This is a genomic window from Pleomorphovibrio marinus (genome assembly GCF_003347495.1).
In the GTDB taxonomy this organism is placed as follows: domain Bacteria; phylum Bacteroidota; class Bacteroidia; order Cytophagales; family Cyclobacteriaceae; genus Pleomorphovibrio; species Pleomorphovibrio marinus.
On record NZ_QCXY01000007.1, the window covers coordinates 1 to 57,671 of the forward strand.

39 protein-coding genes and 2 pseudogenes (1 of these 41 running past the window's edge) are annotated in these 57,671 nt (G+C 44.3%); 33 read left to right on the top strand and 8 right to left on the bottom strand.

Annotated features, from left to right (window positions below; translation table 11 throughout):
• Together DB520_RS16750 and DB520_RS27695 are read left to right on the top strand one after the other, a co-directional pair.
• A pseudogene (locus tag DB520_RS16750) lies at positions 1–202 on the top strand (hypothetical protein); the annotation flags it as partial.
• Positions 203–578: 376 nt separating this feature from the next.
• A pseudogene (locus tag DB520_RS27695) lies at positions 579–827 on the top strand (type I restriction endonuclease subunit R); the annotation flags it as partial.
• Positions 828–862: 35 nt separating this feature from the next.
• Here DB520_RS27695 and DB520_RS16760 read toward each other — a convergent pair.
• The 4 genes from DB520_RS16760 to tcmP all read right to left on the bottom strand — a co-directional run bounded on the left by DB520_RS16760 (position 863) and on the right by tcmP (position 3,848).
• Positions 863–1,282: a GNAT family N-acetyltransferase gene (locus DB520_RS16760; RefSeq protein ID WP_157972129.1), complete on the bottom strand. Its 420-nt coding sequence runs from the start codon at positions 1,280–1,282 to the stop codon at positions 863–865.
• Positions 1,283–1,316: 34 nt separating this feature from the next.
• Positions 1,317–1,640 (bottom strand): type II toxin-antitoxin system TacA family antitoxin, encoded by a 324-nt coding sequence (locus DB520_RS16765; RefSeq protein WP_114750918.1) that lies wholly within the window; start codon positions 1,638–1,640, stop codon positions 1,317–1,319.
• 309 nt (positions 1,641–1,949) lie between these two features.
• Positions 1,950–2,678 (bottom strand): DUF5131 family protein, encoded by a 729-nt coding sequence (locus tag DB520_RS16770; RefSeq protein WP_114750920.1) that lies wholly within the window; start codon positions 2,676–2,678, stop codon positions 1,950–1,952.
• A gap of 63 nt (positions 2,679–2,741) precedes the next feature.
• Positions 2,742–3,848, bottom strand: coding sequence for a three-Cys-motif partner protein TcmP (tcmP, locus tag DB520_RS16775; protein WP_114750922.1), 1,107 nt, complete (start codon positions 3,846–3,848; stop codon positions 2,742–2,744).
• A 382-nt stretch (positions 3,849–4,230) separates the two neighbouring features.
• Here tcmP and DB520_RS16780 point away from each other — a divergent pair, with 382 nt between their 5' ends.
• Both DB520_RS16780 and DB520_RS16785 read left to right on the top strand, forming a co-directional pair.
• Positions 4,231–5,415 (top strand): ATP-binding protein, encoded by a 1,185-nt coding sequence (locus DB520_RS16780; RefSeq protein WP_114750924.1) that lies wholly within the window; start codon positions 4,231–4,233, stop codon positions 5,413–5,415.
• A gap of 277 nt (positions 5,416–5,692) precedes the next feature.
• Positions 5,693–7,930, top strand: coding sequence for a xanthine dehydrogenase family protein molybdopterin-binding subunit (locus tag DB520_RS16785; protein WP_114750926.1), 2,238 nt, complete (start codon positions 5,693–5,695; stop codon positions 7,928–7,930).
• A 429-nt stretch (positions 7,931–8,359) separates the two neighbouring features.
• Here the strand turns inward: DB520_RS16785 and DB520_RS16790 are convergent, their stop codons facing one another.
• Positions 8,360–8,884, bottom strand: a complete 525-nt coding sequence (locus DB520_RS16790) for a DUF421 domain-containing protein (protein WP_114750928.1) — start codon at positions 8,882–8,884, stop codon at positions 8,360–8,362.
• Positions 8,885–9,751: 867 nt separating this feature from the next.
• Here DB520_RS16790 and DB520_RS16805 point away from each other — a divergent pair.
• The 5 genes from DB520_RS16805 (at position 9,752) to DB520_RS16825 (ending at position 16,766) form a co-directional block, all read left to right on the top strand.
• Positions 9,752–11,452 (top strand): capsule assembly Wzi family protein, encoded by a 1,701-nt coding sequence (locus tag DB520_RS16805; RefSeq protein ID WP_114750934.1) that lies wholly within the window; start codon positions 9,752–9,754, stop codon positions 11,450–11,452.
• 378 nt (positions 11,453–11,830) lie between these two features.
• Positions 11,831–12,397, top strand: a complete 567-nt coding sequence (locus DB520_RS16810) for a Crp/Fnr family transcriptional regulator (RefSeq protein WP_114750936.1) — start codon at positions 11,831–11,833, stop codon at positions 12,395–12,397.
• A 145-nt stretch (positions 12,398–12,542) separates the two neighbouring features.
• Positions 12,543–13,004 carry a hypothetical protein gene (locus DB520_RS16815; protein WP_114750938.1) on the top strand — a complete coding sequence of 154 codons (462 nt, stop codon included), beginning with the start codon at positions 12,543–12,545 and terminating at the stop codon, positions 13,002–13,004.
• Positions 13,005–13,374: 370 nt separating this feature from the next.
• Positions 13,375–14,634 carry an erythromycin esterase family protein gene (locus tag DB520_RS16820; protein ID WP_114750940.1) on the top strand — a complete coding sequence of 420 codons (1,260 nt, stop codon included), beginning with the start codon at positions 13,375–13,377 and terminating at the stop codon, positions 14,632–14,634.
• Positions 14,635–15,035: 401 nt separating this feature from the next.
• A complete protein-coding gene (locus tag DB520_RS16825; RefSeq protein ID WP_114750942.1) occupies positions 15,036–16,766 on the top strand; it encodes a hypothetical protein in 1,731 nt (576 codons plus the stop codon).
• A 6-nt stretch (positions 16,767–16,772) separates the two neighbouring features.
• Here DB520_RS16825 and DB520_RS16830 read toward each other — a convergent pair whose 3' ends face one another.
• A complete protein-coding gene (locus DB520_RS16830) occupies positions 16,773–17,723 on the bottom strand; it encodes an arginase (RefSeq protein ID WP_114751145.1) in 951 nt (316 codons plus the stop codon).
• 198 nt (positions 17,724–17,921) lie between these two features.
• Here DB520_RS16830 and DB520_RS16835 point away from each other — a divergent pair, with 198 nt between their 5' ends.
• Positions 17,922–19,259: an aminotransferase class V-fold PLP-dependent enzyme gene (locus DB520_RS16835; RefSeq protein ID WP_114750943.1), complete on the top strand. Its 1,338-nt coding sequence runs from the start codon at positions 17,922–17,924 to the stop codon at positions 19,257–19,259.
• A 6-nt stretch (positions 19,260–19,265) separates the two neighbouring features.
• Here the strand turns inward: DB520_RS16835 and DB520_RS16840 are convergent, their stop codons facing one another.
• Positions 19,266–20,627, bottom strand: coding sequence for an arylsulfatase B (locus DB520_RS16840; RefSeq protein ID WP_114750944.1), 1,362 nt, complete (start codon positions 20,625–20,627; stop codon positions 19,266–19,268).
• A gap of 382 nt (positions 20,628–21,009) precedes the next feature.
• On the opposite strand from DB520_RS16840, the gene DB520_RS16845 reads away from it, so the two are divergent.
• From DB520_RS16845 to DB520_RS16935, 18 genes are all read left to right on the top strand, one after another.
• The gene (locus DB520_RS16845; RefSeq protein WP_114750945.1) at positions 21,010–23,493 is read left to right on the top strand and encodes a hypothetical protein; all 2,484 of its coding nucleotides are present in this window, start codon (positions 21,010–21,012) and stop codon (positions 23,491–23,493) included.
• A gap of 371 nt (positions 23,494–23,864) precedes the next feature.
• On the top strand, positions 23,865–26,021 hold the full coding sequence (locus tag DB520_RS16850; protein WP_114750946.1) for a DUF5060 domain-containing protein: 2,157 nt from the start codon (positions 23,865–23,867) through the stop codon (positions 26,019–26,021).
• 537 nt (positions 26,022–26,558) lie between these two features.
• Positions 26,559–30,032 (top strand): SusC/RagA family TonB-linked outer membrane protein, encoded by a 3,474-nt coding sequence (locus DB520_RS16855; protein ID WP_114750947.1) that lies wholly within the window; start codon positions 26,559–26,561, stop codon positions 30,030–30,032.
• A gap of 13 nt (positions 30,033–30,045) precedes the next feature.
• Positions 30,046–31,773 carry a RagB/SusD family nutrient uptake outer membrane protein gene (locus DB520_RS16860; protein ID WP_198675374.1) on the top strand — a complete coding sequence of 576 codons (1,728 nt, stop codon included), beginning with the start codon at positions 30,046–30,048 and terminating at the stop codon, positions 31,771–31,773.
• 31 nt (positions 31,774–31,804) lie between these two features.
• Complete coding sequence (locus tag DB520_RS16865; protein WP_157972130.1) at positions 31,805–32,488, top strand: DUF3823 domain-containing protein; 684 nt, start codon at positions 31,805–31,807, stop codon at positions 32,486–32,488.
• A gap of 644 nt (positions 32,489–33,132) precedes the next feature.
• A complete protein-coding gene (locus DB520_RS16870) occupies positions 33,133–35,109 on the top strand; it encodes a DUF5060 domain-containing protein (protein ID WP_114750950.1) in 1,977 nt (658 codons plus the stop codon).
• A 255-nt stretch (positions 35,110–35,364) separates the two neighbouring features.
• On the top strand, positions 35,365–35,880 hold the full coding sequence (locus DB520_RS16875; protein WP_114750951.1) for a plastocyanin/azurin family copper-binding protein: 516 nt from the start codon (positions 35,365–35,367) through the stop codon (positions 35,878–35,880).
• Positions 35,881–35,958: 78 nt separating this feature from the next.
• Positions 35,959–38,364, top strand: coding sequence for a DUF6797 domain-containing protein (locus DB520_RS16880; RefSeq protein WP_157972131.1), 2,406 nt, complete (start codon positions 35,959–35,961; stop codon positions 38,362–38,364).
• Between the two features lie 345 nt (positions 38,365–38,709).
• The gene (locus tag DB520_RS16885) at positions 38,710–40,863 is read left to right on the top strand and encodes a glycoside hydrolase family 20 zincin-like fold domain-containing protein (RefSeq protein ID WP_114750953.1); all 2,154 of its coding nucleotides are present in this window, start codon (positions 38,710–38,712) and stop codon (positions 40,861–40,863) included.
• A 213-nt stretch (positions 40,864–41,076) separates the two neighbouring features.
• Positions 41,077–41,883, top strand: coding sequence for a sugar phosphate isomerase/epimerase family protein (locus tag DB520_RS16895; protein WP_114750955.1), 807 nt, complete (start codon positions 41,077–41,079; stop codon positions 41,881–41,883).
• Between the two features lie 610 nt (positions 41,884–42,493).
• Entirely contained in the window at positions 42,494–44,323 is a 1,830-nt protein-coding gene (locus DB520_RS16900; RefSeq protein ID WP_114751146.1) for a CocE/NonD family hydrolase, read from the top strand.
• 310 nt (positions 44,324–44,633) lie between these two features.
• Entirely contained in the window at positions 44,634–45,983 is a 1,350-nt protein-coding gene (locus tag DB520_RS16905) for a polysaccharide deacetylase family protein (RefSeq protein WP_114751147.1), read from the top strand.
• 676 nt (positions 45,984–46,659) lie between these two features.
• Positions 46,660–46,851: a hypothetical protein gene (locus DB520_RS16910; protein WP_114750956.1), complete on the top strand. Its 192-nt coding sequence runs from the start codon at positions 46,660–46,662 to the stop codon at positions 46,849–46,851.
• 62 nt (positions 46,852–46,913) lie between these two features.
• Positions 46,914–48,053, top strand: coding sequence for a DUF4221 family protein (locus DB520_RS16915; RefSeq protein WP_114750957.1), 1,140 nt, complete (start codon positions 46,914–46,916; stop codon positions 48,051–48,053).
• Positions 48,054–48,057: 4 nt separating this feature from the next.
• On the top strand, positions 48,058–48,471 hold the full coding sequence (locus DB520_RS16920; RefSeq protein WP_157972132.1) for a hypothetical protein: 414 nt from the start codon (positions 48,058–48,060) through the stop codon (positions 48,469–48,471).
• A 461-nt stretch (positions 48,472–48,932) separates the two neighbouring features.
• Positions 48,933–49,808 (top strand): glycosyltransferase, encoded by an 876-nt coding sequence (locus DB520_RS26745; protein ID WP_198675375.1) that lies wholly within the window; start codon positions 48,933–48,935, stop codon positions 49,806–49,808.
• Positions 49,798–50,559: an FkbM family methyltransferase gene (locus DB520_RS16930; RefSeq protein ID WP_114750960.1), complete on the top strand. Its 762-nt coding sequence runs from the start codon at positions 49,798–49,800 to the stop codon at positions 50,557–50,559. The genes DB520_RS26745 and DB520_RS16930 overlap by 11 nt, the downstream gene beginning before the upstream one ends.
• A gap of 16 nt (positions 50,560–50,575) precedes the next feature.
• On the top strand, positions 50,576–51,787 hold the full coding sequence (locus tag DB520_RS16935; RefSeq protein ID WP_198675376.1) for a glycosyltransferase: 1,212 nt from the start codon (positions 50,576–50,578) through the stop codon (positions 51,785–51,787).
• Between the two features lie 491 nt (positions 51,788–52,278).
• Here the strand turns inward: DB520_RS16935 and DB520_RS16940 are convergent, their stop codons facing one another.
• Positions 52,279–53,565, bottom strand: a complete 1,287-nt coding sequence (locus tag DB520_RS16940; RefSeq protein WP_317047767.1) for an acetylxylan esterase — start codon at positions 53,563–53,565, stop codon at positions 52,279–52,281.
• Positions 53,566–53,792: 227 nt separating this feature from the next.
• Between DB520_RS16940 and DB520_RS16945 the strand changes: the two genes are divergently transcribed.
• The 5 genes from DB520_RS16945 to DB520_RS16965 form a co-directional block, all read left to right on the top strand.
• Complete coding sequence (locus DB520_RS16945; RefSeq protein WP_114750962.1) at positions 53,793–54,881, top strand: hypothetical protein; 1,089 nt, start codon at positions 53,793–53,795, stop codon at positions 54,879–54,881.
• Between the two features lie 103 nt (positions 54,882–54,984).
• Positions 54,985–55,443, top strand: a complete 459-nt coding sequence (locus tag DB520_RS16950) for a GbsR/MarR family transcriptional regulator (RefSeq protein ID WP_114750963.1) — start codon at positions 54,985–54,987, stop codon at positions 55,441–55,443.
• Positions 55,440–55,625, top strand: coding sequence for a hypothetical protein (locus DB520_RS16955; protein ID WP_114750964.1), 186 nt, complete (start codon positions 55,440–55,442; stop codon positions 55,623–55,625). The genes DB520_RS16950 and DB520_RS16955 overlap by 4 nt, the downstream gene beginning before the upstream one ends.
• Positions 55,626–55,654: 29 nt before the next feature.
• Positions 55,655–56,974 carry a TolC family protein gene (locus DB520_RS16960; RefSeq protein WP_114750965.1) on the top strand — a complete coding sequence of 440 codons (1,320 nt, stop codon included), beginning with the start codon at positions 55,655–55,657 and terminating at the stop codon, positions 56,972–56,974.
• 188 nt (positions 56,975–57,162) lie between these two features.
• Positions 57,163–57,671, top strand: the beginning of a protein-coding gene (locus DB520_RS16965; RefSeq protein ID WP_157972135.1) for an efflux RND transporter periplasmic adaptor subunit. 595 nt of this gene lie beyond the right edge of the window; 509 of the gene's 1,104 nt are visible here — the first part of the coding sequence; its start codon is at positions 57,163–57,165; the stop codon falls past the right edge of the window.

Here is a 57,671-nt window from a genome sequence, read left to right on the forward strand (position 1 = left end):
ATTAGAGGGAGAAAAGCTAGGACTGGAGAAGGGGGAGAAGCTCGGTATAGAGAAGGGTGAAAAACTCGGATTGGAGAAAGGTAAGAGGTCCGGGGTTATTAATTTGTTTAATGAAAAAGTCCCTGTACCTGTTATCGCAAAAGCTATGGAGCTTGATGAATCCAAGGTCGAGGGGATTTTAAGGGAAGAGGGGCTTTTGTGATGAGTGCAGAGGAGAACTCTCCAATCCTACCAGTTTTTGCCCACCCTCAGCCCGGAACAAGGTTAGGCCTATCAAAATATATTCCTCTCAGCTAGGAAGTGCTGTGGAGTTGAACCACTCCGTGTTTCTGGGCTTTTTGGGGTGGTGTCCCAATTCCCCGGGTTTCGCCCGGGGTTTATTGTTGGACCCTTTCAGGGTCTTGGGACGAAACAGGGAACACAAGTGCTGGCATGGAAACGGCCATTCTTGTCCATGGGGTTCACCCATGGCTATTGAGGAGTTTGACCCATTCGGGGTCGGGATTCCAGACAATAAATTTTCTTTTAGGCGATTAACTAATATATTTAGACTTAAATCCAATCTTGAATTTTTTAAGATGCATAAAAAAGGTCTAAGCGAACGAGACATTTGCACCAAATTCATTACTCCTGCACTGCAAAAAGCAGGTTGGGATATTCAAAAGCAAATTCGGGAAGAGGTGTTTTTTACAGACGGACGAATCATCGTGCAAGGTGCTCTCCATACCCGGGGAACCAGAAAACGTGCTGACTACATCTTATACTACAAAAATAATATTCCGCTGGCCATCATTGAGGCGAAGGATAACAAGAAAGGGGTTGGTACATTTCGAGATTTCATCCTTTTTTAAGCCTTCGTATTTTAATCCTTTAAAAGCGCACGGATAGTCGCTATGGGAAGAAACATTCTATCAGAACTGTTTAATTTGATGAAGCCAAATTTCTCGTAATAATTTACCGCTGATTCATCAATTGGGTCTACAAAAACACCTGCAATACCCAATACTTCCGCCACCTTAAGAATTTCGCCAAGCGCTTCCACCAACAAATAATCCCCAAGTTTTCTGCCTTGGTATTTCTTATCTACAGCTAGCCTGCCAATTACTGCAAATGGGATATCTAAATACCTGGGAAGTTTCTTTGATTCCTTTTCCGGAATTTCCTCTTTAGGAATTGAACCTGAGGACAGGGTAAAATATCCCAATACCTTTCCATCTTCCCCTTCTAGTATGTAGCAAACCGCTACATCTTTTTCTACATCCTGTTTGGCTATCTTGGCCAAATAATCATTTAACGGTTTTTTACCGCAGTCAAACTTACTCTTTTTGTGAGAAGTGTTCAGTTTGCAAATCCTCATTTTCCTGTTCGCCTTTGACTTTTAGATGATTTAAACGAGCCTGTTTTAAGCGAGCATTGGGACTAGGTGGATTCAGCAATGCATTAAAGAAAATGCGCTTATCCTCTTCATTCTTCAACATTTGACTTTCTTCCATCAAAAGAGCTTTTGATTCTTTCGACACACAATGCACAATAAATTCAGTCAGATTTTTGAACCCGCTAATCACCGAAGCTCTTCTAAAAAGCTCTTTTTGTTCTGTGCTGATACGAACATCAATTCTATCATTAACTTGCTTAGCCATATCTGATGATTTAAAATAGTATCTTGATTTCTATTTTTTCGACATAAATTAATTTCGCAATATTACAACAAAAGTACGGGTATTTTCCGTACAAAAAAAATTATTCTTTTTTTTATAATGATGGGGCACAGGCTCTCTAAATCCTATTTGACTATCCTGCTCAATTTTCTATTTCCGCTCGGGGTAGTTTCTTCCCTGCACATTTAAAGACCTATTGGTCCCAATGTGGGGTTTGCAATTCCACCCAAAATCAAAACCAATTTGTAGTTAGTTGAATCTGGTTCTATACAAAGCTTTTTAGAGCAGATGCTATATGAATCTTTCCAACTCCACATCAGGCATTTCATCATACGTCTGCCCATTAAGCTCTCTTCCTGCCTTCTTCTTGTTTTTTCCTCCCCATTGTTTAAAAAAGAAAGCCACTTTAGAGCTTTGACATTGCTCCTGAATATCCAATACCCAGTCTGGGTTCATGGGTCTGGCCTTGTGGCCGCTTTCCCCGCCTACGATGACCCAGTCGATTCCGCTTAAGTTGATCTTGGGAAGAGGTCCAATTAAAGGTTCTAAGGAAAGAAACTTTACCCGGGCACTGGATTGTCTCAAGAAATCAATTCTGTCCAAGACACGATTATCCTCTACCGAAACACCCATCCAGATATTATGCGACCAAGGCAAGAGAGGACTGATTTCAGCAAGTCGGCCTGCCCGCTTGGTAAGCACTTGGAAAACATGCTGTCCATTGTCCTTCATTACCTGAAATACCTTCTGAATAAATTCCAGAGGTACATCCTTGTGAAATAAGTCAGACATAGAGTTTACAAAGACCACCTTGGACTTTTTCCAGGTGTAGGGTATCTGCAAGGCATCCTCATGGATTTTAACCTTTTTGAATCCCGCTTTATATTTCTCCACACCCATAGCCTGAAGACGTTTGGTCATCACTTCGGCATAGCAGAATTTGCAGCCCGCCGTGATTTTGGTACAGCCCGTGACCGGATTCCAGGTCAGTTCTGTCCATTCGATTGAGGTTTGTGCCATGATTCAAATGTAGTTTTAATAGAATAATTATACTATTTTTTGTAACTAGTTGTCAGTTTTAAATTATTTATTTGGTTTTAGGAGAATGTATTCCTTCCAAATTTTTTCTTTACACACTTTCTCATAGGTAATCAAGGGACTATTTCCTGAATAATCTATTAGTTTCGCTTTTTTTAGGTTTTCTAGTACCACCTTTGCATGGGACGGAATATGTCCTCTATCCAATGTGTAAAAGAAGGCAGAATGATTGGATAATACTTTTCCAGACAACACCTCCCTTTTTAATTCTTCCTGAAAATGTTCAATCTTGGTTAGTTTTGTAGGTTCAAAGAAGTTCATTTGGCCCTTTTTTAAATCATCTTCTATGTCAAAATTTGCTGAACCATTCATGGTGTTTTGTTCCCATCCAATTTTTAAAAACTTGATAACAGCAGCAGGATGAGATGCCCCAAATACTAAACCATAAATACCAGAGGGCTTCTTTATGGTGAAAGGATAAAGCTTCAGATTGGTAGAAGTTGGAAGCCAGGCTCGAATGATATCCAAAAGCGATTGATGAATAAATCGATAAGGGTTTTTAAGTATTACCTCCAAATCATATCCAAGTTTTTTAAATTCTGGCGTTTCGCAGAAACGTTTTAGAAAGGAAGTTGAGACAAAGTAAAGAAAGTCTGTGGTTTTGGTCGATTCCAGCGCATTTAGATATGTGCTATTTAAAAACTTAACTCCATTCTGATCCAAAAAAACCAACGCAGGTAAACTCTTGATCAGCGGATATTCTTTTCTAAATGATTCTTCAAAATCTAGTGAAGTATACTCTATTTCTAGGACTTGCCTTAGTATAGGGTGTTTTTCTATGAATTCCGAGCAAACCTTTATAAGTGTGTTGGATTTATTCTTCTTATATTCATTAAGGTGAAGGTGGACTTTGGTTCGGTATTTAAGCAATAATTCTGAAAACTCTAATATCTTGGTAAGGATTCGGATTGGACTTCCTGGGACGCCATTCAAATCATAGCCTGTACCAGCAAAAAAATCAACAATGAAAATATTTCCTCCTTTTGCAATTGCAAATACTGGAATCCATGCTTGAGTATATTTTTCAAAAATTTCAAGTTTGGTCAAAGTTCCTAGATCAAATGGCTTGATGTGTAAATCCTTGGTTCCCATATAAAAAGTTTTAGTATTCTGTCAAATTTAAAAATATATTTCAAACTAAATCATAGGCTAATGATATTTTCGAATTTTATCGATTAACTGATACGGAGAAGATCACACAACACTGGAATGAAATGAGTATTTTCCGAGTATAGGTTTTCACGCAACGGCCGCAACGTACGCAACGCGGCAAATCACATCCAAAGTAACTCCGACAAACCAAATGGACAGCAAGGGTTTAGTAAACTGCTTTTAGCGGTCACTGTCCCCGAAATTTTTGTTGGTTAGGCAGATGATGGTCCTAAGGTTAAAATTTTGTTTTTTGTAAAGTACATTAACTTAAAATGTTTTTTGAGTAAAACATTTACTATTTTTGTTGTTTCAATAAAACAAAATGGAAAGGCTCATTAAACTATCAGAGAGAAAGCAAACCCAATCATTGCCGCAATTCCAAAGATACCTAACGGATCAAATAGATTGGGATCAGCGATTAATTCTTCTTTTGGGTCATAGGGGAGTAGGAAAAACCACCCTCTTGATACAGAGGATGCAAGCACTAAAGAAGCCTTCCATTTACCTTAGTTTGGATGATTTTTGGTTTGAAGAAAACAGGCTGGTCAGAACAATTGAAAAATTTTATCAAGAAGGCTATACGTACTTTTTTTTAGATGAAGTCCATCGCTATGTTCATTGGTCTTCGGATTTGAAGACTTTGTATGACAATTATCCTGATGCATACTTTGTGGTTTCAGGGTCATCAATATTGGAATTAGGCAAGGGCAAAGCAGATTTATCAAGAAGAGCGGCCGTATATCATTTGGCAGGCCTTTCGTTTAGGGAATTTTTAGCATTGGACAAAAGCATTAGCCTACCAGCATTAACCTTGGAGGAGTTGATAGATAGGCATGCTGACTCCGGTAATGAAATAGCCGACCAATTGGATGTGCTATCATTTTTTGAGCACTATTTGGAGTTTGGCTATTATCCGTTTTTTAGGGATGGAAAGGCATTGTACAAACAACGACTAATGGAAACCACAAACTTGGTGTTGGAAATGGATATTGCCCCTTTTGAGGAATTGACCCATAAAACTATCCGAAACATGAAGAAACTTATCTTTATCATTAGTGAATCCGTGCCTTTCATTCCCAATATCAGCAAAATTGCCGAGCGACTGGAAGTTTCCAGGAACACGATCTTAAAGACCTTAGATTTGCTCGAACAAGCCCAGATACTTAGCTTGTTGCGTAGCTCTACCAATGGTGTTTCCTTTCTCCAGAAGCCTAAGAAAATTTACCTACAAAACCCCAATTTACCCTACGTTTTCGCAGCTGGAAATGTAAATACTGGGAATAATAGAGAAATCTTTTTCTTTAACCAACTGAGGGTCAAACACGACGTTACCTTACCGAAATATGGAGATTTTATGGTGGATGGAAAGTACGTCTTTGAAATTGGGGGACCAAATAAAACCGCGCAGCAAATCCAAGGAATCCCCAATGCCTTTATCGCTGCTGACGGTATTCGGTCAGGAAGTGGAAACAGGATTCCCTTGTGGATGTTTGGGTTTTTATATTAGGGGAGTAGATTAATTAATCGGTAGTAATTGTTTTTTCCACTTCAGGGTTGTAGTACAAAAAGTATGGTAAGGTTGGCCAAGGGCTGTTTTTGTCAGTTTCGTCAAAGCAGACAAGGTGGGAGGATTCGATCTTGATACTTACTTTTATTGCAGGATGGTCAAGTTTTACACAATGGGTGCAACGTGGCGAATCACATCCAAAGAAAATTTTCTACAAATAAATTCTGGCCTTGGGCAGATAGATTTCGTAAATTGGGGCTAATCAAATAAAACCACCATGGCTACACAAACCACATCCCTAAACCGACGCTCTTTTCTTAAAGTATCCGCCCTGGCGGGAGGAGGTATGTTACTCAACTTTGGATGGATGGCAGGGTGCAAGCCTTCGGGTCAGGAAGAGGGACTCGGCATGCCTAAAGAATGGTTCCGGCTAAACGGTTTTTTGAAAATAGGTGAGAATGGCCTGGTCACCATCATGTCGCCCAATCCCGAAGGGGGACAGAACATCAAAACGGGCATGCCCATGATCGTGGCCGAGGAGCTGGATGCGGACTGGTCAAAGGTGGTGGTGGAGCAGGCTCCCTTGGATACCGAAAATTTTACCCGGCAGTTTATAGGGGGAAGCCAGGCCATCCGGTTGGGGTGGAAAGATTTACGGACCGCAGGAGCCACGGCAAGACAAATGCTTATCAATGCCGCTGCCCAGACATGGGAGGTGCCTGCCGCTGACATCCGTACCGAAGCGGGAATGCTTTACCACCAGGGAAGTAACAAAAAAGCAAATTTTGGGGAAATGGCCTCCCTCGCCGCCACCCTTCCTGTGCCGGAAGAGGTTAAGTTAAAAGACACTTCCGATTTTAAAATCATTGGTACTTCCCAAAGGAATGTAGATGCCAAAAAGATCCTCACTGGCAAGCCGCTTTTTGGAATTGATTATAAAAAAGAAGGTATGTTGGTGGCCATGATCGTCCACCCTCCTGCACATGGCTTAAGGCTGAAATCCTTTGATGACAAAGAGACGAGAAATATGCCGGGCATTCAGGATATTTTTCGGATCAAATCCCATCAGGATGACTATGAAAGGCTGTTTTTTGATACCACAAGTTTTACCGACCTGGTGGCCATAGTCGGAAAAACCACTTGGGAGGTCATGAATGCCAAAAAGGCTTTAAAGGTGGAATGGGAGGAATTCGAGTCTTATGAGGAAAAAAGGGACTGGAACGGAAGGAAGGAAACCCGCAAAATCCCCAAAGGACTGGAGAGTTCTGATAAGCAACTACAAAAAATGGAAGAAGCGTCCAAAAAGCCCACTGTCCGAAGAAAAGACGGTAACCCCGAAAAGGCGTTCAGGGATGCGGCCAAGGTAATTGAACGTAGTTATACCGCACCTTTTTTGGCGCATAACTGTATGGAGCCCATGAATTTTTTTGCCGATGTGACCTCCGATAAGGCAGAACTTGCGGGGCCCTTGCAGAAGCCCGAGCTTACAGAGTTGGCGCTTTCTTCTCGTTTGGGGATACCTGTGGAAAACATTGATATCCATATGACCCGGCTGGGAGGGGGATATGGCCGCCGTTCCTATGCACACTGGTTGATCGAGGCAGCGGTAATTTCCCAAAAAGTCAATGCACCTGTGAAGCTGATTTACACGCGGGAAGATGATATGACGGGTGGAATTTACAGACCAGCCTACAGGGCTACCTACAGGGCAGCACTGGACAGTGAGAACAAGCTGATCGGGTTTCATATCAATGCCGGAGGATTGGTGGAGGGGCCTCTTTTTCCGGACCGCTTTCCCGCAGGTGCGGTAGAGAATTACCTGGCAGAAGACTGGACTGTACCTTCCAACATTACGGTAGGCTCTTTTAGGGCACCCAGGTCCAATTTTATGGCGGCTACGGAGCAGTCCTTTTTGGATGAGGTGGCGGAAGAAGCCGGAAAGGACCCTATCGATCTGCGCCTGGAAATGTTGCAAAAAGCCATGGACAAGCCGGTAGGTAAAAACAACGATTACGATCCAAAACGATATGCAGAAGTCCTGAAGTTGCTCCAAGAGAAATCGGGTTGGGCTAGTAGTTCTTCCGATACTCACAAAGGAATGGCTGCCTACTATTGCCACAACAGCTATGCAGCTCAGGTATTGGAGATGAAAATGGAAGACGGGAAACCCAAAGTGACCAAAGTGGTAACTGCAGTGGATTGTGGCCGGATTATCAACCCGGATGCCGCCAAAAACCTCTGTGAAGGGGCAGTGGTGGACGGAATTGGAACGGCCATGTTTGGGGAAATGAGCTTTGATAAGGGTAGGCCGGAAAAGAGGAATTTCGACAAATACCGTATGATCCGGATGGGAGAGGCCCCAAAGGGTATTGAAACCCACTTTGTGGAGAATGGGGAAGATCCCACGGGATTGGGTGAGCCTGCTTATCCGCCGGTGTTTGCGGCCCTGGCCAATGCGTTGTATAGGGCAAATGGAAAGCGATTATATCAACAGCCGTTTGTTAACGAGGTTTAATCCGACAGGTTTGGTAGTTCGACCCTTTCAGGGTCGTGGGTCTAAACCGAGAACAAAATTTTTGGCATGAAAACGGTTGCCACTGTATACAAAATCCCAATGACAAAGACCACTCTTAAGTTCACATTGGGTAACACCTGACACAGTCTCCAAACGGATCAAAGAAACACGCATGGGTTTCCACTCCATTAGCCCCCTGCGTTAGCTCGGGGATTAAAGGACCCAACGACAATTCCCCAACCCCGGACGGGGTTGAACTCCGGGAACAAGTATTCGCACGAAGGATTCCTTCAGGAAATGGGGCAATTTCGTTCGGGAGACCAATCCCGGACGGAGACACGGTGGCTTCTTAAATACCCCCCTTCCGGGGCAAAAAACAACGATTCGATCTTTCCCCCTCCTGTTTTAGGAGGGGGAAATAAAAACCTTTTACCTCTCAAAACTTTGTATGCCCTTCAATGCACTGGCATTCCCGGAATCAATTTGGCCCAGGACCGTGATCTCCCCTGTGGTTTCCAATACCATAACATCCACCTGCTTGAGATCCTGAAACCCCTTTTCCCTGGCGGAAAGGTGAATTTCTTCCACAGTAATCCTTTCTTTCTTTACATTCTCACTGATCAGTTCCCCTTTGAAAAGCAACAAGGTAGGTTGACTGGTCACTATATTTTTCACGGCTTTAAAGCGTACGGACAACCAAGTGATGACAAACTGCAAAGAGATAAAAAGGAAAAATGCCAATGCCCCATCTGCCAGAGGGATATCCTTGTTTAGGGCTACAGCAGCTAATGTAGAACCCAGGGCCACGGTAACTATAAAGTCAAAAGCATTCATTTTGGACAATGTTCTTTTGCCGAAAGCCCTCAGGAAGGTTACCATGCAAAAATAGGCAAGGATGGTAATGACAAATGTCCGAAACAAACTTTGCCAATTTTCGAAAAGCAGATGTTCCATTTAGGTTGTTTTTTTGAAAGGAAAAGGGGAATAGTTTGTTATGTTTTTTTCCTAAAGGTATTGAACTACAAAAACCTTGCTCAAAAGGTAAAAGAGGGCAACAATATCCTTCGCTCCTGCCGGCACTTTGGCGATGGTGGGGTTGGTGTATTTTGCGAGACTTCGGGGCGAGGGGACTTGGAGACATTTCAGGGACTAAGAGACCTGTTTTCAAGAGAAAGGTTGGGTTTCGCTTCGGAAGGTTTTTGTCACGCTTGCCTGCCTTTGGCAGGGAGGGCACAGAGTAGGCACGAAGAGCGCGAAGTTTTTTTTCTCCGTTTCTCGAAATTTGCAATTTCGAGAACAGATAAAGCGGATTTATAATCCGCAGGTTGCACATCTTCGGAAAAATAGTTTGGATTTCGTAGCCTATACTCTTCTAGAGCATTGCTTCAGATCTTGTTTTGGGGGATTACCAATCCCGAACAGCGGTACAGCGGCTTCTTAAAATCAATCCTTCTTCCAGCGCAAAAACACCCATTCGATCTTTCCCCCTCCTGTTTTAGGAGGGGGAAAAAGGGGGTGGTGGAAACAAGGCGGAGGCAATGATCAACCTTTCGAAACCTACCATTTTTCACCCACCATCCCTCAACCCGAAACAAGGTTAGGCTTATCAAAATATATTCCTCCCTGCCAAGAAGTGCATTGGAGTTCAACCACTTCGCGGTATTGGGGCATGGTTTCCCAAAATCCCCGGATTATTGAAAGATTAGACCAATATCTTGGTCGTTTGGTGAGGGTAGTTTCGGGGTATAGTCCCTAAAGGACAAACCAGTTGAAATACAAAAATCACCTTGCAAACTTCAAAAAAAGAGCGAAATTTACCCAATGAAATACCTTTTTCACCCAAAATACCTTTGCTGTGCCCTTTTCTTGCTTATTTTTTTCGGAGAAGAATCTAAGGCTCAGGTGATTGTGGCAGGGCAACCCGTTTTGGAGGAGGCCCTAAGAAGAAAACAAATCCTGGGGGAACTGGAAGGGGAAAGCTCCTTTGCCTTACGTCCCATAAAAATTTCCTGGTCCGGTAAGGAAACCTTCCCGCTGTCTTGGGAGGCCTTTTACTCGGAAGATTCGGATACCTTGAAGAATACTGGCAACCTGCGGCTTTTGCCATTTAGGGGCATTGGTAAATACGCGGGTGGCAGGCCCTCTGGGCCAAGCCCCTATGAGATGCTGCCTGCAGCGGGCTTACAGACCCTTGGTTCGGTAGGAGTGGAATATATGTTGCCCTGGCTGCATGTCTACCTACAGCCTACCTTGCTCTTGGCACTGAATCCTTCCTACCAGGGATACCCCGGTTTTGGTGCAGGCCCGGATGCCAACAGGTTCAGTATCTGGCGTACCGGTGATATGTCGGAGCGTCTGTATCCGGGACGAGTGGCCAGGTTGGGCTGGGGCAACAGCAAAGCCGCCATTCGTGCGGGTGCATGGGAAATGGGCATGTCCACCGAAAACATCTGGTGGGGTCCAGGACAGTTCCACTCCCTCACCTTCAGCCACCATGCCCCCGGCTTCGCACACTTTACCATAAACACCCACAGGCCCATGAAGACTTTTTTGGGCAATATAGAAGCCCAGTTGGTGATGGGCAGCCTACAACCCAACACCATGCCCTACTCCCAGAATGGGGATCTCAACGACCGCCATTCCAGGCCCCGCCCCGACGAAAACCGGTACCTCAACGCCGTGAACATTGTCTTTTCCCCCAAATGGCCAGAAGGCCTGCACCTGGGCCTGGCAAGAACATTTCAGAGGTATGTGAGTGAGAGAGGTACCGGCATCAGGGATTGGTTGCCTGTGTTGGAGCCCTTTCAGAAGGTGAGGCATTTTAACGACGGTCACAGCGTGGACTATGACCGGAGGCGGCAAGACCAACAGGCCAGTGCCTATGCCCGTTACCTAATCCCAGAGGCGAGGATGGAACTTTATTTTGAGTTTGGCAGAAGGGACCATGCCTTTAACTGGAGGGAATTTTTCCTCAACCCCGAGCATGCCAGGGCTTACCTTATTGGTTTTAAAAAACTTTTCCCCACTGCTAAACCCGGGGAGTGGTTACAGGTAAGGGGAGAGATGGTACAAGGCAGCCAAAGCATCAACCGGCAAACCAGGTACGGGGATTTGAGTTCTATCTTTAGCTGGCACAGCCACGGTGCGGTTTATGGTTTTCAGCAGCAGGGACAGACTATGGGCATAGGGGCAGGAAATGGCACGAATTTGCAGATCCTGGAATTTGCTTGGGTGAAGGGCTTGGACAAGCTGGGGCTGATGCTGGAGCGTGCCGAGCAGCATATGGGTTTTTACGAGAGGGCATTTCCCGATCCTCTGCTTTACCGGCCCTGGGTGGACCTCAGCATGGGGTTTCAGTATACCAAGCAGTGGGACAGGTTCTTGGTGGATGCCCAGTTGCGCGGGATACAGGGCCTAAACTACCAGTGGATGGGCAACCAGGACCCTGTACCCGGCTTTCCCCGTTCCATAAACAAGTTTAGTATGATGGGGCAGTTGCAGGTGATGTATTTGCTACATTGAATGGGGTTTGGATTTTAGAGCCCGGTTGAGAAGGAGAGATTGGAGGGAGACTGAGAGACTTAGGGACGGAGAGAGGGGGCGATTTGTTTACGTGGGGGATGGAATTTTGGTCTCCGGATGGGTTTAGTCACGAAGGAAATGGTTTTTTTTTGGGGGACTGGATGGAGACGAAGAGAGGGGGAGGTTTGTTTTCGGGTAAATATTAATCATGCCCGGGTTGTTTTTCAGTCACAAATCCAAACCTTCCTTATCCGATAAAAAAGCAGTATCCTCGGTTTCTTGATAAGATATCCCCATTCATTGGAACCCTCATTCAAATGACCTATATTCACTATCCAAGCTTGATGATGATGGTTGGAAAAATAAAATAAACCGGATATGTCAGCATTAAAAAGCAGCATAATTGAAACATTTGGGTTTTCAGAAAGTGAATTTAATAGTATTCAGGATTTTTTCGTCCCAATAGAAATTAAGAAAGGGGATCATTTTTTGAAACAAGGACAATATGTACGGCACTTGGGCTTTGTTGAGAATGGAATATTAAGAGAGTTTCTCTATACAAACGGCAAAGAAGTGACAAAATGGTTTTCTTCGAGTGGGTATTTTGCAGTTGACTTATCAGGATTCCTTTTTGGACAAAAATCTAAAGTAAATTACCAAGCACTGAGCGATGTTTCCCTATTGGCATTGTCAAAAGACAATTATGATAAAATTGCAGATAAAGTGCAACGATGGAACATTTTGGAAAAAATGTTTTTAACTAAGTGTTTTTCAGTTTTGGAAAACCGGGTAATTTCCCACCTATCCATGAATGCTGAAGAACGTTATAATCAGCTATTTGACATTAATCCCGAACTTTTTAACCAAGTACCATTAAATTATTTGGCCTCCATGCTTGGAATGACACCGGAAACCCTTAGCAGGATAAGAAACAAGAGGAGCTAATCGATTTTTTGATATTTGTCAAGCCAATAAAGGATTAAGATTCGGAGATTTGTATCAAAGAGTTCGGGGCAGGCAAGGACAGGCTATGCGGCAAACGAAAATGAATTAAAAACACATTAATCGAAAAATAATAAAGGCCAAAAAAATGAACATCAATACGTTAAAAGAAAGAGATGTTGCATCCTGGGATTCTAAATTGGTAAGGATCTACAACCAATTCCGAGAACTATTGAGTGAATTAAACAAAAGGGAGCTATCTCCAAATGTTGTGGAATCTATCAATAGGGATGTGGATGAAATAAATTCAACAACTCTTACAGGAAAAGATCTGAGGGATTTTGTAAAAGAGAAAGAGACTAAAATCTTAAATCAAGTTGAAAAGGAACTTCAACTTATACCAAAAAACTACTACCGAAACCTATGGTTGGGGTTTGGGATTCCCATAGGCTTGTCTATTGGAATGACTTTGGGTTTTAGCCTAGGCAACATATCTTTATATGCAATAGGAATACCCATTGGAATGGCTATAGGAATGTTGGTTGGTTCACAAATGGACAAAAATGCACTCGTAGAAGGAAGACAATTGGATTTCGAGATAAAACATTGACTGTAAAACCCTTCATTTATTATTGTTGAACTGCTAATATAGCCTTGACTTAAAGGGTTTGGCATGGCTATTTTGAGTGAACTAGTGTAACAATAATTCGTCTTAAACGGATAATTGACCGACAACAAAATCCTTAGCTAAATGGTACTTGATATGTATTTATAAAGTTAGATGGGGGATGAAAAAATCAATGGCCTGACTGGGCTCATAAAGGACAACGCTGTTTGTTTTAAGAATAATTATTGTTTTCTTAAAAAATTATTTCAATACCTTGTAAATAAAGGATAACTCCGTATCTACACAATTACTATAAAACATGTTGTTTCCTATAAGTAAGGAAAGGTTTTATTAATTCTACAATTATAAACACATGAAATTTAAAAAATGGGTTGAGGATAACTTTGTCCCTTTCAAGTTACCTGATTTTGATGGTAGTTACAGTCATTTTAAACCATTAAACAAAATTATAGATAATACGCGAGTCGTAGCGTTAGGTGAAAATTCACATTTTATAAAGGAGTTCTTTTTATTGCGTCATGACCTCATACGTTATTTTATTGAAGAACTTGGCTTTACAACATTTGCTTTTGAATTTGGCTTTGCAGAGGCTTTTTCAATTAATAGTTGGATTCAGGGTCAAGGGGCAGATGATGAGATAAGAGAACATTTAGAACATTTTTATTACCCTGAGGAGTTGCATAACACATTTCGATGGCTAAGGGAATATAATAGAAGTGCAAAACACAAAATCACGTTTCTTGGTATTGACGTACCTAAAAATGGGGGTTCCTATTTCCCAAACTTATCCTTGGTTCAGGATTTTTTTGAAAAGACAGATAGAGAGGCTTTGCATCTCATAGAAGATATAAAAGGGCTTGTAAAAGAACTGGATCTTTTTTCCACATCTCAGGCAGCCATCAAACTGCAAGACTTAACAGAGCCCGAAAAGCACCTGTTAACCTATAAGATAGCCCGAGTGAAGCAGCGCCTGGAAGTCATGGCACCATCTCTCCAAGAGAGGTATGGTAAAAAGGAATTTGAAAAGACCTTGCAGCTCATAAACGGTATGGTATACCAAGATTACAACATACAGGCCATGGCAAACTTTATTTCTGGAGTAGGTACGTCAGGGGATGAGGGATCAAGGGACAAATACATGGCAGATACTGTGCTTTGGCATTTGAATAGTTCAGATCCAGGCACAAAAATACTGTTGGTTGCACACAATGCACATATTCAAAAGACACCATTTTATTACGAGGGATTCCTGAGTTGCTTCCCAATGGGACAAAGGTTGAAATATGCCCTCGGAAATGATTATATGGCTTTGGGAATGACCTCATATGCTGGTAATACTGCGGCTCTTTATCCCGAAAAGGACTCAAAATTCGGTTTTCGGGTGGATAATTTTCAATTGGAGCAAGCAAAAGAAGGTTCTGTTGAAAAAGCCTTGAAAGATGCTGGAGTTACCAACGCTTTTGTCTCTTTTAAAGATTTTAGAGGGGATGATCCATCCATCCCAAATTTGATTCGTTTTGATACTATTTACACCGAAACTAACCTAAAAGAAGCGTTTGATGGGGTTTTTCAAATGGAGAAGTCCACCGTTTCTGAAGTTGTTTTCGAATAACTCCGGAAGGGTTTGGTCACGAAGGTTTTTGGGACTGGATGGAGACGAAGAGACTGGGAGGTGACTAAGAGACTTAGTGACGAGGAGAGGGGGAGATTTGTTTAGGGGTGAATTGGATTTATACACTTTGAGTAGAATCTAACTTTACCATTATTCGGTATAGACGAGGGAGGAAAGACAAGGATTCCAAATTCTTCCCATCTGGGATCGGGGTTTTAATTCCATATCAGCGGGTTACAGTAGTCATTCTTAGCGGCAGCTAAAGCACTGTTCTTGGATTAGGAAGGTGGCAGATCATTATTCATCATTAATACACCTGAAAATACCTCCAACACCACAGCCACTCCAAAAAAACAAAAGAAAACCTTACCTTTAACCAAAACTGCAAAGCTTCAAAACCAATGGCAAAGACGCTCTGGGTGACCACCAGGTTTAAGGAAAACATTGATATAAGAACAAAACTAATCGGTGCCCTGGAAGCCATCACCCCTGACCACCTAAAACACTGCAAACCCTATACCCACCAGGAGGGAAATACCACCCTGGGCATTCTAAACCCCTCTGGACTTAGGCACCTACAAGGAACCAACCATATCCTGGGGGACATCTTTGAGAAACGGGAGAACTGGTTTGTCCCCAACACCGGTACGCCTGAGGGTGCTTTCAGCCTTTTCCGGGAAAACGGGGAGGTAGTGGAAATACTCAGCGACTCCTTGGCCAGCAGGACAGTCTGGTATTATATGGACCAGCGGTATTTTATAGCTTCCAGCTCCCAAAGAGCGATTTTATTGCTGTTGGGAGGAAGGCAATGGAACGAACAGGTCATTCCCTGGATGTTTTCCAGCGGCACATTGGGTCCTTCCAACTCTTGGGACACCCGCCTGAAATCTCTGGATCCTGACAGCACCCTGTCCTTGGATAAAAGTGCCTGGAACCTGAAGGTTTCTAAAAAGGCTGTACATTTTGACCCCCAACCCCTTGACGAGGCCGGGCAGGTGGAAAGGTTGAGAAGTTCCATCCGGGAAGTACTGGGGCCGCACTATTCCATGCCCTCGGACTGGGTATTGTCCATCTCTGGAGGAGTGGACAGCAGGGGGTTACTGTATGCTGTTTTGGCACACGCCCCCACTTCACAGGAGATTAAGACCCTAACTTGGGGAGGGAAGGCTACCATGAAGCAGCGGGAGTCGGATTTCTACCTGGGACAGGTTCTGGCAAAGCAAGCCAATACCAGCCACTCCAATGTGATCTTGGACCGGGAACAGGTGCCCTTTGAACTGCTTTGGGAGCGCTTTTTGACCAATGGAGAAGGAAGGGTGGACAATATTACCGGCTACGTAGACGGTTTTGGACTTTGGGAAAAACTCCATAGACAGGGAATCAAGGGGATGCTAAGGGGAGATGAGGCTTTTGGGCAATTATTGGGCTTGCAACATAGGGAGAATCCGGATTTTCTCCGCTTTACGATAGGCCTAAGTCTGTGCAGGGATTTTCAGCAGCCCTACTTCCGTTTATTGAGCGAAGCCTACACCCAGGAACTTCCTGCAAGCTACGCCAAAAGAGGGGAGGAGTCATGGTATACCTGGAGGGACAGGTTATACCAGGAATTCAGGATGCCCTTGGTTATGGCGGCATTGACGGACCTAAAGCTTGCCTACCTGGAAGTGGTCAATCCTTTTCTTTCGCAAAGCATTTTAAATGCGGTACGCAATATTCCCGATCAGGGACGATTGGAAAAGCGTGCATTTGCTTCCTTGGTGAACTCCTTTTGGCCGGAGGTACCTTATGCCAGTTCCGGGTCGGGCATCCGGCCTTCTGAGTTGATGCAAAGGAAAGATGCCTCTACTAAAATGATGGATCTGCTACAGGGAAGCGATGCAGGGGTGCTTTTTCCACAGCAGTTCCGAGAAGGGCTGCTTAAGGATATCCAAAACAGACAAGGAGCAAAATTCAAGGCCAAAGCCTTGCTAAAAAAACTGCTTCCTTCTCCAAAGAGGGGAAGAAGTGTTAATTTGGATAGGCCCATGCCCGTAAACTGCTTCCAGATGGGCTTAAGGGCAATGATGATCCTGGATATGTACCAGCGGCTTGGGGACAGCCCTAAGCGACTAGTGCTGCCTCAAGGACCCTGAGTCCGTTCAGAAATTCTCGACCAGGGAAAGGGTGGTGGCTTCCAGGATGTCAAAGCCGATCTCTGCCATGATGTTTTCCCTGTCCAGCGTTGGGTTTACTTCCACGATTTCCCAGGCACACACACGTTTGTCCCGGATCAGGGCAGTATTTAGTTCCATGGCCTGTTGGATGTCCAAGCCATCAGGCACCGGGGTTCCTGTGCCCCTTGAAATATTACTGTCTATGCTGTCCACATCAAAGGAAATATAGATTTGATCACAGTCCTTTAGGGTCTCCAAGGCCAGGTTGCTGGTCTTTTCCACCCCTAACCTTTTAAGTTCTTCCACTCGAATTACCTTGATGCCGTATTTTTGGATCAGTTCCCTTTCGGGTGCCTCGGTGTCCCGCACCGCTACAAAAACGATGTCCTGGGGCAGGATTTTTGGCCCTTCGCCACCGATTTCCTTTATTTTTTCCCAATAGGCTACTGTACCCGGCAGGGGGTCATTTACCTTGGAAGCCAGGTTGTCTTCCCCCAGGCACATGGCCAGCGGCATGCCGTGCATGTTTCCCGAAGGAGTGGTATAGGGGGAGTGCAGGTCTGCATGGGCATCGATCCAGATTACACCCAGGCGTTTTTCGGGAGCTGCGGCCTTAATACCCATAATGGTACCTGCTGCAGTACTGTGGTCACCGGCCAGGATAATGGGAAAGTACTTTTCTTCCCGTAGGGTTTTGATGGTGGAAAACACATTTTGCAAAACCTCATACACCCCGTCGATATAGTTGGCAAATGGATGTTGGTTATGCTTCCAAAGGTAGTTGTTGGCATCCTTCACATTGATGGGATCAAACTGCGTGAAAAAGCTGGACTTTTTGTCTAGGGAAGCCACTTTGAGGGCATCAATACCCATACTTGCTCCCCGGGTCCCTGCCGCCAACTCTGACCTTACCTCTACCAATTTGATGTCTCTCATACTTGCATAAACGTTAAAAATGAAATGCAAAATTCCACTTTTATAACCATTCTTACAAAAAAAACAGGATAAGTATCCATAAAATATCCCGTTGATCAAATTTGGCCTTTTCTTTTTCGCTGAAGCTTTGAATAAATGGGTCTTTTGGTCTAGTTTTATTTGTAATTGCTTAATTATCAACTATAAAATCCTTTTGAAATGGGTGTATTATCCAATAGACGTTCCTTTTTGAAAAACGCCGCACTGCTCGCTGGCGGTGCCTTTTCTGCCCAGAGTTTATTTAACCAGGCCCATGGGGCGGCTTTCGAGGACCTTTCCGCTCGCTTCCAAGGCTTCTCGGCGGCAGATTTGGCTAAGCAAGAGGACTATTGGGCCACCATTCAACAAGCCTACACAGCCAGCTCTGCTCCACTGGTCAACCTGAATAACGGAGGCGTGTCCCCATCGCCGGTATTGGTACAGCAGGCTGTGGAAAGATACAATCAGCTTGCTAACCAGGGGCCTTCCTATTATATGTGGAGGATATTGGACCAGGGAAGGGAACCCTTGCGGGAAAGACTTGCCGAACTGGCAGGTACGGATCCGGAGGAGATCGCCATAAACCGTAATGCCACCGAGGCCTTAAACACCGTGATCTACGGTCTGGACTTGTTCAGGGGAGACGAGGTGATTGGTTGTCACCTTGATTACCCTAATATGATGCAAGCGTGGCGACAAAGGGCTGAAAGGGAGGGGATAGTGTACAAGCAACTCAACTTTGAGTTTCCCATAGAGAACGATGACCTCATTGTGCAGGCTTACAAGGAGGCCATTACTGAAAAAACCAAGATTATACACGTCACCCATGTGATCAACTGGGTGGGCCAGATCATGCCGGTACAAAAGATCTGCCGCATGGCGCATGAGCATGGGATAGAGGTGATCGTGGACGGGGCCCATTCCTTTGGGCTCTTGGATTTCAAGATACCTGAGTTGGAAGGGGATTATTTTGGTACCTCCCTACACAAATACCTTTCGGCTCCTATTGGCAGCGGGATGTTATGGATGAAAAAGGAAAAGATTGGCAAGGTATGGCCCTTGCTCTGCAATGGGGAGCCTAAAAGCGGAAACATCCGAAAGTTCGAAACCTTGGGGACAAGAAGTTTTCCCATAGAGCAGGGGATAGGCGAAGCCCTGAATTTCCATAATGGTATAGGGACAAAACGCAAAGAGGAACGGATCAGATACCTTAAAAACTACTGGGCGGAAAAGGCCCAAAATACTCCAGGAGTTAAGATTCACACCTCTTTGAAGGCTCCATACAGTTGTGCCATTGCGGGGGTTTCGGTGGAAGGAATGACTCCAAAGGATTTGGAAAGCACGCTTTTATCACGTTTTCAGATCCACACCACCCCGATTTCTTACCAAAACCTGAACTGTGTTAGGGTTTCCCCTCATGTATATACTCGGCTCTCGGATTTGGATAAATTAGTGAGGGCCTTGGGAACCCTTGCCGCGGAACATACACAACAAGACCTAGGGGAAAAGGGTGCATAAAAGAAGTCATTCTTCCCTTTCCCTATCATCCTTCTTGAAGGATTCCAATAGCCCCATCAATTCCTCCACCTTATCCGGGTGTTGCTTGTTTAGGTTTTTGGTTTCCCTGAAATCCTCCCGGAGGTTGAATAGCTCTACCCCGTCCTGTTCGTGTACCAGCAGTTTCCAGTCCCCAGCCCTCAGGGCGTAGGTATCTCTGATTTTCCAGTATAGCGGTTTTTCAGGAAGGGTTTCTTTTTCCCCACTCACTAGTGGCCAGATGTTTCGCCCGTCAATGGGGTGGGAGATGGATTCACCACCGGCAAGCTGGTAAAGGGTAGGCAACCAGTCCGAGATGTGCACGGTTTGTTCCACCATCCCTGGGCTTATTTTTCCCGGCCAGTTAACGAAGCCAGGAACCCGTATTCCACCTTCCTGTAGCGAGTGCTTCCAGCCTCTGAGGGGGTAATTGTTTCCCAACACTACATGGGGGGCATCCTCATACCTTCCCTGGTAATTCGTGGTGCTTGACCAGCTTTTTTGAGCTCCGTTATCACTTACAAAAATGATAAGCGTGTTTTCCCTTTTACCTGTCCGCTCCAGCGCATCCACTATTTCCCCTATGCTATCGTCAAGGTGGCTGACTGCTGCGGCAAAGAGTTTTCTGGATGGATGCATCATAGGGCTGTCCTTATAGCGCTGCCAATACTCCTCAGGCTCATCCAGAGGGGAATGGGGCACGTGGTGGGTAACGTATAGAAAGAAGGGTTCTTCCCTATCCTCCTCTATGATCCGTACCGCCTCCTTTGTAATCAGGTCGGTGACATGTGTCCCACTTTCATCCAGGTATTCGTCATTTCTGTGCCAGGACCTTGTGTCTGTCAAGGCTGTTTCCTCTTTGTATTCATGGGTATAGGGATCTATTTGTCCGTCAAAGTAGCCATAGGAAGACTGGAAGCCGTATTTCAACGGGGTATATGGGGGAGAACCCATATGCCATTTCCCATTTATGGCCGTGAAATAGCCTTGATCAGCCAGCATGGAGGCCAGGGTAGGGTCACCAAGGTCTATGACTTCCCCGTAGGCAGGGGCAAGTACACCGTATCGGCTGGGATATTTGCCCGTCATCAAACTTACCCGGGTGGGAGTACAGGTAGGCATTACATAGTGTTGGCTAAAGATTTTTCCCTCCCTGGCCAGTTGGTCGATATTTGGGGTTTTAATGTCGGAACCATGGTACCCTACATCCGCCCAGCCTAGGTCATCGGGCAAGATCATCAGGATATTGGGTTTATCGGTTGTTGCTGCCGCTTTTTGGTCCTGAGTCCTTTCTTGGCAGGATAGAAAGAGGAAGAAAAAGGCTAGGAGGGGTAAGGTATAAGATTTCATATGATTATAATTTGTTTTTTAAAGGCCATATGGAATCTCGCAGTCTATAATCATCCCAGTGTGTGACGGGCTCGTCATGCCCAGACTGCCGTCCAGGCAGGCTCGATTTCATTTAGATATATTGGGTTATCCCTAAGCTGTGGCAGATTAATCTACTAACCAATGTGGGGTTCGAATTTTTTTACACCTCCGATTTTGACAAGCCTTTCCCTATTTCAAGAATAGAATACAAATGGTTAGAACAAATTTACATTTTTTTTTGAAGGGTTTCCAAGGATGAAACCTTGTCAGTACTGGTAGGAAGCGTTTTACCTCACCCCAGCATAAGAAATTTTGCTTATCTCTCATTTTTCATTTATTATAGCCGAATAAACCCAATACCATGACTAAAGTTGTTTTCCCCTTAATCCCCTTTTTAGCAATTTGTTTTCTTTCCTGTGCACCAGAGGGGCCCAAAGAAAAGGATACCCATATCCAATTGTCAGGCGTTTATCCCCACCTTGCCTACTACAATGAGGAAGGGGAATGCGGCACCGGGGCCGTGGTGCCCTGGGCGGATAGGCTTTGGGTGATCACCTATGGTCCCCATTTGCCTTTTGGGTCCTCGGATAAGCTATACGAGATCGATAAAAGCCTGACAAGCAAAGTCCGTCCCGAAAGTATAGGGGGTACCCCTGCAAACAGAATGATCCACAGGGAAAGTGAACAGCTATTTATAGGCCCTTATGCCATAGATAGGGAACGCGGAGTTAGGGCCATTCCCTATGAAGTAATGCCCGGAAGGCATACCGGAACGGTAAGGCACCTGCAAGACCCTGCCAACAAGGTATATTATGCCACCATGGAAGAGGGCTTTTATGAGGTAGATGTCAATACCTTAGAGGTGAAAATGCTATACGAGGATGGCAACGTCACTTCCCAAAAGCAGGACGATACCGAAATGAACTCCCCCGGGGCTTTATTAAAGGGTGCACATGGCAAAGGTGCCTATTCTGGACAAGGAGTCATGGTGTACTCCAACAACGGGGAATCTGGTCAAGAAGCATTGGAAAGGTTTGATATAGAGGCAGGCTCGCTATCGGAATGGGATGGGAATATATGGAAATTGGTAAGGAGAAACCAGTTTGTGGAGGTGACTGGACCAGGTGGGATTTATGGTAACGAGGATCCCGAAGAGGATCCTATCTGGGCAACAGGTTGGGACCACAAATCCCTAATTATGGCCTTAAGGGATAATGGGGAATGGAGCTATTTCCGTTTCCCAAAAGCCAGCCATAGCTATGATGGTGCCCATGGTTGGAATACCGAATGGCCAAGGATCAGGGATGTGGGTAAGGAGGGCAACCCCGCTTACCTTATGACCATGCATGGGATGTTTTGGGATTTCCCGGCTGATTTCAGCCGATCCAATACGAAAGGCATTCGACCAAAATCTGCCTATTTAAAAGTTATTGGGGATTTTGCCCGTTGGGAAAATCAGCTGGTCTTCGGCTGCGATGATTCCGCCCACAGGGAGTTCTTGAACAAGAGAAGTGCTAAGGGAGGGATAGAAGGGCCCGGCCAATCCAATTCCAACCTATGGTTTGTGGATCCGGAGCTGCCCAACCAACTGGGACCAGCCACTGCAAATGGTGCACTTTGGCTTGAAGAGGAGGTGAAGGCTGATCAGGTTTCGGAAGGGATGCTCTTTCAGGGTTGGGACCACAAAACGGTGTGGATACATAACCTCGGCAAGGAAACTACCACCTTTACTCTGGAATCGAGGGATGGTGAAGAGGATGCCTGGACCACCTTGTCCTCTTTCGAGATTGCCCCTGGCAGTTCCCAGCATGAAGTATATGCAGGGGATGAGGGTAAGGAATGGCTAAGGGTGAAGGTGGACAGGGATACCCGTGCCACTGTACATGTCTCCTATTCCGATACCGATAACCGGGATACCTTTGTACAGGGCATTTTTGAGGGGATGCTATCCATAGACGAGGAGGAATATAATGCAGGGCTGCTGTATGGGTTGGGTGACAACCGTAGGCAGTTGGGGCTTTCGGGATTGACGTTTAATGGTGGTGAAGTGGAAGATCTTGGCTATTATGAGTTGGATGAGCAACTGAACCTTTCTAGGGTGGATGATCCTGAAATGTTTTCTTTTATAAAAGAAAATTTTGCTGTTCCCAACCAGGTGTTTGAGGTGGAAGAGGGTTCCGTGTTGATTGTGGATGATTCCGGGAGACGTTGGAGGTTGCCATTAGGGGAGGAGGCATTTACCGAACCCTCCTTGGATGGAAGGTTGAGGATTTGCCGGGAGGTGGCCACCGAAAGGGATTTATTCAACTGTCATGGTACCTTTTACGAGTTGCCGGCAGAAAATGCGGATGGATATGCCAAGATCAGACCCATCAGCTCCCATCAGCTGAGGGTACATGATTATGCTTCGTACCGGGGTCTTTTGGTAATGACGGGAGTTGACTCCAATGCGGCAGGAAACAACCCCCATGTGATTGTCTCCAATGACGGAAAGCTTAGCATATGGGCTGGGGTGATTGATGACCTCTGGAAGCTTGGTAAGCCGGTAGGAAAGGGAGGTCCCTGGGTGAATAAATCCGTAAAGGCAGGGAATCCCTCAGACCCCTATTTGTTTGGCTTTTATGACAAGAAGAAGCTGGAGCTTTCCCACGACAGTAGGCAGGAGGTTCAGTTCCTTATTGAGATCGAGCCGATAGGGCATGGACCCTGGATGGAATACCGAAGGGTGACGGTAAAGCCGGGCGAGACCTTTACGCATGAGTTTCCAGAGGGAATACAGGGTAGGTGGATTCGCTTTACTACCAATAAGGCTTGCCGTGCCAGCACTTGGTTGACGTATAAGTAGAGGGGCTAGAGACATTTGTTAATATTCTTAGCAAGGTGATTTAGAGGCTGAATAGTTAGATACCATGGATTTACCACTCGATGGTATAACACTTTCTCACTTGCTCCAATCCTTGAGGGCTTGAGTCTCCCTTCACAGTTTCTGTCCTACTTTTTACCTTAAACAACATCTGCTAAGGGCAAACCTACTAATGGATATCCTACCAATTTCCCTTACTTTAGTTTATCCGCTTCTTATCAGTTCCTGTGCTAAGTACTTGAAGAAACCTTGGGAATGCTTCCACGGCATTTAGCACTCCAATGAACCTTCACCAAAAATTTTAACGCCTATTATTTCTTGAGTTTACAATTATTGATTACTTTACCTCAAGAATGTATACAGTATACAATATACCCAAAAAGTTGACCTCCATCATGGTAACCAATATCAGACCCATCCCCATATGCACTTTATTTATTTTATGGCTATTCAGTCCATCATTGTTTGGCCAGGAACAAGTGCCGGTATCAGGGGAAAATGTGTATTTTCCTGATACAAAAAAGATATCCACTTATGCAGAGGTATCAGGGGAGTTACGGCAATGGCATAAGGTGACGCTTACCATTGACGGGCCGAAGGCAAGTCAATTTGGTCAAACCTTACTGGTGGTGGACGAAGACAAATCGCATTTAGATGTGAGGCCAAATGGAGGCCCTCCAGGTAGGCTTAGTTTCATGCATCCCAATCCGTTTTTGGATTACCGCATGACCGTTACCTTCAGGCATGAGACAGGAGAACCTGTTTATGTCGTCCCGGGTTATTTTGCGGCAGACGGCAATGCGGCCGAGACCGGTGCCATATCAGGGGATAAGTGGAGGGCTCACTTATCCCCTGATAAAACCGGAAAATGGGATTGGGAAATATCATTTGTAGCTGGTGTGGATGTTTCCATAAATTCAGCTAAAAAAGGCCTACCCTATGAGCCTTATGATGGCTTGAAGGGCTCATTTGACGTAGGGCCTTCCGACAAGGAGCACCCTGATTTCAGGTCCAGGGGCCGTCTCACCTACGTGGGTCATCACTACCTACAATTTAAAGGCAACGGGGAATACTTCCTTAAGGCGGGGACGGATGCACCTGAAACTTTATTGGCCTATGCGGATTTCGATGGTACAATGACCATGCACGTTCCAGGGAATCGAGGGTGGATTGGGCCAGACGATGGGCACGGGCTTCATGAATATGCGCCGCATCTGAAGGATTGGCAACAGGGAGACCCTACCTGGAGAGGTAACAAAGGCCGTGGTTTAATTGGTGCTTTAAACTATTTGTCACAAGAAGGACTAAATGCTGTTTCCTTTATGACTTATACAGGTGGAGGGGATGGGGAGAATGTGTGGCCTTGGGTTTCCAGAAATGAGAAGTTACACTTTGATGTATCAAAATTAGCCCAATGGGAAATCGTATTCGAGCATGCACAAAAGAAGGGGCTATTCCTTAATTTCAAATTCCAGGAACAGGAGAACGATTCTGGGTGGCCGAATAGGGCTGGATTGAGCCCGAAATCCTGGATACCTGAAGCAATGGATGGAGGTGCTCTGGGAAAAGAGAGGAAGCTTTACACCCGGGAGTTGATCGCACGTTTCGGGCATCATCTGGCTTTGAATTGGAACCTTGGGGAAGAAACCCAGATGAAACCGGAACGTATCCAAGAGTGGTCTTGGTACATCCGGGAATTGGATCCCTATGACCACCATATGGTGATCCACACCCTCGGGTCATCTGTTGGGCATGAAAACACTTACCCTTACCTATTGGGAGATCAATCCGCCATTACTGGTCCTAGTATGCAAACCCAAAGGTACCGGGATGCCCATGCTTTTACCTTGCGGTGGATCAGAGCATCTCAGAAGGCCGGAAAGCCATGGGCGGTATCTTATGACGAACAGGGAAACGGCTGGTGGGGTGTTCCGGCGGATCCCGGCTTTGAGGAATGGGACAAGGAATTAGGCTTTGACGCACTTGATTTTGGCTCTATGGATATAGGCGGAACGGGAGAAATCGCGGATATCCATGGCATCAGGAAGTATGAAATGTGGCCTCATTTTATGGCAGGTGGGTTTGGGATAGAACTGTATTTTGGCTATAAGCCGGTACATAATGATCTTGATGCTGAAGATTTTAGGAGTAGGGCGATGAGTTGGGGTTTTGCCAGAAAAATTTTAGAATTTTTCAGAAATAATAATATTCCATTCTGGGAAATGGAGAATCATAATCCATTAATAGGTAACAAAGAGGATGATAACAGCAAATATTGCTTCGCTAAACCTGGAGAGGTTTATTTGATTTTTTTGCCGGAAGGAGGTTCTACCTCATTGGATCTACGGCAAATTCCAGGAAATTTTGAGATTAGGTGGTACGACCCCAGAAATGGAGGGGGGTTGCAAAAGGGCACTATTGAAAATATCAGTGGAGGTGCTGAAGTAGGGTTGGGGACTGCTCCTTCGCTTTCGGAAGAAGACTGGCTTTTGGTCGTTTCGAAGAAGTAGAATGTTACCCACTCAAGTTTGCAAAAAAAAAACGACTATGAGTATTCACTTTTCTAAAAAGAAAAGATTTTTCTTGTAAGTTTTAGAATAATTTAAGAATTAATCTTATGTGTATTTTCCATTAGGCTAAATTTTCAATTGAAAATTGCTTTTCTTTTAAAAAAAATCTATACATTTACTTTGAAGAGTATATGTATACCGTATACAGAATAGTTTCTGACTTAATTAAATTTAAAATGCATTTGTATGTTGATTAGTAGCTGATTGCCTTAGCGGGGAATTTGAAAAATCAATAAGCTGTTTGGTTCAGCCTTGTACTATTTTCCAGAAAATTACATGGGCTGATTTGTAAGCGACTAGTAAAACCCAATTCTAAATTAGTGATTAGTATATGAAAAAATTCGACACCTCCTAAATAGAAAAAAGCCGACTGGCAAAACCAGCCGGCGAATGGCCTTTTGACTGCAACATTGGGGAATGGAGGGTCAAAAGACCGGCATTTATTGAAAATTATCTTTCCAATAAACCCTTAAAACTATGAAAAATAAATTACTTGGGACAATTTATGGGTTGTCCAGAGTGGTGATTATTGGTTTTTTCTTAAGCATAGGGCCAATATTTATTGCGATGGCCAATGACTCTGGGGAAAAACCAGGCACCATGGAGGACTCCAGGCTTAGCCTGCCCAGCGAAAAGCTCTCGGTGTACCAATTTCTTAGGACTGTACAGAAAGCCACTGTTTATAAGGTGGATTACAAGTCCAACGAAGTTAATCTTACAGAGACACTTACCTTCAAGAGTACGGAAAACTCCTTGGCCCATTATTTACAGGAGGCTTCGGCTCAGACAGGGCTATCCTTCAGAGTGGGCAAGAACAAAATCGATGTGGTCAAAGAAAAAGAAGGCAGAGTCATTCTGGCTTCTAACAAGGAAATGGCTACAGTAACCGGAACGGTAACGGATGCGAATGGGGATCCCATACCAGGTGCAACTGTAATCATAGAGGGAACCAACACGGGAAGCGTCACCGATATTGATGGCAATTTTTCCATAGAGGCCAATGAGGATGATATCCTGGTGATTTCCTTTATTGGATACAAGTCAACAAGAATTACAGTAGGTAACCAAACTAATTTCGAGGTGGTTTTGGAGGAGGATCAGGCATCTTTGGATGAGGTGGTAGTAGTTGGTTTTGGCCGGCAAAAAGCGGGAAACATTACAGGAAGTATCGCCCGTGCCAATGCTGAGGACCTTTCCAAGGTGGCTACCCCCACACTCGCCCAATCCCTGCAGGGACAGGCAGCGGGTGTCTTTATACAAAGTGCAAATGCCCAACCTGGGGAAAACAAAACCAACATCAACATCAGGGGTTTCGGTGCTCCACTTTATATAGTGGACGGGCTCCCGGTAGATGAAACGGTTTTTCAGGAACTGGATCCCAATGATATCGAGGAGTTGAACATCCTTAAGGATGCGGCGGCAGCAGCTGTTTACGGGGCAAGGGCCGGGAACGGGGTAATCCTTGTTCAGACCAAAAGGGGATCAATTTCCAAACCCCAATTTACCCTTAAAAGTGAGGTTGCCGCCCAGTTTGTGCTTCCTACCGCATTACCCGATATTGTTAGTTCCTATGAATGGATGGAGCTCCGGAACATGGTATGGGAAAATGAGGGAAGGCCTATTCAATTCACCCGTGAAATGATTGAGTCGCATCGGCAACATGGGGATGGATCGGAACCGGAGCTTTACCCAAACGTGAACATGTACGAGGAAGTTTTGCGGAAATTCACCCCAATGACCCAAAACAACATGACCGTTCGGGGTGGTTCTGAAAACGTTTCCTACTTTATTTCCGGTGGCTGGCTGCATCAAAGGGGTGTACTTTCCTCGGACGAGATCGAGTTTAACCGATACAACCTGAGGGCAAACAACGATATCCGGCTTACCGACCGCCTTACTCTAAACGTGGATATTTCCCTTACCAATAGGACTTATACTGGTCCAAGAAACCAATTGGAAGGGATCAATTGGGGCCAAGGCCAAGGAATTATGGCAAGGATGAGAAGGTGGAGGCCATTTTTCCCTATTGCGGATCTTCCAAATCCTGACTTCCCAAGAGGAGCCCCCCAGGGTGAGACCATCAATCCCATCAATGCAATGTACAAGGAAAATGTGGGGTACCGGGATTGGGAGAGCCAATATGGTTTTACCCGCTTGAGCTTAGATTATGAATTGCCTTTGGGCTTTACCACCCGGTTTGTGTATAACTATACCCGCAACTCCATGCGGTGGAAGCAATACCAAAAAAGAGGGCCGGAGTACCAGTTTAATGAAAATACGGGAGAGCATTATGTGGTAAGATACGTAAATGCGATTTCCGAGGTAAGGCAAAGGGACGAACTCACAGAAAATGTGAACATGCAGTATTTTCTGGAATACGACAAAGACTTGGGCAACAACCACTCTTTTCACGGCATGTTTGTAACGGAGATCCTTTCCGATCGCTTTGAGATGATGGAAGCCTGGAGACAAAACTACCTTTTTGACTTCGACCAGTTATTTGCAGGACCGGACGAGTTCCAGTTCAACAACAACTTGGCTCGTGAAGGAGGAAGGGTAGGGTATATTACTAGGTTCAACTATAACTATGCGGACAAATTCAATTTTGAGTTTAACAGCAGGCTAGATGGTTCTCCAAGATTTCCGCCCGAGACAAGATGGGGCTTTTTCCCTTCTGTATCCGCTTCCTACATGATCAGTAAAGAACCTTTTATCCAAAATAGCAGTGCCCTTCATTTCCTTAACGCCCTTAAGTTTAGGGGTTCTTACGGAACCTTGGGGTACGATAGGGCAGGGGACTGGCAGTTTTTGTCCACCTATTCTTTTGCAAGGCCCTATATTTCTGTTGGGAATACCGTGCAGAGAGGTATTGTGACAGATGCTTTGGCCAACCCCAACATCACATGGGAAACCATGGAAATGGCCAATATTGGAGTTGATATGACACTTTGGGAAGGGAAGTTGGATGCTGCCATTGATATTTACCAAAGAGACAGGACTAATGTGCTGGGAACCAGGATCAGGGACATTCCCGATGTGGTTGGGGCTATTATGCCACAGGAAAATTACCAGGAATTCAGAAACAGAGGAGTGGAACTGATGCTAAACCACCAAAACCAAATTGGGGGTGTGGCCTTTACCGTAGGTGGCAACATCTCCTTCAACGAGGAATTGGTGAGGCTGACTGACGAGGTGACCTTTACCTCCAAGGAGTCCGAGAGAAGGAATACCCGGATCGGAAGATGGACCAATGCGGTATGGATGTACCCCAGTGATGGGCTATTCCAATCCCAAGAGGAAATCAATACCTGGGCGGATATTGACGGAAGAAACAACGCTACCATTCAGACAGGAGATGTGAGATATCTTGACACCAACGGAGACGGCAAAATAACCCCAGAGGACCGTATCATCGTTGCCAGTGGCAACATGCCTAGGGTTACCTATGGGATCAATACCAACGCAACGTGGAAAGGGTTCAACTTGTTTATGAGTTGGCAGGGAGCAGGGCTTTATGGGTTTAATTTGGCAAATTCTGAGTACAATACACCTTTTGACAGTGACGGTGCCCCCTTACAGCATCACCTTCATGATAGTTACGTTCCCGACACAGGTGGTGAAGGTTGGCGTCCAGCAAATACCAATGCCTTCTGGCCCCGCCTGAGACAAAACCCAACAGGTACCAGCTATTCCAACCAGGTACAGCAATGGTGGATCAATGGCTCCTATCTACGGTTACGTCAGCTCCAGTTGAGCTATAATATTCCAGGGGCAGTACTGACGCCATTTGGCCTGAACCGCATGCGGGTATATGTTTCTGGATACAACCTGTTGACCTTTTCGGCCTTGGATTTTATGGATCCTGAGGCGGATACCAATCCGGAACATTTTTTCGGAAACTACCATCCCCAGATGGGTTCCTATCATTTCGGTATTGATGTTTCTTTCTAAACTCAAGGAAACCATGAAGAAAATTATTTCTATAAACATAATAGCATCCATGTTCATTTTCCAATCCTGCATGGACATCTTTGAAAGAGAACCTTTGGACAAGATCAGTGAAACAGTAGTGTGGACCCAAGAGCCATTGATTGAAGCTTATGTACTGGACCTTTATGCCCGTTTTCCCTTCTTTGCATATCCTGGAATGACATTGACAGATCTCGCAACGGAAAGGTTTACTAATATGAATGCCATCACTATGGGCACCATGACCCAAAATACCGAGATGCTGGGTTATTGGGACTACGTGACCATCAGGGACTGTAATGTTTTTCTGGAAAGAATCAGAGAAGCTCCTATTGATGAACTGGCCAAAGAAAGACTGGAAGGAGAGGTTAGGGCCATACGTGCCGTAATTTATTTTGAAAAGCAGAAGCGGTATGGAGGGGTTCCCTTAGTGGATACGGTACTCGATCCCTTTGAGGACTTAGATCCTGCCTATTTGAGGAGGTCTACCGAAGAGCGCATTGCTGATTTTATCAACGAAGAGCTGGATCTGGCCATTCAAATGTTAGGCGAAAATGTAAGCAGAACTGGTAGGATTAACAAATGGTCTGCATACGCTTATAAATCCAGGGCAAATCTTTGGGCGGCATCAATAGCCAAGTACGGAGCGGTACAGCGTGAAGGGCTTGTTGGGATTCCAGAGGCGAGGGCTAACGAGTTTTTTCAAAAAGCAGCAGATGCTGCCAATGCCGTTATCCAATCCGGAACTTATAACATGTATAATGTGCACGCCGACAGGTCGGAAAATTATCGCTACCTGTTTTTGGATGACAGCAATTCGGAAATTATTTTCGAAAGGCTCTATGATGGGCCAATTATAGGCCACTCCTTCAGTCACAACAATTACCCAACTCGCTTTTCTGCAGGTCAGGGTTCTATTACCAACCCTTTGCTTGAGCTTTTGTATAGCTATGAAAACATAGACGGTACTACGGATCAGCCTGACTTTGGCCCTGCCCACCTGTATGAGGATGGTATAGCTCCCTGGTCAAACAAGGATCCGAGGTTAAGAGCTACAGTGTTCCTTCAGGGTGAGCCCTATGGCGGGGACATGATCAGGACCTACGAGGGGCTGGATCCAAGTCCGGAACCCAATCCCGGTGCAATCATCTCCGATTTCAATGTGCAACACCAAGGAACGCCAACCGTGGGCCCGGATAGTCGGCTTTCCCAACAAAACTTCAGGACCACCTCAGGGTTCTTGCTAAGGAAATACATTATTGATGAGCCTTTGGTGGAAAGGGACATTATGACAACTAGTTGGAAAGCTATCCGCCTGGGCGAAATGTACCTGAATTTGGCCGAAGCTGCCTATGAACTCGGAGACCTGGAGACCGCTGTAGGTGCGCTTAATGTTACAAGGGAAAGGGCAGGAATTAGTCTTTTGGACGCAGGTGACCTTACGCTTGATAGGCTTAGGAACGAACGTAAGGTGGAGCTTGCCTTCGAGGGTTTCAGATATTGGGACTTACGAAGATGGAGAACGGCCAGGCAGGTATTAAATAGGGACGACCCTTTTCGAGGACTAAGAATTATCCTGCATCACGCATCTGGGCAGTTTTACTTCATCCCTTTTGAAGCGGAAACCTTTACCCGGATTTTCAGAGAAGAACATTATTACAACCCATTTCTTCTTTCCCGTCTGGAGAACAATACACACTTGCTACAAAACCCCGGATACTAAAGGTATGTGGAAGTTAAAAAAAAATACAGTCATGAAGAATCAAACATTGAAATACTTGATATATCCATTTAGTCTGGTTCTGTTGATTTGCCTGTCTGCCTGTTATGAGATTATAGATGATTTTGGGCATACAGGAAATATCAGCGGAAGGGTGTTGGATCCTAGTGGTAACATTATTTCTGGTGATGTAACCACGGAAGATATGGTGGTCCTGGCCCTAGGAGAAGGTGAGACGGAACCAATGAGGATTCGCGTTCTTGGAGATGGCACCTATACCAATACCCATATGTATCCACAGGTATATAGGGTCTGGTTATCGGGTGCTGCCGAGGGCTCCCAGGAACATACCGTGGACCTAAGAGGAGGGCCGGTGACCCAAGACATTACTGCCACGCCATTCCTTACCTTGCCACCCCCTGAGGTGGTAGGAAGTCCTACTGCTGAGGAAGTAACTATAAGTTTCACCATTTCCCCTAACAATGGGCATGTTCCTGAAGAACGCAGTGTATACGTAAGTACAGTTTTCTATCCTGGTCAGTCCACTGGCAGTGGCCCTTATTGGACCACAATCCGGAGGACCTTATCCGATAATGAGGGCAACATTACCATTGATGGGCTTCAATCTGGCACCACGTATTATATACGTACTGCTGCCAGAGCCACTGGAACAAACTGGTTTAACCTTAGCGACCAAACAATTGTCACTTTGCCCTAGGGAAGTATAAATTGCACATGAAATGCCCATGAGAAAGAATTCTCACAAAGGGGATGATTATTCTGGGCATTCCCCCGAATCGAGTTCCCCGAAGCAAGTTCGGGGCAGGCAGGGGCAGGCTATGTGACCGTTGAAAAGAAAATAAAAACACATGAAATCGAGCATGACGAGCACGTCACACACTGGGATGATTATCGTTGCGAGATTCCCCCGAAACAAGTTCCCCGAAGCGAGTTCGGGGCAGGCAGGGGCAGGCTATATGACCGCTGAAAAGAAATTATAAACATATGAAATCGAGCATGACGAGCACGTCACACACTGGGATGATTATAGACTGCGAGATTCCATATGGCCTTTAAAAAACAAATTATAATCATATGAAATCGAGCCAGTCTACCGGAGGCAGGCATGACGAGATCGTCACACACAGGGATGCCCCAATTACTATCGGTGTGGCAAAATTCGCCTGAAACATCATAGTGCGGAAATAACTACCTGTCCTGACGGCAGTCAGGTGTGGAAGTATAAGACAATTATAAAGACTTGAAAATTAGTAAAACCCATATCCTGGACCCAAAAAGAGAAAAAGTTTCTTTCTGGGTCCGGGATGTTTCTTTGAAACAATTACCAAAATACAACCCATTATGAAGAATTATCTGATATTGATTATTTGTGTATTTTTAGTGAAACCAACCCTAATAGCCCAGACGGATCCCGAAATCTCAGGTGAACTTAAAAAATGGCACACCGTAACCTTTACCTTTGATGGCCCCGAAGTCAGCGAAACCGATGAGTACAACCCTTTTAGAGGATACAGGTTCAACATGACTTTCAGGCACGAAAATGGGAGGGAAGCATATACCGTTCCGGGATATTTCGCTGCGGATGGCAATGCCGCAGAAACCAGTGCCACGTCAGGAAATAAGTGGAGAGTACATTTTACCGTGCCTCGTACCGGCAAATGGACCTACCTGGCTTCCTTCCGAAAAGGAGACGATATAGCGGTAAGTCTAAGCCCTACCGCTGGTGAACCTCTTGCATTCAATGGTGCCATCGGGGAATTTACCATAGCTGAAACGGATAAAAGTGGACGCGACCATAGAGGAAAAGGCATATTGAGGTATGTGGGGGAACACCATCTTCGCTTTGATAATGGGGAATGGTTTATGAAAGGGGGATCAGATGCCCCTGAAACCTTGTTTGCCTATGCCGACTTTGATGATACTTATTTACAGACCGGTGCCACCTCCCATAGCCATGGTGATATCCTGCTTTGGGGAAGTACCCAACATAAGGACAGAAGGGGATCGGTGGAGATCAAGAAATTCGAGGCACACGTTAGGGACTGGAAAGAAGGTGATCCGGTTTGGAAAGGGGATAAAGGCAAGGGACTTATTGGTGTACTCAACTACCTATCTGAAAAGGGAATGAACGCTTTCTCCTTTATGCCCTTTACGGCAGGTGGGGACGGAAAAAACGTCTGGCCCTGGATCAACCCAATGGAATGGGACCGATATGATGTTTCTAAATTGGCCCAGTGGGAGATCATATTCTCTCATGCAGACCGAATGGGGATGTTTATCCATTTTAAAACCCACGAGACGGAAACCGACCAGATGCTGGACGGCGGGTTTCTGGGCCCAATGAGGAAACTGTATTACCGGGAGCTGGTGGCCAGGTTCGGACACCATCATGCCTTGAATTGGAACTTAGGGGAAGAACATGATTTGGTCCTAGAACTGAATGACCCCCAAATGGAACTGGCAAAAGCAGACGCCAGGTATCTCCATAATATCGACCCTTATGACCACCCCGTTGTTATCCATACTTATCCCAATCTCTATGAGGAAATTTACGGCCCTTTGATGGAATTTGAATTTATGGAAGGTGCCTCGGTGCAGACCAGTAACATGCAGCCATGGGACAACTTTAACCGGGTAAAAATCTGGGTGGACAAATCCGCCAATTCTGGCAGAAAATGGGTGGTCTCCATAGATGAACCAGGAAGTGCTGGATTAGGTGTCTCCACAGATGATTTGGATGACAATTATAACCAGGATGATGCCAGGGCAGTTTACTGGGCCACCATTTCCGCAAAGGGGGCGGGCATTGAATGGTATTTTGGCTATAGTGAGGAGCACAATGACCTGCATGCGGAAGATTGGCGCAGCAGGGACAAAATGTGGGATTATACCCGGTATGCCATGGAATTCTACAAAAACCATAATATTCCCTTTTGGGAGATGTCCAATGCCAATAACCTCACCCGAAGTGAAAAAGACTTCGTGTTTGCGAAGCCGGGAGAGGTATATGTGATTTATTTGCCTAGAGGTGGGGCAGCGTCCTTAAACCTTGAAAACCACGAGGGCACTTTCGATGTGGATTGGTATAACCCCAGAAAAGGAGGGGAACTCCAAAAAGGAAGACCCATGGAGGTGAAGCAAACCTATTCCAGAGAACCTGAAAGCGTGGTAAAAGCGGTACCAAACGTAAAAGACCCAGTAGTACGAGGCGGCCGGGTTAGCCATGTTACCGGTGGTGGAAGGGTGAATTTGGGGATTCCTCCCGTAGAAGTGGAAGAAAGGGACGACTGGGTAATTCTTGTCCGTAAAAGAAAGTGAAATTTGGGTTTTAAAATGAAAAATCCCTGCCTGGTTCTAGGTGGGGATTTTTTTGGAATCTTATTGAAATTGAGCCTAAATTCTCCAATAAATGGTAAATTCAGGGCTCCAAATTATCCCAATTGAAAAGTAACTTATAAAAGGAATATGCTTTTTGCCCCGTTTTAAATAGTTAAAATTAATTTCTGTCAACGTCAATTACCGACATAATACATTAACCAATACATTAGTTACCAGTTTGTTAAGTAGAGTTTTATGAAGAGTATAGCATTATCTTGTTTCGGTCTTTTTTTCGTTTCCTTTTTTATTATCGCTCCTGATGCTGGTAGGTATGGAATAGGTATTCAGCGTCATTCCATGATAGAAAACCAATCCCATAAGAATAAACTCACTGCATATGTGGACACCACTGTAGTGGAATTAAAAACTGATGGAATTGAACTTAGTTATTCCATGACTGAGATACATGCCAAGGCTGGTGATATTTTGCTTATCCAATATATCAATGAAAGTGACATGAGTCATAACATCGTCTTGGTAAGAGAAGAGGAAGACATACGTCCGGTTGGCGTTGCAGCCCTACAGGCAATTGCTAATGATTGGATCCCCGAAAATGAAATGGACCGTATTATCGCCTACAGTGGGTTGGCTTATCCTGGCGATACCGTGGAATTTGCTTTCAAAGTGCCGCCCCCAGGTACCTATCCCTACATTTGCACCTACTCAGCTCACTGGACTCAAATGCAGGGACGGTTAATTTCAACAGAGTAATATCTTTATTATTCCCAATCTTATAATACCAAGAAAGAGTAATCATAGTATAGAATAAAGGAGATTACCGCAAGACATATGGCAAATTTATCAAAACGACTTTTGTATTGTTCACTTATCGTTTTTATAGCAAACGTAGGTTTGTATGTTCCTCTACAGGCCCAATTTCAACCCTCAGACAATATGAATCCAATGGATCACGGGCCGTTTGTCACCACTACAATTGCCCATGACCCCTATACATCGAGCAGCATTTTTGTGAATAAAGGGATCGCTGTCAAGGTAGGAACCGATCCGCAAGCAGTAATAACTTTTGATACGGATTTATTGCGTGTGGCAAGTGCCTGGACGGGTGGATTTCTTCATTGGTACTTAGAAAGAGATGGACTTGAACATTGGCCCAGCCCAGATGGATTTATTCATTTCGAGACCAGTCGAACTCCAGGATGGTCTCTAGATGGAGGATTTAAGGACCCAAGGAATTGGCCGTATGGGCCAGTACCTAAAGAACTGGGTCGCTATAAGGGGCTCTTTGTACATGGAGAAAATGTGCTTTTTTCTTATTCGATTGGAAAAAGTGATATTCTCGAGTTGCCAGGTTTTGAACAGGTAGAGAACCATCCGGTTTTTACCCGCACGTTTAATTTGAGCCCTACGGAAGAAACCTTGTCATTGAGGGTACTGCAGGTACCGGAAAATGCTGAAATCGAAAACATGTCAATATCCAATTCAAAAAGGTTTTTAACCATTCAGGTTGGGAACAGCACCCGTACCGTGGGGTTACATGGAGATTTTGTTACAGAAGTAAAATGGAGGATCCAAAACGGCCATCTTGCATTGGATCTTCCAGAAATTGAAAAACCCCTTGGCTTTAAACTTTCCATTGGTCCCATTTTGTACGGCAAAGAATCAAGTTATATGGGTTCCTACCTGGATCAGGCCAATTCTGTTCTCGATTTATCTGAATTAAAAAATCCAGGGCCAAACCAATGGGAAACGCTGCAAACGGAAGCGGTGATGGGAGATGATGAAGGTGTGTTTGCAGTTGATGAGCTCTCCATTCCATCCGAAAACCCCTGGAAATCCTTTATTCGTTTGATGGACATAGATTTTCTATCTGATGGACGTGCTGTGGTGGTTTCACTGAGTGGAGATGTATGGTTGGTAAATGGCATAAAGGAGAGTTTAGAATCCCTGAAATGGCAACGATTTGCCACTGGTTTATTTCAGCCCAGCGGAGTAAAGGTAGTTGAGGACCAAGTGTATGTAATGGGTCGTGATCAAATTACGAGGCTACATGATGTAAACAAGGATGGTTTTGCAGATTTCTATGAGAATTTTAATAATGAAATCATGGCATCCACCAATTTTCATGCTTTCACTTTAAACTTGGAAACGGACACTCATGGAAATTTTTATTTTGCAAAATCTACTCCATGGCCACCCTTTCACAGAGGTCAGGGCCCCTCTAAGGACGCAGAGATAATCCCACATCACGGAGTACTTTTCAAGCTATCGCCAGACGGTGAGCAACTTGAAATTATCGCCAGTGGCCTGCGTAATCCCAATGGAATGGATATCAGTCCAGATGGTGAGATCATTTATGCGGACAATGAAGGAAACTGGGTGCCTACCAGTAAGGTACATAGAATTAAGCAGGGAGGATTTCATGGATTTATTCCAGCAGCACATCAGCCCGGCATGCCGGATTCCTTTGAGCCCCCGATTGTTTGGACACCGCATTATATGGATAATTCTCCCGCCAAACCAATGTTTGTCACTAGTGATCAATGGCCAGAGGAGCTCCAAGACAATTTATTACTAGCATCCTACGGTCGGGCAAGCCTTTCCGTGATTCTGAAGGAGGAGGTGGATGGGGTATGGCAGGGTGCCCATGTGGGCTTACCGCTTTTATTCAAGTCTGGTTTAGAACGGGGTCGGTTTCACAGGGATGGACATCTCTATTTGGTCGGGATGACGAGTTGGCAATCCATTGGGGAAAATTGGGGCTCTTTTCATCGCGTTAGGTATAACGGACGACCCTTGGATATACCGATAGCCGTAAATACAAAAGCCGGGGGACTTGAAATAAGGTTTTCGCAAGAATTGGATTCCGAAGCGGCGACAAAAATCGAAAACTACCAATTACAAAAATGGACTTATCCATGGACAAGCCAATATGGGACAAGGGGAAAAGTATATTCCTTGGACAACCCCGGAGCAACCAAGCCGGACCCGATACAGGTGGAATCCCTTCGTTTATCGGATGACCGGAAATCAATATTTCTTGAAATCCCGGATTTAAAACCTGGTTTGGTAAACACTTCTCTTGGTACAATTAAAGAATTACCGGATATGATTGAAGCCTCATTAGGATTGGTAATTTCCATAAGTTATCAGATTTCTACGACAAATGGGAAAGAGTTAAGTCACATGATGCACAAAACCATTCACCGGGTTCCTTCTGAAGAGTTTACCAGGTAGGTAAAAGATCCTCTTGATTCTATACTGCAATCTAGGACGCGCTTGAAATCGAGCCTGCCTGGACGGCAGTCAGGCATGACGCGAGCTACACACAGGGTTTTAAAAATTGGCATTTGCATAAAGGAAATGACATTGGGTTTCTTGCAGCACTACCCTGGGTTTTTACAGGGGGCGGCAATTCTCGCAGGGTAAAAAATATTTGTCATTGCCAGTATCAAAAATTAGTACTTAATCCAAAAATTATTAATTCTTAAGGCTTATGACAATAGCAGGTTTTTTTCGGATTTCAGCCAACTCTATGCAATTAGTGGTAAATTCAGGGTTCAACTAAAACTCCCTTTCAAAATGACCTTAAAGTTATCCTGTATTGTATTTCTTTTTAGTATCATTTTGCCCACTTTTGGGCAACAGGTGCGGCTACTTTATGATGGAAATTCCCCACAGGCCAGCTATGCCGCCGAAAAGTTAACCCATTACCTGGAGTCCCAAAAGGTCACCGTGAGAACCTCGGGAACCAATTACGATTTCTTGATAAACCTAGACTTGGACCAGTCCAACTTGGACCCTGAGAGTTTTAGGCTATATCCAGAAGGCAAGGTGGTTAATGTTTTGGGTGGGGATCATAGAGGGATGATCTATGGTACTTTTTCCCTAATGGATCAATTGAAGAAGGGGATAAGCTTGGGACAGGTGGAAGCGATTTCGGAATCCCCTCACTTCCCGCTTAGGGCAATCAAACACAATACCCCCTGGTACAGCTATAGACCTAGCTCCGCCTTGGACCAGCACATGGAAACCACCAAGGACATCCGCTATTGGGAGGCCTTTTTGGATATGATGGTGGAATACCGCTTCAATTCCTTTTCCTTATGGAACCTGCATCCTTTTGCGTACATGATCAAACCCAAGAACTTTCCCGAAGCATCTCCCTTTGGTGAAGCCGAAATGGAGGAATGGATAGACCTTCATCAGGAAATTTTTAAAATGGCCCATGAAAGGGCCTTGGACACCTATCTGATACCTTTCAATATATTCGTCAGTGAGGAATTTGCCAAAGCCCATGGGGTTGCAGAAGGAAACTATTATCCCCATTACTATGTGGACGGGGATACCTCCGCGATTGTAAAACGGTACACCAGGGAAAGCATCACCCAGGTACTGAACGAATATCCCACCCTTACCGGTCTGGGTTTTACCCTCGGCGAAGGTATGGCGGGAATGACCCCTGACCAAAGGGAAAAATGGATGAACGAAACCTATATTGCCGGAATGAGGGACGCAGGAAGGCCCCTGAAGCTGGTGCACCGGATCCCTTTCAGCAGTACCACAGAATCCCTGGGAGCAACAAGTGTGGAACTAGAGCAGTTGACCCGCCAATCCATTGAGGAGGAGGGAGAGCTGGATTTTATTGAAGGGCCCATATGGGCAGACCTCAAATACAACTGGTCCCATGCCCATTCCACCCCGAAGCTAGTAAAAGTTCATGGAGGGGAGATGTTCGATACTTTTTATAATCCTCTTCCCGAAAACTACAAGATCACCTATACGGCCAGAAACGAGGATTTCTTTGCACTTCGCTGGGGTGTGCCGGATTTTGTAAGAGCCCACGTCAGGGAGAACAGCAAGGAATATGTGGGTGGGTATTTTATTGGTTCGGAGTCCTATATTCCTGCCAAGGACTATTTTACCGCCCTCGAGGGCAAAAAAAGCTGGGAGTTTGCCTTTGAACGTCAATGGCTTTTTTACAAACTTTGGGGAAGGCTGTTGTACAACCCGGACACCCCGGAGGAGGTTTTTGAGGAGGACTTCCAATTCAGGTATGGTGAAAAAGGGAAAGGCCTTCTGGAAGCATTTGCCAAGGCATCGGCCACCCAATTAAGACTCAATTCCTTATATGACACCCGCTGGGATTTTACATTGTATGGGGAGGGGTTTTTGGCACTTATTGGAGATGAGACCAGGTATATCAGTGTGGAAGACATGATCCATCATCCCCCCTTGGCGCCGGATTATGTAGGGATAAAATCATTTGTGGAAAAAATAGCGAAAGGGGAAAATTTCGGCGAGGATACTATGACCCCAGACCGGTTAGCGGATATCCTAGAGGAGGATGCACTTGCAGCTTTGGAATTGGTGGTCCAGGTGGATCCAGAGGAGGATTTGGCGCTCTTTTATGAATGGGAGGATGTGAAGATTTGGGCTAACTTGGGCTTGCACCTGGCGGAGAAGATCAGGGGAGGTATAGCCTTGTCTCGCTTTCGCAATGGCCTGGATAGAGAGAGCCAGGATTTGGCCATTCAGCATCTGGAAAAAGCATTGTCCCATTGGGACACTGTGGTGGAGATCAGCAGGCCTATCTATAAGGATATGCACCTTACTCATTACAATGCCGGAAGCCACGACCGGAATGATGACAATCTATTTCATTGGGCTTTGATAAGGGATGAGGTCGCCCAGGATATCGAGATAGCAAAGGAAAGTAAATTAGGGGAACATTAAATCCCCTTTATTTGCTAACTACATGACTCGGGTCAACTTACATTTCTTTACCCTAATCTACGGAGATTATCCCTTGGAACCTGTGCTTTATGCCCGCATTGTGCATTTGGCGGATTACAAATCCGCATTATCTGCTCAAGAAATTTTAGGGGATAAAATATTGATTTGCAAGTTTTTTTCAAAAACTTTGTTCAGGTCAACCACAAAATAGCTATGGATATAAAATTTTACGCCCCATTGTGGGGAAACACACTACCTTTTGAGTCCTTCTGCGAACGAGTGAAGACGGCGGGATATGACGGGGTGGAAATGGAACTGCCTTTCGAGGAGGAAGAAAAGGAAAACATCCTGACTCAGCTTAGCCATTATGGCTTGGAATTGATCGGCCAATACTACCAGTCCTTTGAGCCAGAGATAGAGGCCAACGCAGAAAGCTATGAACGCTACCTGAACCATTTGGCAGAAGCCGATCCAGTACTGATCAACTGCCAGACAGGAAAGGACTATTTCACCCTTGAGGAGAATAAAAAGCTTTTTCTGATCGCTGAGCGGATAAAAGAAGGTACTGGCGTACCCATTACCCATGAAACCCACAGGGGCAAGTGCCTGTATTCCGTACCCGTAGCAAAGCAATACCTTGAATCATTGCCAGACATCCGCCTTTGCCTAGACATTTCCCATTGGTGCAATGTGCATGAGTCACTGCTGGAGGATCAGGAGCCTGGAGTTCGACTGGCATTGGAGAGGACAGACCATATCCACAGCAGGGTAGGGCACCCGGAGGGTCCCCAGGTAAATGATCCCCGTGCACCGGAATGGGGTAAAGCCCTTAAGGCTCATCTGAATTGGTGGGACCAGGTAGTGGGATACCACAGGGAAACGGGAACTACCTTGAGGGTGACCACAGAGTTCGGCCCTTTTCCTTATATGCCCACCTTGCCTTACACTACCATGCCTTTGGCCAATCAATGGGACATTAATGTGTCTATGATGGAATTGCTTAAGGAGAGATACTTTTAGATAATGGAAAATGGAGAATGGAGAATCGACCTTTTGGGGTTGACCTTGAGGTTTTTATCGGTTAAAAAAATGTCAAAAAGTAATTTAAAAACAGTATGTTAATTTTGCATATCATAATAGAAATCGTTTTCTATTAAAAATAATGTAAATATTCGAAAATAATTTTAAAAAGTTTTTAAAATATAGATTCCCGTATTAGCTTTGTAATATCAGAAAAGGAAAAAGCTCCCTTTCTATCACAATGTAGGGTGATGAAATTGGCAGACATGCCCTCCGGTCTCGGGGGTGGGGATAAAAGGATAAAGCAAATATCGAGCTCGTGTTTCGCCTAACTACTCCGTGGAGGTTCGAGTCCTTCTCCTACAGCAGGTTATTTTGGGTTTATTGTTAATTGACTAAGCTATGAAACTTTGTTTCATGGCTTTTTTTATGCCCAAAGATGAAGGCCAACCCACACAAACCCTGGCCACTTTTCAGTTTATACTTTTTTGCAAAATAAAAATATTCCTTTTAGTCCTACCCTTATGCCAAAATTTATAAGGGCGGATTGGAAAACGTTGAAATTTTGGATACTTTGATGGTTTCATTGTATATCTACCCAATAAGGACCATGCAGAAAAACATACACATTCCAAAACACCCTTACATTCGAATTAGAACCTTTATTTCCTTTATAGCTCTTTTTACACTTATGGGCTTTTCCCAGCCCGAGGGTAGGGTTTTGACCCAGGATCCCATACAGCATGAGGTGAGGTTGGAGCGGCAGGTTGCCATACCCATGCGGGATGGCACCGTTCTGTATGCAGATATCTACAGGCCTGCGAAAGAAGGAAAGTACCCTGTAATTGTCACCCGTTCCCCGTATGGATTGCAACGGGAAGGGGTGCACCATGAACGCATGATCAAGTTTGCCCAAAGAGGCTATGTAGGCATCGTACAGGATGTAAGGGGTAGGTATGAAAGCGAAGGTAAATGGGAGCCCTTCCGGGATGAAGCCGAAGACGGCTACGACACCATTGAATGGATAGCGGAGCAGGAGTTCTGTGATGGGAAAATCGCCATGCAGGGTGGGTCCTACTTGGGCCACAACCAGTGGGCGGCTGCCAGTCAAAGCCCCCCAAGCTTGGATGCCATATTTCCCTCCGTGGCCTCCACCAACCTCTATGCCAACTGGATCAGCATGGGGGGTGCCTTCAGGTTGAGCTTTAATTACGGTTGGGGCGTGGTACGCATGCCCAATCGGATCATGCTGCCACAGACCTGGCACACCGCAGCCTTTACCCCTGAGGAGTTGAAATACGAAAATATTCTTATGCATTTGCCGCTGAAGGACGGTGACCTCAAAAGTGCCGGGTATGCGGTACAGCACTACAGGGATTGGCTCACCCATGAAAGCTTCGACGAGTATTGGAAGGAGATCAGTGACGAGGAGAGGTTTGACAAGGTGATGGTGCCTGCCTATAATACCGGGGGGTGGTTTGATATTTTCATCATGGGCACGCTAAACGGCTACACGGGCATGAAAAAAAACGGAGGTACTGAAGCGGCCAGAAGAGGAACAAAACTTCTCGTGGGCCCTTGGGGCCACGGGCCTTCCACGGGTTTTGGGGACATGCAGTTTGGGGAACATGCCTTTGTTGACCTTTATGAAGAGGAGCTTAGGTACTATGATTTTCACCTGAAAGGCATCCAAAATGGGTTGGATAAGGAAAAGCCTGTGAAGATTTTCTATATGGGGGAAAACCAATGGAGGGAGGAAGATGACTGGCCTTTACCTGGTACGGAATATAAAAATATGTATCTAAGCGCAGAGGGACCGGCAAATTCCCTGAGAGGAGGAGGAAAGTTAAGTTTTGAGCAACCTTCCACCGCCAGGGAGGACACCTATCGCTACGATCCGGACAATCCTGTGATTACGCACGGCGGTAATAATTGCTGTGGTACGCCCACCCTTTCAGGCCCCAGAGACCAACGAGTGCTGGAAAGAAGAAATGACGTCTTGGTATATACCAGTGATTTCTTGACCGAGCCGCTTACGGTGGCTGGCCCCATAAAGATGACCTTACATGCGGCTACAGATGGGCCTGACACGGATTGGATGATCAAACTGGTGGATGTGTATCCAGATGGGAAAGCCATTCCTGTTTCAGAGGGGATACTAAGGGCAAAGTTCAGGGATGGACTGGATAAGATAAATTTGCTCACCCCCAACGAGGTGTATGAATTTGAAATTGAGATGACCGGAACGGCCAATGTCTTTCAGCCCGGGCACCGAATTCGGGTGGATATCACTTCCAGTAATTTTCCGCAGTTTGACAGAAACCTAAATACGGGAAAACCCTTGGGGTCAGATGATGAGGTGAGGGTGGCAAAGCAGACCATATACCATGGGGGAGAAAGATCCAGCCATATTACCTTGCCGGTGGTGAGGGGGTTTTAGGATGCAAGTGACACTTATAGGTATTCCCCCAATCCCGATAGCTATTGTCGCTATCAGCGGCAGGAAAACATAAAATATGAGGACTTCCGCCCAGAAGGGGCGGGCCGATTTCTGTGCGTAGAAATGTGCAGGAGTGGCAATTACAAATTGCCTAATTATGCCCTTTGCTTCGGACATTGGGCAGATGATGGAAGGGTGTAGTGGCATACTACACCCAGTCAAAGACCATACACCATGGCGGAAATTGACCCAGCCATATTGTATTGCCAGTGGTGAGGGGATTTTAACTCAACTTAAAACACAATTCTTTATGAGAGCAGCTATTGAAAAAAGGTATTTTAGCCATTGGTTCCACTTGAACATACTCTTTTTGGGGCTTTTAATGGCTTGTCATCCTGATCCTGACGACTTTGGAGAAACTGAGATCCTGCCTTGGTATGATGGGAAAAAATTGGCTATTTCCATCACCTATGATGACGGGACGGTAAATCAGTTTCAGAAAGCGCTGCCCATAATGAACGAATTGGGGATGCCGGGTACCTTTTACATCAATACGGGTGAGATCCCCGGATCCCAATACCAGGCGAAGTTTATCGGTAGGGAGTTGAAGGAGATTGTGGAGGAAAGTGCCTCAGTTGCCACGGACAGGGAAAACTTGTTCGAACGTGCCTCTGCGATTCGGATGATCGACATGTCTGGGGCCGTGGAAATGCACAACCAGGCTGGGGCATTATTTGAGCAGGGCAAGGAAGAAGAGGCCATAGCCGTAGTGGAAAAGGCGCTAGTTCAGGCAAGGGGCTTAAATCAGGTAAGGGAAAGGGCCCCCAGGGTGCTGGAGGGGCCAAGGACGGATTGGGATGCTATCAGGGAATTTGCCAGTCAGGGTCACGAGTTCGGGGTACATACCATTTCTCATCCTCGATTGGCCGTAATGGATGAGGACAACCTCCTTTATGAGCTGCTGAATTGTCGGGAGGACATCCTTAACCAACTTGGCCCGGAACACACCTTTTCCGCAGAATGCCCCTTTGGCACAGAGGATGAGAGGGTAATGGAATATGCACTGGCGCACTTTGAGGGATTAAGGAACATAATGCCCATGGATAGTTTACACGAGGTAAATCGCTGGGGGCACTATGATCCCGATTATGAATTGACCCCATACGTACAATGGCAAAGAGGGCCTTTAGGGGACACTACCCTTCTTCAAAAAAAAGCCTGGGTGGACAGGGCATTGGATGCCAAACACCACCCCTGGCTGGTATTGGTATATCATGGCATTGACGGAATTGGCTGGGAGCCGCAGTCCAGTGATAGCGTAAGGGCTTACTTCGAATATATTCATGGCAAGGGTGACCAAATTTGGGTAGGGACCTTCAAAGAAGTCACCCAGTACCTCAAGCAAAGGATGGCTGCTTCTGTGGACATCCAACCTGAAAAGGACCAAATTACCATTTATTTGACACATAACCTGGGAGAAAGGTTTGACCATCCAATGACCCTCCGCACCCAGGTGCCGGGAAATTGGGATGAATTCAGGGTCTTACAAGGTGGCAAGGAGATTTCCTACAATATGGCGGAATCCGGTGCCACAGGGCAATGGGTTCACTATAATGTGCTTCCCAATTCCGAAGAAATCGTGTTGGAGCAGGTACGGTAGTTCACTTGCTTGACGTAGTTTGCCAACCCTGCCCCCAAGGCACCTAATCATCAGGTTAGCGGTATGCAAATCACACTCATCAGTTCCTGAAATCACTTCGAAAATCAAACGACCTCCCGTGCAACAAACATGATTTCTCTAAATCCCCCTCCTGTTTTAGGAGGGGAAAAAGGGGGTGGTCAAAACAAGGTGGGGAGCGTCAATCAACGTTTCGGAGCCAACTATTTTTCACTCACCCTTTGTCGAAAACAAGGTAAGTGTAGCCAAAATATATTCCTCCCAGCTTAGGTGCTCCGTGGAGTTGAACCACTACGTGGTTTCGGGGATGGGGGGTATTCTATTCCCCGGGCTTCGCACGGGGTTTTTGTTATTGGTCCCCTAGCTAAACTTACAGGAATAGGGAAGGGAAGCCAGATCTACCAACAACAGTCCTTATTTATTTTTCATCCCAGAAACTTATCTAATTTTTAACTAATGAAACCTGAAACAAAAGAAAAATTTAAATTCATAAAATAGCCTAAAAATATGCCAAAAAATAGTTTTTAAATAAAATAAAAACGGTTTAAATCAAGTAAAAATAATTAAAATTAAAAATTTACTAATTTTAATTTGGATAGTAATTTTTTTTTTTTTTTAACTTTAATTAAATAAACGTTTAACTTTAAATCATATACTTATGAAAAAGTTCTTTAAAAAGCCGATCCTTTTAATAGGATCTTTGGCTGCAGTTATTGGATTGGGATATTATCCGAACAATAATCAAGAAGTGAATGCTCAAAATACAGTTAAGTACTGTCAATGGACTGGAAGTGTTCCTTGCGATGAACCAATGGTTGACAAAAATTGTGTTTGTGATGATCAATGTTAATCTAATGAGGGTAAAGACAGGTGTAAAAACTTGTATTTACCCTTATTTTAAAATCAATAAAAATGAAATTTTACCCTATTCTTGTTATTTTTTTTGCAATTAATTGTAGTAATCCGATAGAAAAGCAAAATATTAAATTTAATATTCACCAACATACCATAAAGTTAGAGGAACCGACCCCGGCCAACCCATGGTATGTTCAGTATATCGAATCGGATTCAGGAGATAACATACTGTTATTCAATCACTTCAAAGATAAGTTTCAATTTTTGGATTTTAACTCAGGCAAAACTATTCTACAAATCCCAATACAACGAGAAGGTGATCATGGAATCCCCGGTTTTAAATTAGGAACTGCGTTAAGCCATGACTCTATATGGTTTACATCAAGCCCCCCAGGAATAGGTCTTATGAATTTCAAAGGTGAGGTATTAAAGCAAAAAAAGATAACAGACGACTTAATCCCATTGACTTCCATTAGCTCTGCTTATGACAGAAGCCTTTATCAATTTGGGCATAAGATATTCGGGCCCCAACCATTATTTATGGATCACCATAAGATGAATAATAATGATATTAAAAATCAAAGACTGATTTTCAGCTATGATATTTTAAATGGAAAAGTCACTTGGTATAATGTTTTTTATAGAGACAATTATTGGACTGAAGGGAAAAAGCCATCAGGCTTTTCTTGGACTGCACGGAATGATAAGTTGTATATTTCTCCATATTATGACCATGAAATACAGGTTTTTGACTTGAAATCAAAAAAGGTCATTGATAAAATGGATGTCATTTCTAACTCAGTGAAGAAATTTAACTATGTAAATCAAATCCCTGCTCCTGGAGAGGCATTAAAAAATAGATTTTCTAGCGATCGATATGGTGCCTTGCTTTATGATAAATATAGGGATATTTTTTATCGGTTGATCTGGCCTTCCTTTAATCTAGATGATTTGGATGAAGATTATAATCATGAAGACCTTGAGCTCTCCCGGCCTTATTTGGGGGTTATGGTTTTGGATAAAGAAATGAATTTTCTGGGAGAGCATCGGTTTGCTCGTTTTCAAATATTTGCTTCATGGAATCATTTTGTAGGAAAAAAAGGACTTTATCTATCCACAAATAACGTTTACAATCCTGAGTATAACGAGGACGAGTTAAGATACCTAATATTCACACCAGAACTAGAAAGTGATTAGGGAAATGGCAAAATGGGCAATAACAATTATAAGCATATCAATGTTATTTTTTCATTCTTGTGGAGATAAGGAGTCTTTACATGATACCTTAGCGATTCCAAAAGATAAATACAATGAAATACTATTGATTATAGATTCAGGGTGTTCTTCCTGTAAGAATAAGTTCTATGAATTTGTGGAAAGGGAATGGCCAAAGGACAAGGCTTTGATTATCAGGGGGCGGATTAGTCAAGGTACAAAGTATAACTATGAAAAAATGTTAATGGAGGAGTTTGTTATTTTAGATCCAGAAGACAGAGCTTATTCAAGCGGGATTATTGGAAAGAACACCGAGCTAGCGTTACTGAAAAATAATAAACTTCATATCTACACTTACTTAGAATTTAAAGAGTTAATTGAAGAACTCAAAAAACCTTAACCGATTAAATGAATACAGTCCTATTTGCGAGTTTGGATTCAGAAAGCCACCTTAATGCCTCTTTAAAATTGGCTAATTCTTTACGTAGGCGAGGCTTTTTTATTGCATACCTTGCTAAACCCCGCAGTAAGGGAAAAATAAGGCAAAATGGATTTGAATTCCATCCCCGATTAGAAGATTTTCAAAATGAAGATCTTTCACTAAAGTTAAATGAACAAAAATCTTTAATAAAGTTGGTTGATAAAAATTATAACACAAAAAATTTTTTCAATCCTGCCATAAAACGGTTTAATCCTGTATTAATACTTGTGGACGCCTCACTTATCTATTATTCAACGCATCTGATAAATGGCTCAACCCCTTTCATCACTTTCTCCACAAAAGTATGCCAGAACAAGGCATCTGGCATCCCTCCATTTCAGTCAGCGTATATTCCCGGCAATTACCCTATTTTCAACTATTTGAAAACAGAATTGATATGGGCTATACATCTGTTCAAAAAAAATAGGAGAGAAAAACGGGACGACCGTAACCCTCTTCGTATAAGTTGGTTTAAGCTCGCCATGCGATACCTCAAGAAGGAAAAAAGTCAATTGAAATTCACCACTAAAAGAAGCAGTCATTTTGGATGGGTGGAAATCCCAGAATTGATCCTGTCCCCCAGGCATTTCGACTTTGCAAGGCCATTTCCCGATAATCAAATCCATATGGGCCCAGTGGTGGATATCCACAGAAAGGAAGATCAATGCCAAATGGAAAAGGTAACCGATTTGCTTGACGTTACTAAAAAAAAAGTCTTTTGTTCCATGGGATCCTACGACTTCAAATACTGTAAAGAAAGGATCAGGTTTTTTGTTACTTTGATTAATGTTTTTTTGCTCAGAAAAGACTGGCAGTTAATTCTGTCCACGGGAAATGACATTGACCCTTCAGGGTTTAGACATCTCCCAAGTAATGTTTGCCTTTTTCAGTCAGTTCCTCAGTTACACTTATTAAAAAATGTGGATTTGATGATTTCTCATGCCGGAATGCAGTCCGTTACCGAGTGTATATTATTGGAAACCCCCATGCTTGTTTTTCCCCTCAACCCCGATTTGGATCAATATGGGAATGCGGCTAGGGTGGTTTACCATAAATTAGGCATAAGAGGAAAACTTAATCAAGATAGCCCGAAGGATTTAGAAATGAAAATAAATCAATTACTAACCAAAAGAGGATTTTATCTGAGAAACATTCAAGAACTAAAGCAGAAAATGCTTGCTTCGGATGATTTCGAAAAAGGTATCGCATTTATAGAGTCGTTTATTCAAATTCGGGGGGAACTTCATGGTGTTTAAATGGACGAAAAGAATCCGGTTCCTTCATAAACACGAATTTCCCAGGGAAATGTCTCTTACCGATTGGATTTCAAAAGCCATCCTAAATCAACATGCCACTGTGGTTCAAATTGGTTCCAATGATGGGAAGACCAGGGATCCGCTATATCCCTTGATGAAAGAGCACATTTGCTGGCATGGTCTTTTCGTGGAGCCAGTGCCTTATTTACTTGAGAGGCTGAGGGGTAATTACATGTCCCTTGCTTCTCCAAATCGGTTTCACTTCTACAACGGTGCGGTAAATGATGGAAGCCCACAGGATTTTTACTTCATAGACCCTCATGCCAAATATGTTATACCGGGATTACCCGACTGGTATGACCAAATAGGATCTTTTGACCGTCTGCATATCCTAGGTCATATGGAAGGAAGGTTAGCACCTTTCATCCTGCGCATGAAAGTAAAGGGTACGACCCTACCAGTCTTGTTGGATATGTTCTGCATTAAGCATATTGATTTATTGCACATTGATGCAGAAGGATACGACTGGGCGATCCTTTCGCAATTGGATTTACAAACTTTCATACCTAAGATTATTATTTTTGAACATAAGCATTTAAGCGAAAATGAATTAAACCAGTCAGTAGCACAATTTTCCGAGGAATATGAAATATTTCTCTTTAAAAACGATTTTCTTTGCCTTTTAAAAAATGAACATTCTATTTCTACTTCAGATATGAATTTTTTGAGAAGCAAACATAAGTATGCATAATCAGAACCCTCAAATTATGAGAATAGCATTTGTCCTTGAGACATTTCCAAAACTTTCGGAGACTTTTATTTTACATCAGGTCACGGGGCTGATTGACTTAGGCTATGAGGTAGATATTTTCCCCTCTAAAGGGCCATTGGAAGCAAAAATTCACCCAAAAGTTAAATCCTACGGCCTAGCGGGCCGTATATTTTATCCCCCATCCCGTCCCTCACGTAAATGGGTGATGAAACTGAAAGGAATTTGGCTGGTTTTGAAAAATACAAAGGATATAGAAGTCATTAGCAGGATACTTGCTTTAGACGCCGATTTAGACTATAAAGTAGATTTGTTGTATAGTTTATTACCTTTTTTGGATAAAAAACCTTATGAAATTTTCCATTGTCATTTTGGTCCGTTTGGTAGGCTTGCCGTTTTGGGTAAAGTTCTAGGTGTCACCCAGGCTAAATTATTCCTGAGTTTTTATGGATATGATGCCACCAGGAAAGGTCTTGACTCCACTTATTATTCCAACTTAATACCATGGTTTGATGGGTTTATCACCATATCAAGATTTTTACGTAGTAAACTCTTGGATCTTGGGATTCCAGAAGACAAATTGATGGTGATTCCTCTTGGGATTAACTTATCAGAATATCCATTAGCCCCCTCCTTAAAGTCCGGGAAAAAGTTGTTGACTGTGGCGAGGCTCGTGGAAAAAAAAGGTATTTACTATGGCATCATGGCTTTCTTCAAATTAATTAGCGACTATCCGGATCTGGAATACCATATCGCCGGAGATGGAGTTTTATTTGATAAATTGAACGAATTGATTGATGAACTGGGTTTAAACGGAAAAGTATTTTTACATGGGGCTATGGATCATACGGAAATCAAACACCTGTACGCCGTATCCGATATTTTTCTGCTACCAAGTATTACCGCATCTGATGGGAATTCCGAGGGACAGGGCCTCGTGCTTCAGGAAGCCCAAATCATGGGATTACCCGTGGTAGCTTCCCTTCATAATGGTATTCCCGAAGGCATGATGGACGGGAAAACGGGATTTTTAGTCCCAGAAAGAGACACATCCGCACTTGCACAAAATATTGGGAAATTGCTAAATGACGAAACCTTAAGGAAAAAAATGGGTGAAAATGGGAGAAAGTTCGTCATCTCCAACTTTGACAATCTGGAATTGATAAAAAACCTTTCCAATTATTATTCAAAAATAGGTAATCAAGATTGAAATTAACGGAGCAAAATCTAACTATGAATTGACATCCTTATTTACTAGAATTATTTTTTTTCTTTTGTTTTTTGGGGAACCCTACCTAAGAATGATTTACTTCGTCCCTATGTGATTTTGATTCTTGATAACCATCATTTTTTTACCCACATCTAGTGCCCAACGGCACTTGGGTGAAAAATTCCACCTAGTAAAAACACAAACCCTGTTTGAATCCCAAGGCACCAAATCATCAGATTATCGATATGCAAATCCCACACATCAGAACCTGAAGTCACTTCGAAAATCAAACAACTATCGAAGCAACAAACAAGATTTCTCTAAATCCCCCTCCTGTTTTAGGAGGGGGAAATAGGGGGTGGTAGAAACTATGTGGGAAGCGTCAACCAACGTTTCTAAGCCAACCATTTTTCGCCCACCAGTTGCACAAAAAAAAGTAAAGGGAACCAGTCCCCCTTAACTTTTTTAGGACTTAGACAGTGGGTGGGTGTTTATTTCACCCCCAATTTTTTAAACATCCACTCGTTCCCCTCCTCCCTTTGCTCTGGATAGGTCCAATGGGCCGCATCTTTATACAGTGAAATTGATTTATCGGCAGAAATGCTATTGATGGCTGAATACATGGAGGTGGGGGGACATACATTGTCGTTGAATCCCAAGGAATACAGTCCGGGAACCTTCACCTGTTTTGCGAAATTGACCACATCGTAGTAAGCGGCTGTTTCAATCTTGGAAGCTTGGTTGGTAAACTCCTCTTTGAATAAGTGAGGCCATCCTCCAGCTCTTCCATGCAGATATCCTGTAAGGTCAGACAAGGCCGGATAATAGCTCATCAAGTATTTCACTCTGCTGTCTAGTCCGGCAGTGATAATGGACAAGGCTCCACCCTGGCTACCTCCCATTACCCCAAGGTTTTCCCCGTCAAATTCCTCCAAGGAATGTAAAAAATCCACAGCCCTTACACAACCCAGGTACACCCTTTTGTAATAGTACCTGTTTCTGTCGTCCATGTTTATGGTGTTGTATCCCGACAATGGGCCTGAAGCTAGGTGGCTGTACAAGGGGGAGTCGTATTGGTTTACGGGCACCCCATGGATCCCTATTTGCAGGGTGATCAGGTTCTTTTCCGTGTGGGCGGCCTGGTAGGGCCTGACACCTGCGCCGGGCACTACAAGGAGTGCCGGATATTTGCCTGCTTTTTTGGGCTTGGTAAGAATTCCATAGATATAGCCATTGGCATTTCTAAAACTGACGTGATAAACATCCGAGTGGTGGTTTCCTTTTTCCGGCATCAGGGTAAGAGTAGGAGTGAGGGGCAGGTTTTCCATATCCTTGATGGCTCCCTTCCAAAAATCCATAAAATCATCGGGGTAAGGAATGGTGGGTTGTATCTTTTCCGGGTCCACGCCGGCGGTGCCCGTGTTACTATAGGAGCCTTTTTCGTTTTTAAATGTGATTTTGCAGCGGATAAAGCCAGGATCCGTCATTTTGCCCGCCTTGATTTGCCCAGTTCCATCCTTTAAAGTCATTGTCCCTTTCTTGGTGGGTTCCATCATTTCAGGACCATACTCGAAATTGATCTCCGCGTTTTTCACAAGTTGCCCGTACTGATATATTCCCACGTCAAACTGGATATCTTCGTTGACACCATAGACCATACCTTCTTTGGAGGGGCTAACCATAATTCGAATAAGGTCCCCGGTTTGGGACTGGGAAAATAGTGGGCCTGCCAATAGGGCAAGAAGCAGCATCAAAATTGTGGACTTATTTTGCATCATTCTTTTTTCTGTTAATATAGCCTAATTAATTTTTTTTAGGGCAGTTTCCTTTGTCATTATTCTACCCAATGTTCCATTTATTTATCATGATTAAAATCATAAAACCCATTGACCAGTTACCTGATTTTATTTTTAACTACTTATTTACCTTTGGAGAGGGATAAATCTAAATTTTATCCTGTAGATCCATTTTAAATAAAGGCCTTTTACCATCAAATAGCTAAACATTGAAAAACTCTATTTCTTATCTCCCCCCAGAAAAATCAAGGGCCTCCCTGAATCCTTTTACCTTAAATGTGGAACCTTTGAAGCGATTGTTGCTGGTGAATTTCAATAAGGACCCTGACTCGGTTTACCTGGGGTTTGAGCCTCAGCTTTTTGAGGACGAGGTTATGGGAAAAGGGCTTTTGGTGATCGCTTGGAGGAAAGACGAAGAAGTGGATGTTTACCATGCCCCCTCCCTAAGTCCTGACCCGGATAAATACGATATCGCAGGGAAGGGTTTGAACCTGATGCAGGAAACGGAATTTTCTTCCTCCCTTTTTGACATTCAGGAGGCTGGTGTAAGTGTTGATATCGTTTTTAAGGATAGGTTTGGAAGGCTCGTTGAAATAATGATCCATGAACAAAACCCCAAATCTAGGGAGCCATTTGGGTTGCTGGCACCTATGGGTATGGCAGCGAAGCACCCCTCTGCCATGCCACTGATCTGGCTACATGAGTTCTATTTTGTCCGCCGAAAAAAGACCAACTACCACATACGCATTGATGGGAAAAGCCACAGCATGGACAAACTCCCATTACCTTTAGATTTCAGTTGGATGTATTTCTCCAGGTACTCCAATCTCCCATTTATCCTTACCCTTAACCCAGATTTTAAGGGGGGGTTGGGGCCTGATGGACTAAACCCTATCCAAACTACCCTTTGGAAGGAAATGGGGAAATTTAGGGAAATAGAGGAGATAAAAGTTTGTGAAGGCAGTCTCTCCTACAAAATGGGATTCCGTCCTGCCTTTCCGGATTTTGCGAACATGGAGGGTGGACAGACAGTGGAAGGGAAGTTCGAGATTTTTGGACATCCCAGTTGTGGGAAGGTAAGTGGCAGTTATTTGGTTCGCACTGCTGATGGAGACTCAGGTGAGATTGTTTTGGACCCCAACGGGGGATGGCAGCCCAGTGAAAAAAAATGGGTGTTACGATTGATCTATGCCCTTGAAAGCGGATTTAAAAGGTGGCCAAAAACCTATCAATGGAAAGCTCGGTGGAAATTTTCGGAGAAAGCTTGTGCATTCGAATCCAAGTGGTCTAGGGTTTAAATTGGTTCGTATCCCAATAAAGTTTTTTTGGTTCTTAAATTTGAGAACATAAAAAATATCACCTACATTTGTTGGACAAACCTTAATCGACTAGAATTTTAACTTGGAAAAGTTCAGAGAGAAAATTGAAGAGCACGGAGTGATAATGGAAAAACTGGGACTCACTCCCGCGGCATCAAGGGTACTCGTGTACCTGTTGTTTTGCGATAAAGAAGGGACTTTCGAAGAAATAGTTGCCTATTTCAAGATGAGTAAAAGCGCGGTTTCTAATGCAATCAACTATTTGATTTCCATTGGATTAGTAGATTTCAAAACCCAGGGAGGTAAGAGGAAACGCTATTTTTCAGTGGATTTTGACAAATGGATTTCTTTGGAGAATATTTCCTTCCGATTCAAGCTGTTTTGGGGAATGCTAGATGAAATCCAGACCTTGAAAAAAGAGGAGGGAATTGCAACCAATGATTTAGAAAAAGTGTCCTCATTTTATCGTTTGCTGTTGGCCGAAATGCCAATTATTATGGAGAGATGGAAGAATTTAATTGAAAATGAACCTGAGAAATGAAAGATCGAGAAGTAAACATGCCTTTGTCATTGAACACAATTCCTAGGGACAGACCTGACCTGCGAATGGCAGAACTTTCCAGTATGAGGTCACAACAGTCAGAAAATCAATCAAAAAGGGATAATAAGAGTTATTTGCAAGGTTGGGAAAAAGCCATTGCACTAGCAGAGGTGGAGGATTGAAAATTTGTTTCATTTAAGTTCTTTTTATAATGAACAATAAAAATCTCACATTCCAATTTAAACTTTTGGTATTCCTCCTAATCTTCTGGGGAAGCATTCCTTTGGCACAAGGACAAAGATTCAGTTTAGCTGCATGTGTGGAATATGCTAGGGAAAACAACCAATCCCTCTTACTGAAGCATTTGGAAGAGGAATTAAGCCACCTAGGGGAAAGGGAATCCAAAGCCTTCATGGTCCCCGAACTGTATGCCTCTGGAAATATGGAGCACTATTGGAGGATTCCGGTCTTAGCCGTCCCGGGGGAAATAGTGGGGCAACCTGGGGAGGTGCTCCCAGTGAGGTTCGGCACCCCATGGATGGGGGAGGCGGGTTTTCAGGCGAGTTGGAATATATTGGATCCAGGGGCAATGAACAGAGTAAAGCTTGCCAAACTTACCTCGTCCGCAAAAGCCCACGAAAGGGAGGTAGTTGAAAGTTCCTTGGTAAAACATGTCCATATTGCCTATCGGGCGCTTATCTTACAGGAAGAAAGTTTGGAGAACCTGGCTAACGCTGAAGCCTATTATTCGGAAATCCATAGGTCATTGGGTCAGCTTTTGGAAAAAGGCCGTATAGACCAGATTACGCTTAACCAATCTGAGGTGATTTTAGGTAAATACCGGGAAAAATTAGCGAATCGCAAATGGGACAAGGAAATGGCCGAAAACGACCTTAAGTTTTGGATGGGCTTTCCCTTAGATCAACCTTTATATATTGAGTCCTCTGAAATAGAAACTTTACCAGAAATGGCAGCTGAAGGGGACTTTCCCGGATTTGCCCATCAGCAGGCAATGACCTTGCTGCGAAAGGAAGAATATCAGGGGACAAGAAATTCATGGCTGCCGGTGTTGCGCCTAAGAGCCGCTTACAATCAGATGTATTTTGGGGAAAGTTTGCGAATAGGGGCAGGTGAAAATTGGCTTCCGGTAGGGTTTATGGGGCTTCAGGTACAGTTTCCCCTATTTTCAATGGGTAAGCATTTTCACGAACCCACGCGCAAAAAAATGGAATGGAAAAGGCAGGAATTGGCAAAGGAAGAATTTCTCGCTAAAGAAAACCATGGTCTTCAGGAGGTTAAGGCCAGGGTGGAGCAGGCAAGAACCTCCCTTGCTACTGCTGAGAGGGAATTGGCTTTGGCAGAGGAAAACGTAAGGCTCTCCAGGTTGCAACTGGAGAAGGAGCGTCTTGATGTTGCAAGCTTCCGGCAGGTTCAAATAGACATGATGGAAGCTCTGGAGCATTATCTACAGCGTAAGCTTGATTACCATATTCAAACTGTGGAGATGGCCTATTTAAGTGGTCAGTTTTAAAACCTGGGTTACTTGGACTATTGTGAAGTTGAACAGGAGGCAAGCGACACCTGGAGAAATGAATATAAAGTATATGCCATTCCTCCCAAACCAGTTCCCTGAATCTCGATAGCTGGCTGGGAACGGGGCAGGCTACCATGGGTTACGGTAGGGGGCGAATTATGACCGATAATAAAAATGATAAACACATGCAAAAGTCAACAAGTTATAGTCCTTTTGTTCTTTGGGCCATTGGTGTACTTTTCTTTTTCTCTTGTGCAGAGGAGCAGGAAACCTATGAAGTTCGGCTTCAGGATATCCAAGAAGGGGTATATGCCTCAGGAAAACTGATGCCCAAGGGATATAGGTACTTGAAGGCGTCGAAGTCCCAACAAATTTGGGAAGTAGCGGTGGAGGAAGGGGATATAGTGGAGGCCGGGGACTTGATCCTGGTATTGGGAGCTGAAGGCGAAAGGCGGCAACGTGAATACTTGAAAGAACAAATTCAAAGGGTTAGCAATCAACAGGATGCATCAGGGTCAAGAATTAATGAACTTCAAGCGCAATTGAATCAGGCGGAGGAACAATATGCCTTGGATACCAAAGATGCAGAAGACTTGGCCGCTTTGGCGAAGGAAGGTGCAGTATCTGTACAACGTGCCCGTGAAGCGGCTTTGAAAGCTTCGCAGAGTCGTAGCAATGTGGAAGGTATAAAGCA

What these genes read in the sequence shown, in the direction of transcription:
- DB520_RS16850 (WP_114750946.1), top strand. Translation starts at nt 23,865, where the DNA reads ATGTATACAGTATACAATATACCCAAAAAGTTGACCTCCATCATGGTA.
- DB520_RS16920 (WP_157972132.1), top strand. Translation starts at nt 48,058, where the DNA reads ATGGCAAAATGGGCAATAACAATTATAAGCATATCAATGTTATTTTTT.
- DB520_RS16815 (WP_114750938.1), top strand. Translation starts at nt 12,543, where the DNA reads ATGAACATCAATACGTTAAAAGAAAGAGATGTTGCATCCTGGGATTCT.
- DB520_RS16790 (WP_114750928.1), bottom strand. Translation starts at nt 8,884, where the DNA reads ATGGAACATCTGCTTTTCGAAAATTGGCAAAGTTTGTTTCGGACATTT.
- DB520_RS16810 (WP_114750936.1), top strand. Translation starts at nt 11,831, where the DNA reads ATGTCAGCATTAAAAAGCAGCATAATTGAAACATTTGGGTTTTCAGAA.
- DB520_RS16930 (WP_114750960.1), top strand. Translation starts at nt 49,798, where the DNA reads ATGGTGTTTAAATGGACGAAAAGAATCCGGTTCCTTCATAAACACGAA.
- DB520_RS16845 (WP_114750945.1), top strand. Translation starts at nt 21,010, where the DNA reads ATGACTAAAGTTGTTTTCCCCTTAATCCCCTTTTTAGCAATTTGTTTT.
- DB520_RS16785 (WP_114750926.1), top strand. Translation starts at nt 5,693, where the DNA reads ATGGCTACACAAACCACATCCCTAAACCGACGCTCTTTTCTTAAAGTA.
- DB520_RS16880 (WP_157972131.1), top strand. Translation starts at nt 35,959, where the DNA reads ATGGCAAATTTATCAAAACGACTTTTGTATTGTTCACTTATCGTTTTT.
- tcmP (WP_114750922.1), bottom strand. Translation starts at nt 3,848, where the DNA reads ATGGGAACCAAGGATTTACACATCAAGCCATTTGATCTAGGAACTTTG.
- DB520_RS16935 (WP_198675376.1), top strand. Translation starts at nt 50,576, where the DNA reads ATGAGAATAGCATTTGTCCTTGAGACATTTCCAAAACTTTCGGAGACT.
- DB520_RS16915 (WP_114750957.1), top strand. Translation starts at nt 46,914, where the DNA reads ATGAAATTTTACCCTATTCTTGTTATTTTTTTTGCAATTAATTGTAGT.
- DB520_RS16825 (WP_114750942.1), top strand. Translation starts at nt 15,036, where the DNA reads ATGGCAAAGACGCTCTGGGTGACCACCAGGTTTAAGGAAAACATTGAT.
- DB520_RS16895 (WP_114750955.1), top strand. Translation starts at nt 41,077, where the DNA reads ATGGATATAAAATTTTACGCCCCATTGTGGGGAAACACACTACCTTTT.
- DB520_RS16860 (WP_198675374.1), top strand. Translation starts at nt 30,046, where the DNA reads ATGAAGAAAATTATTTCTATAAACATAATAGCATCCATGTTCATTTTC.
- DB520_RS16765 (WP_114750918.1), bottom strand. Translation starts at nt 1,640, where the DNA reads ATGGCTAAGCAAGTTAATGATAGAATTGATGTTCGTATCAGCACAGAA.
- DB520_RS16955 (WP_114750964.1), top strand. Translation starts at nt 55,440, where the DNA reads ATGAAAGATCGAGAAGTAAACATGCCTTTGTCATTGAACACAATTCCT.
- DB520_RS16770 (WP_114750920.1), bottom strand. Translation starts at nt 2,678, where the DNA reads ATGGCACAAACCTCAATCGAATGGACAGAACTGACCTGGAATCCGGTC.
- DB520_RS16780 (WP_114750924.1), top strand. Translation starts at nt 4,231, where the DNA reads ATGGAAAGGCTCATTAAACTATCAGAGAGAAAGCAAACCCAATCATTG.
- DB520_RS16865 (WP_157972130.1), top strand. Translation starts at nt 31,805, where the DNA reads ATGAAGAATCAAACATTGAAATACTTGATATATCCATTTAGTCTGGTT.
- DB520_RS16910 (WP_114750956.1), top strand. Translation starts at nt 46,660, where the DNA reads ATGAAAAAGTTCTTTAAAAAGCCGATCCTTTTAATAGGATCTTTGGCT.
- DB520_RS16960 (WP_114750965.1), top strand. Translation starts at nt 55,655, where the DNA reads ATGAACAATAAAAATCTCACATTCCAATTTAAACTTTTGGTATTCCTC.
- DB520_RS16900 (WP_114751146.1), top strand. Translation starts at nt 42,494, where the DNA reads ATGCAGAAAAACATACACATTCCAAAACACCCTTACATTCGAATTAGA.
- DB520_RS16905 (WP_114751147.1), top strand. Translation starts at nt 44,634, where the DNA reads ATGAGAGCAGCTATTGAAAAAAGGTATTTTAGCCATTGGTTCCACTTG.
- DB520_RS16940 (WP_317047767.1), bottom strand. Translation starts at nt 53,565, where the DNA reads ATGATGCAAAATAAGTCCACAATTTTGATGCTGCTTCTTGCCCTATTG.
- DB520_RS16885 (WP_114750953.1), top strand. Translation starts at nt 38,710, where the DNA reads ATGACCTTAAAGTTATCCTGTATTGTATTTCTTTTTAGTATCATTTTG.
- DB520_RS16835 (WP_114750943.1), top strand. Translation starts at nt 17,922, where the DNA reads ATGGGTGTATTATCCAATAGACGTTCCTTTTTGAAAAACGCCGCACTG.
- DB520_RS16820 (WP_114750940.1), top strand. Translation starts at nt 13,375, where the DNA reads ATGAAATTTAAAAAATGGGTTGAGGATAACTTTGTCCCTTTCAAGTTA.
- DB520_RS16875 (WP_114750951.1), top strand. Translation starts at nt 35,365, where the DNA reads ATGAAGAGTATAGCATTATCTTGTTTCGGTCTTTTTTTCGTTTCCTTT.
- DB520_RS16870 (WP_114750950.1), top strand. Translation starts at nt 33,133, where the DNA reads ATGAAGAATTATCTGATATTGATTATTTGTGTATTTTTAGTGAAACCA.
- DB520_RS16805 (WP_114750934.1), top strand. Translation starts at nt 9,752, where the DNA reads ATGAAATACCTTTTTCACCCAAAATACCTTTGCTGTGCCCTTTTCTTG.
- DB520_RS16830 (WP_114751145.1), bottom strand. Translation starts at nt 17,723, where the DNA reads ATGAGAGACATCAAATTGGTAGAGGTAAGGTCAGAGTTGGCGGCAGGG.
- DB520_RS16840 (WP_114750944.1), bottom strand. Translation starts at nt 20,627, where the DNA reads ATGAAATCTTATACCTTACCCCTCCTAGCCTTTTTCTTCCTCTTTCTA.
- DB520_RS16855 (WP_114750947.1), top strand. Translation starts at nt 26,559, where the DNA reads ATGAAAAATAAATTACTTGGGACAATTTATGGGTTGTCCAGAGTGGTG.